Raw genomic sequence first — 56,400 nt, forward strand, 5'->3', positions numbered from 1 at the left:
CGTCACCACCGGTGGACTCGGCCCCACCGCCGACGATCTGACCGTCGACACCGTGGCCCGCTTCACCGGCCGGCCACTGCACCTCGACACCGACCTCGAGGCACACATCGGTGGCATCATCCGACGATGGCAACAGCAACGCGGTGTCACCGACGACTCTGCCGCAACCCACGCGGGCACCCGCAAACAGGCCATGATTCCCGCAGGGGCACAACCTATCTCACCGGTCGGGACCGCTCCCGGAATCGCCATCCCGGGCGACGACGGCCCGGCGATCCTCATCCTGCCCGGACCGCCGCGTGAGCTCCAGGGCATGTGGCCCGCCGCCATCGCCACGGGCCCGGTCGAGCAGGCGATCGCCGGCCGAGGCGACTTCCGCGAACAGACGATCCGCGCGATGGGCCTGTCCGAATCCGATCTCGCCGCAACGCTGCGTGAGATCGGCCCGGGCATAGCAGGATTCGACGATCTCGAGGTCACCACATGTCTTCGTCGCGGCGAGGTGGAGATCGTCACCCGCTATCCGTCGACCGCCACCGCCTCCTACGACGCCCTCGCCGACGCATTGCTCGCACACCATGGTTCGCAAATCTTCTCCGTCGACGGCGCCACCATCGACGACCTGATCGCGGCAGCCCTGCACGGACGCACCATCGCGACCGCCGAATCATGCACCGGAGGACTTATCGCCGCGCGCCTCACCGACCGGCCGGGATCATCGGATTACGTTGCCGGAGGCGTGGTCTCGTACTCCAACGAGGCCAAGGCGGTACTCCTCGGGGTGCCGGCGCAGCTGATCGCCGAGCACGGTGCGGTGAGCGAACCGGTGGCCGCCGCCATGGCCGAGGGCGCCCTCGACCGATTCGGCGCCGACACCGCACTGTCGACCAGCGGAATCGCCGGACCCGGTGGTGGAACCACCGAAAAACCGGTGGGCACAGTCTGTTTCGGCGTCGCACTGGCCGGACGCCCCACCATCACACGCACCCTGCACCTGCCCGGCGATCGCGCCGCGGTCCGAGATCGCTCGACGACGATCTCGTTGCATCTGTTGCGGCGCGCACTCGCCGGATAGTCGGCATCACCACTCCTGCATGGAAAGTCAGGGCAGATGACGCCGATAGCCGCGCAGCACCACCAGAATTGATGCCACGAGCAGGCCGATGAGAATCGACAGCAGGCCGACGGTGCTCAGCGGCGGCGTCAGCAACGCCAGGATCGTGGGCACCGCGAAACCCAGATAGGCTACGGCGTAGAAGATTCCGGTGAGTGTCGCCAGATCCTCGGCGGGGGCGATCCGCTGCACCTCGAGAAGTCCGGAAACCAGCCCGATCCCGAAACCCGCTCCGAAGACGAGACTTGCGACGATGCCGACCACCCAGCTCTGCGATACGACGGCGCCGATCATCGTGATCAGCCCGACAACGAGGGCGATGAGTGCGACCATGATCCCGCGGGCCCCCGACGGGGTGTCGATCCGTCGCGCAACAGGCTGGATGGCCGCACCGGAGACCAGCGCGATCACACTCAATGCCGTCGCATACGCGAGTCCGAGCCCACCCGTCGACCCGGAGAGCAACACCGGCTGGTAGCCGTAGGACAGTCCGCAGGCCGCGAAAAGCCAAGGGCCACAGACCAGGATCACACCCAGGAACCGTCGGTGTCGCACCGACGGCACCACCAGTCGATGACGCAAGGGCCGCGCGGCGGCGGGAAACACGGTCTCGGGTGCGCGACGCACGAGCAGGAGCATCGGCACCGTGACCGCGATGTGCAAAACGTAGGGCAGCACCTGGGGTATCGGCCCCCACTGGGCGATGCTGCCGGCCACCGCGGCACCGGCGGCCGAACCGAGCGTGAAGGCCAGTGACGCCCGGCGCGCGCCGGCACCGGCGTCGGCCCGGACGTCGTGCGGCGGCTGGGACAGTTCCTTGAGCCAACTGGTACCGACCGCCATCGCCGTACCCACCGACATGCCGGCGAAAAGCCGCCCGAGATAGATGGGAGCAGAACCGAATTCGCCGAGCGCGAGAAGTGCGCTGCCGATGAGACCGAAGGCCACCGCGTAGTACATCGGTGTGCGGCGGCCGATGTGGTCCGACACCGCGCCGGCGATCACCAACGCGGGGGCCAGGCCCGCGACGTAGATACCGAGGAACATCGTCACCGTGCCGGCCGAGTAGTGGCCCACACGCTCGTAGAGCAAGAGCATCGGACTGAACTGATTGCCCGACCATGCACAGGCGAAGACCGCGCCGAACACCGGAATCCAGCCACGGCGGGCGGCCGATCGCGGGTCGAGCGTCACCGCCGATCCGGCGATCGCGGTGCCCGAACTCATATCGCCCCGCGGTACCGGCCGAAATGGTCGGCGAGCATCTGATCGAAACCCGCCCGGTCGCCGGCGATCAGCCGCTCGGCGAGCACCCGATGATCGGCATAGGAGGCCGCGAGGTTGGCCACGTCGATGCGTAACAACAGGTTTCGCAGGCGCTGTTGCCGACTGCGCAGTCGGTCGTAGAAATCCGCAGCGATCGGGTTCCCCGACGCACTCACCATCGTGGCGTGGAACTCGTCGTCGGCCTCGACGAACCCGTCGACGTCGCCGTCGTCGACGAATCCCTGCTGACGACGCAGATTGTCGGCGAGGCGATCGGCGAGTTCCGGCGCGGGGCCGCCGGCGGTGAATACCTGACCGGCCGCCGCCGTCTCGACGCCGTGACGCATCGCGAGGACGTCGGCCGCCTCGGTCGGTGTCATCGGGCGCACGATGGCCCCCTTCCGGGACACCAGGGTGAGCAACTGTTCGGAGTCCAACCGCAAGAAGGCCTCGTGTACCGGGGTCCGGCTGATGCCCAGTTCGCCACCGATGACGCCCTCGCTGACGAGGTCACCGCCGGCGAGCGTGCCGGCGAGGATTCGTTCCTTGGTATAGGCGTAGGCGCGTTCGGCCGCCACCGGCCCGGTCGTGGACGTCATGAACGACGACCCTAGCTTGCATACAAGCTTGCGTGCAAGGACGGGTCCGGCCGTCAGCGCACCGATCGCCGGGACGCCGCCGCCGCGGTGTCGGCCCACAACCCCGCGATGATCTCGAGAGCCGATCCACCGCGCACGTCGCGATGGGCCGCCCCGGCCCACAGGTTCACCGCCGAGGAATCCCCGGCCGCGACGGCCGCCTTGCGGATCGGGCTGGTGAGGTGATGGACGGCCGGGTACTCCGCCGGCGCCTCCGCGTCGAGGTCGTCGATGAACCGGTTGCGTAGCGCCCGCGCCGGACGGCCGGAGAATGCCCTGGTCACCACGGTCGCGTCGAACGCCGGGTCCCGCAGCGCCGCGCGATGGACCGGATTGGTCCCGGCCTCATCGGCGTCGAGGAGTGCGGTGCCCACCTGCACCGCCACCGCACCGGCGGCGAGGCAGTCGTCGATCATCGGCCCATCACCGATCCCACCGGCGGCGATCAGCGGGACATCGGTCAATCCACCGATCTGTCCGAGCAGATCCAGGGTCGACGTGGTGTTCGGGACGGCGTCGATGTCGAGGGTGGCTCGATGCCCTCCCGCCTCGGCACCCTGGACGCACAGGGCGTCGACGCCGATGGACAGTGCCCGCGTCGCATCGGCCGGATCGGCCACCGACGCGATCACGAGAATGCCTGCCTCGTGCAATCGGTCGACCACCTCGCGCGAGGGAAAACCAAAGGTGAATGACACCAACGGAACCCGCCGCTCGATCATCAGATCGACCTTGGCGTCGAACCGGTCGTCATCGGCGTCGACGATGCCGGGAAGATCGACACCGAAGCGTGTGGCGAACGGGCCGAGGGCCTCGCGATAGCGTTCGACGGCGCGTCGGTCACCCAGGGGTCGTCCCGGGGCAAAGATGTTGACGCCGTATATGATTTGGGCGTCGACGACGGCATCGATCTCCGCACCGACGGCGTCGGTCGTCTTGTAGCCGGCCGCCAGGAAACCCAGCCCGCCCGCGCGCGCCGCGGCGACCACCAACTCCGGCGTACTCGGTCCACCCGCCATCGGCGCGGCGATGACAGGCACGGCCGGACTCGTCAGATCGAACATCTCGCACTCCTCTCAGTGGCGGTCAGGGCCAGCGTAATCACCACCGCGGTCGCCCGGAAATGCGTCGTGAGCATGCCCTATGCTCGAGAGTCATGGATCTGGAGCTGCGGCACCTACGGGCCGTGGTCGCCGTGGCCGATCGTGGGTCGTTCACCGAGGCCGCGCGTGACCTCGGCATCACCCAGCCGGCACTGTCGCGCACCATTGCCCAGGCCGAAAAAATCACCGCAGCAACACTTTTCGACCGAACCAGCCGATCGGTGCGACCCTCCGAGGCCGCGTATGCGTTCATCGAGTCGGCCCGCCGCATCCTCGACGACGTGACCGAGGCGGTGGCGGGGTTGTCCGCCGGGCAGACGGTGCGGTTGGGGTTCAGTTGGCTACTTCCCGATCCGTGGGCCGCCGCCGCGATCACCGCGTTCGAGGCCGCCACCGGCGCATCGGTGGAGGTCATCCGAGTCGACGATCCACTCGCCGGAATGCGTGAGGGCCGCATCGATGTCGCCGTCACACGTCGCCGCCCGTCGGGTCACGGCGTCCGCGCGCGCCTGATGTTTCGGGAACGACGTGTCGCCGCCGTCTCCACCCACTCACCGCTGGCCGTCCGTACCGATCTCACGTGGCCCGAACTGGGCGAACACCCCTTGGTCGTCAACACCCTGACCGGCACCACCACGGCGGCGTCCTGGCGCGATCCCGTCTCCCGCGCGGTCATCAAATGCGCGAACTTCGACGAATGGCTGGAGCTGATCGCCGCCGATCGTGGCGTGGGCGCCGTCCCAGAGCTCGCCGCGCGCCGGGTCACCCACTCGCGCGTCCGGTTTCTGCCACTCACCGACGCACCCTCGACCTCGGTGTACCTGGCGCGGGCCGCGTCGTCGCACCCGCTGTCGGATCAACTGATCGCGTGCGGGCTGACGGCCGCTCACTCCGATCCCGACGCACCGGCAAACCGTCGACGATAGACCAGCGGCGCCACCCCGACGGCCGAGGTGAAGTGGTGGCGCAGCAACGTCGCCGAGGCGAATCCCGAGCGCCGGGCCACCTCCTCGACGGCGAGATCGGTGGATTCGAGCAGGTTCTTCGAGTGCAGCACTCGTTGTTCGGTGAGCCAGCGTCGCGGCGACATTCCCACCTCGTCGACGAATCGGCGCGCAAATGTGCGCCCGGACATGTGCATTCGCATCGCGAGGTCGTCGACGGAGACGTCCTCGTCGAGATGGACGATCATCCAGTCGAGGAGTTCACCGAAGCCCCGGTCGGCGCAGGTGGGTACCGGTGCGTCGACGAACTGGCGTTGCCCGCCGTCGCGGTGCGGCGGGACCACCATGCGTCGCGCGATCGTGTTGGCCACCCGCGGACCCCATGACTCGCGGACCAGATGCAGCGACGCATCGATCCCGGCCGCGGTGCCGGCGCTGGTGGTGATCGGCCCGTCGTCGACGAAGAGGACATCGGTGTCGACGCGGGCCTCGGGGAACATTCGGGCCAGCTCGTCCCCGTACCGCCAGTGCGTGGTGCAGCGTCGTCCGTCGAGCAGACCCGCGGCACCCGCGGCAAAAGCGCCGGAGCAGACCGTGAGTACCCGACCGCCGTTGTCGACGACGGCGCGCAGCGTCTCGAGAACCTCCGCGGGATAGTCACCGGAGATGCTGCCACCGGGAACGGCGACGAGGTCGACGTCACGGCATTCGTCGAGCGAGTGCGGCGCGACCACCGACACCCCGTGGTCGACGCTCAGTGGGGCGCCGGGTGTCGGCGAGGCGACCCGGAAGTCGAAGGCGGGGACGCCGTCGTCGGTGCGGTCGAGGCCGAAGACCTCGTTGACGACGCCGAATTCGAAGAGCGCCACGCGCCCGTAGAGGAGTACACCGACGGATTTCAGCACCACCCCAGTGTGGCAGATTCTTTGTTTACGTTGTCAGTACTGCCACTGTTGGCAGGAAGCTTACGGGCGCATGCTTTCTGACATGACCGCCATCATCATCGCCTCCGCCCTCCTCGTGACCATCCCGATCGGCATCCTCACCTACCGCACGCACCGCAAAGTCGCTGGTTCGCAACGCTTTCCGCTGAGCCATCTCGTCGACGTCATCACCCGCGACCCGCTGCGTCCCTACGGCCCGGACTCCGACCGGATCGTCGACGAACTGAGCGTCCTGACTCGCTATCACCACGACGGGGCCTGAGCACTACGTGCGAATGTCAAACATGGGATGTTAGCCTGTTTGGGTGTCCCCGCTGATCACACCACCGCCCCGCACCAGCTCGTTGGTCGTCGACCGCATGCACGAACTGATCCGCAACGGACAGTGGCCCGTGGGTGCCCGCATCCCCGCCGAACCCGAACTCGTCGAGCAATTCGGCGTGGGCCGCAACACCATTCGCGAGGCGGTCCGGGCCCTCGAGCACTCCGGGCTGCTGATGCCCCGACGCGGCGACGGCACCTACGTGCGCAGCCGCAACGTCCTCGTCGGGGCCCTGGCCCGGTGCGTACCCGGTTCAGAGGCGGCCGACCTCCTCTCCACGCGGCGGGCCCTGGAAACCGAGGCGGCCGCACTCGCCGCCGATCACGCCACCGACGACCAGATCGCGCTCCTGCGTGACCAGCTGACCCGCGCCGTCGACGCCCTGGAATCCGGGCACCTCGACGACTACGCCCGCATCGACATCGACTTCCACGCGACTCTCGTCGCCGCGTCGGGCAACCGGCTGCTCATCGACCTCTACGACGGCATCGGCGAGGTGATGGCACGTAACCACGCCACCATCGCCGGGGCGTCCGGCCTCGACGCGCACCCCGCGGGCCACCACGACGTGGTCGACGCGATCGTCGCCCACGATCCGGTCGCGGCCCGGGCGGCCGTGCTCAACTACCTCGACGTCGCGTTCCGGGGTATCGCATGACGGCCGGCGGGGTGACCCGCGTCGAGACCTCGTCGACGACGTCGAGCGGTGGCCGGCCACTACTCACCATCGTGACCGCGGTCGGCATCATGCTGGTGGCCGCGAACCTGCGCCCGGTGGTGGTCGCCGTCGCACCGCTGATCGACGAGATCTCCGCCGACCAGGGATTCACCAGTGCCACAGCCGGTTTGCTCACCACCCTGCCGGTGCTGTTCTTCGGTCTCAGCGCACCCGTCGCCCCACGTCTCGCGGCTCGATTCGGCATCGAACGCACCATCTTCGTCGCACTGCTTGTGCTCATCGTCGGGACGTTGCTGCGCCTCATCCCGGGCGCGCCCGCCCTGTTCACGGGTTCGGCGGTGATCGGCGCCGCGATCGGCGTCTGCAACGTGGTGCTCCCCGCACTGATCAAACGCGACTTCGCTCATCGCTCGGGGTTGATGACCGGCCTCTACTCGATGACCCTCTCCGGTGGCGCCGCGGTGGCCGCCGCCATCACCGTGCCGGTGGACACCGCACTCGACGGGAACTGGCGGCTGACACTGGGGTCCTGGGCGGTGCTGACGCTGATCACCGTCGTGGTCTGGACACCTCAGGTCACCCGCCATCGTCCGGAGACCGCGGTGACGGTGGGATCGTTGCGCCGCAACCCAATTGCATGGGCGATCACCGCGTTCATGGGTGCGCAGTCGCTGGTGTTCTACACCTTCACCGCGTGGTTGCCCGCATTCCTGATGAGCGAGGGGTATTCCCGTGCCACCGCCGGAAACGTCCTGGCGGTTGGTCAGGTGGTCGCGTTGCTCGCCTCACTCATCATCCCGATCATCGCGGGCCGGTTCGCCGACCAGCGCGGCATCACCTTTCTGGTCATCACGGTCTGCGGAATCGGGCTCGTTGGTCTACTGACCGTCGATCACGCGGCCGCGCTGTGGGTTTCGCTGGTGATGTTCGGTCCCGGCGCATCGATCAGTCTCGCCCTGCTGTTCATGGTGCTGCGCAGTTCGTCGCCCGCACAGACCGGTCAGGTCTCCGGCATGGCGCAGTTCGTCGGCTACGTGCTGGCCGCCGTCGGCCCGATAGCGGTGGGTGCACTGCATGATTCGACGGGATCGTGGACGGTGGCGCTGTCCGTCCTCGCCGTTCCGCTCATCCTGCAGGCGACGTCGACGGCGCTCGCGGCACGAAACGTGAAGATGGACCGCGCGGATTCTCCGACACACGTCACGCGAGACTGATCGCGGAAAGGTGGGCCGGATTCTCTCTCCCACTTCACTGTATAGCGCAGATGGGGCCTTGCGGCAAGACCCCGTGGCGCCTTCACAATGGCGCACATGGATTTTCGCGTCTCCCCACCCCGTCGTGTCCCGAGCGCCTTTGCGCTGTCGAATCCGGACTCCGCCAAGGCCGAGTATCAGCTCCTCGCCGAGGACGAGACGCACCTGGCCGCCATCGCCACACACCTCGATCAGACGATCGGTATGCTCACCGACCGGATCGCGGCACTACGCCGCTCCGCCGGTGGCGGTGGCCGACGAGCGGTCGATCGCGATATGGAGATCCACGACGCCGAGTTCCGACTTCGCCGGCTGCGTCGATTCCGCGTCGACCTGTGCCTGGGACGAATGGTGCATTCCGACGGTTCGCTCACCTACATCGGGCGAATCGGCCTGACCGACAACGAGGGCACCCAACTCCTCGTCGACTGGCGCACCCCGGCCGCCCGACCCTTCTTCGCCGCCACACTCGCCGAGCCGATGGGCGTGGCGAGCAGACGCCGATACCGTTGGGGGCGAGGCCACATCGTCGACTACTGGGATGAGGCTCTCGGTACCGACCCGGACCGGCGACCACTCGCACTGGACGCCGATTCATCGTTCATCGCAAGCCTCGAGGCCGGTCGCACGTCACGCGTGCGCGACGTACTGGGCACCATCGCCACCGACCAGGACACCATCATCCGGGCCGGCAGCCGTGGCGCGCTTGTCGTCGACGGCGGCCCGGGAACCGGGAAAACCGTTGTCGCCCTGCACCGTGCCGCATACCTGCTCTACTCGGATCCGCGACTGGGTGGCCATCGCGGCGGTCTCCTGGTCATCGGTCCGCACGATCCTTACCTGGGTTACGTCGCCGATGTACTGCCCGATCTCGGTGAGGAGGGGGTGCACACCTGCACTCTGCGCGATCTGGTGCCCGCCGGGTCCGAAACCGTGCCGGAAGCCGACCCCGACGTCCGGACACTGAAATCCTCGATCGACCCCATCCTCACCATCGACCGCGCCGTCCGGTTCTACGAGACGCCTCCCACCGACCCGGCCGAGATCGACACCCCCTGGGGTACAGCCATTCTCGGGCCGCGCGACTGGGCGGAGGCGTTCGACGCCCCCGATGCCGCGACTCCCCACAACGAAGCGCGGGAGGACATCTGGGAGGCGCTGGTCGCGATCATCCGGGACCTGCTGCCCGACGGCGGTGACATTCCGGACAACCACCTGCGCAATGCGTTGGCACACAACTACGATCTGAAGGCGGCCGTGACAACCGTGTGGCCGGTGATCGACGCCGCGACACTCGTCGGTGACCTCTGGTCGGTGCCGGCCTATCTGCGACTGGCAGCGCCGTCACTGAGCTCCGAGGAGATCGGCACGCTGCGGCGGGGCACCGTCGACCGCTGGACCATTTCCGATCTCCCCTTCCTCGACGCCGCCCGTCGGCGTCTCGGTGATCCGGAGTTCTCACGACGGCGCCGACGACGCGAAAGGACCCTGGCCGCCGATCGTGTGCAGATGGATCGGGTGGTCGATGATCTGCTGGCGGCACACAGCCTTGACGACGGCGAGGGATTGACCACCCAACTCCGCAATGACGATCTTCGCGACGCTCTCGTCGACGACCGCACCGTCGAGGCGGCGCAGGTCGACCCGTTGGCCGGGCCGTTCGCGCACATCATCGTCGACGAGGCTCAGGAACTCACCGATGCCGAATGGTCGATGTTGTTGTCTCGCTGCCCCTCTCGAAGCTTCACGATCGTCGGCGATCGGGCCCAGGCTCGGCGCGGGTTTATCGAGACGTGGACCGAAAGGCTGCAGCGGGTGGGGCTGATCGACGTCACCGTCGCCGGACTGACGGTCAACTACCGCACCCCGGAAGAGATCATGGAGGCGGCCGAACCGGTGATCCGTTCCGCGATCCCCGACGCCAACGTCCCGATCTCCATTCGGCGCAGCGGGATTCCGGTGCGGCTCGGCGCCCGCCGGGACCTCGACGAGATCCTGAGTTCCTGGTCGATGACACACCCGGAGGGCACCGCCTGCGTCATCGGCTATGACACCGCCACGGTCACCGGAGATCGCATTTGTGCCCTGCCTCCGGTCGACGTCAAGGGTCTCGAATTCGACCTGGTGATCCTCGTCGATTCGGAGAACCCCGGATCCGGTGTCACCGGTGCGGTGGACCGCTACGTGGCGATGACCCGCGCCACCTCGGAGCTGGTGATCCTGCGATGAGCTCGGCCCGGCGGATACACCGCTCGCAGCCTCCACCACGGGGGTTGCGCCCACTCGGGGCTCTCTATAGACTATTTTCTACAGACTGAAGGGGAGGCAGATGGCCATCACGTTGTCCGTCGAGGAAGAAGCCATCGTCAAGACCGTTCGCGACTTCGTGGACAAGCAGGTCCGCCCGGTCGCCCGAGATCTCGAGCATTCGAACACCTACCCCGAAGAGCTCATCGAGACGATGAAAGAGATGGGCATCTACGGGTTGGCCATCCCCGAGCCGTACGGAGTCGCCCAGGTCTCGATGCCCTGCTATGCCCAGGTCACCGAAGAACTCGCACGTGGCTGGATGAGTCTGGCCGGCGCGATGGGCGGGCACACCGTCGTCGCCAAGCTGCTGCTGGCCTTCGGCACCGAGGAGCAGAAGCAGAAGTACCTGCCCCGCATGGCTACCGGTGAACTCCGCGCAACGATGGCACTCACCGAGCCGGGCGGCGGCTCCGACCTGCAGAACATGCGCACCGTTGCCAAGAAGGACGGCGCCAACTACGTCATCAACGGTTCCAAGACCTGGATCTCCAACGCCCGCAAGTCCGGAATCGTCGCACTCCTGTGCAAGACCGATCCCGCCGCGGAACCCGCACACAAGGGTGTCTCCATCCTGCTGGTCGAGAAGGTCGACGGATTCACCGTCTCCAAGGACCTGCCGAAGCTCGGCTACAAGGGCGTGGAGAGCTGTGAGCTCAACTTCGACAACGCGACCGTCCCCACCGACGCGCTGCTCGGCGGCGTCGAGGGCAAGGGTTTCGCGCAGATGATGAAGGGACTGGAGACCGGCCGCATCCAGGTGGCGGCCCGCGCCACCGGTGTCGCGCGCGCCGCGTTCGACGACGCGCTGCAGTACGCCCAGGACCGCGAGAGCTTCGGGCAACCGATCTGGAAGCATCAGGCCGTCGGCAACATGCTCGCCATGATGGGCACCAAACTCGCTGCCGCACGTGGCCTTCTGCTCGACGCCGCCGAACGGGTCGACACCGGCAAACGCTGCGACATGGAAGCCGGCATGGCCAAACTCTTCTGCTCGGAGACCGCGATGGAGATCGCGCTGGACGCCGTTCGCATCCACGGCGGGTACGGCTACTCCACCGAATACGACGTCGAACGCTACTTCCGCGACGCACCCCTGATGATCGTCGGCGAAGGCACCAACGAGATCCAGCAGAACGTCATCGCCAAACAACTGGTCAAACGGGGCGGCCTCGACATCTGATCTCGCCTCTGCCCCAAACACATTGCCGGCCGGCGGAGGTCACATCCATGTTCCCGCCTCGCGCAGTGACCGCTCTCACTCGGACACGCCGTCGCAGCATCATTCGCCACCCGACAACTCGCCGACCTCGGCACCCGGGTGATCAAGGTCGTACGGCCGGTTCGGGCGACTTCGCCCGGGCCTGCGACCAGTCAGTGAACGGGTTGCCGAGCTACTTCGTCCGGCTCGACCGGTCCAAGGAGTCGTCGAGATCGACGTGAGAACACCAGCTTTCGTCCTCAGACAAGTCGGCAGAGAAACAGCGCGGGTCCGCATCCGACGATGAGCAGCACACCACTGCGGCAATGGGATCCGTACCCACCCGGCCCCGGTGACAACGCACCCTAGACTGGGCCCCATGCGCGTGGGTATCTGCATTCTTGCCGACCTGACCTGGGCCGAGTCGCGACCGCTGTGGCTCCGCGCCGAAGAGATGGGTTTCGACCACGTCTGGACCTACGATCACCTGGTTTGGGGCGGACTCCCCGATTCCCGGTGGTTCTCCTGCGTGCCGATCCTCAGTGCGGCCGCCGCGATCACCACCCGGATCGACCTCGGTGCCTTCGTCGTCTCCCCCAACTTCCGGCACCCCGTGTCCTTCAGCCGTGAGGTTCAGACGCTCATCGACATCTCCGACGGCCGATTCCTCCTCGGCCTCGGTGCGGGCGGAACACCGGACGACACGATCCTCGGTGCCGACCGCCTGCCGCCCCGTCAACGTGTCGACCGACTGCAGGAGTTCACCCGGCTCCTCGACCGCACTCTGGACGAGGACCATGTCTCCGCCGACGGCGAGTGTTACCAGGCCCGCGACATGCGCCTCGTCGGCGGTTCGGTCCGAAGTCGGGTGCCGCTACTGCTCGCCGGCAACGGCCCGCGCTCGGTACGGTTCGCCGCCCGCCACGGCGACGGCTGGGTGACCACCGGCGTCCCGTCGGACTCGCTCGATCACTGGTTCGCTGGAATCGCGAAATCCTGTGCCGTTCTCGAGGACACGCTGAGGGAGGCCGGACGCACCGGTTTCCCCCGCTACCTCAGCCTCGACACCTCGCCCCGCGCCAGCCTGGAGAGCGTCGCGCTGTTCGACGACATGGTGGGACGCGCCCGAGAACTCGGCTTTACCGATGTCATCGCCCACTGGCCGCGCCCCGAGGCGCCCTACCGAGCGTCGCCGCACGTCCTCGAGGAACTCGCTGCCCGCGGATTCACCGACCGCTGACTGACCAACGTTCCTGTGTGCCTGTGTGCCTGTGTGCCAGACTGGCACCCATGGCATCCCCACGCTCGACGTCACTGTCCGGACAGGTCATCGCGGTGACCGGTGGTGCCGCGGGCATCGGGCGCGAGATCGCCCGGCAACTCGCCGAGGGCGGCGCACGTGTCGCCATCGGCGATCGCGATCTCGACGCGGCTCGCGCGGCCGAACGTGAGCTGGCCGGGAATGTCACGGCTTTCGAGCTCGACGTCACCGACACGCACTCCTTCGGGACGTTCCTGACCTCCGTCGAATCGGGGCTCGGGCCCATCGATGTTCTGGTGAACAATGCAGGCGTGATGTGGGTCGGTCCCTTCGACACCGAGACCGATACCGCCACCGACCGCATGCTCGCGGTCAACCTGCACGGCGTCATCCGGGGGATTCGACTCACCGCTCCGATGATGCGGGACCGCGGGCACGGACACATCGTCACCATCGCATCGGCGGCGTCCAAGCTGGCACCCCCCGGTGAGGCCACCTATGCCGCAACGAAACACGGCGTGCTTGGCTATCTCACCGCGGTCCGCGAAGAACTGCGGGGTACCGGCGTCACGCTGACGGCGATCATGCCGACCGTCGTCGACACCCCCTTGGCCGCCGGCACCGCGACGGGCTCGGCCGCGATGCTGCAACCGTCGGATGTGGCCGCGGCCGTCTGCTCGGCAATCGAGAAGCCCCGCTTCGAGGTGACCATCCCGTCCTACGTCGGTCCGGCCGTTCGAGCGGCCAGCCTACTGCCCCAACGGATTCGCGATGTGCTGATGCGCCGTATGGTTCCCGATCAGGTGGCCGCGGTCCGCGGATCGACGAGCCGCGCCGACTATGAGGACAGGGCCATCAGCCAGCCCGAACGCGCCGAGAAACCCGCGAACACCCACCACCCCGACGACCGCAAGTGACTTCCACTTTCATCCCCACGTCACCCCCCACTACGCCGCCCCGGCACGTGATCGGTTTGGCGTTACCGTGGCGACCGAGCCAGGGCAGCGACCCCGATCTGCTTGTCACGCTTGGTCGACGGCTGTCGGCTGGCCGGTAACGCAGCGCACTCACATCTCGTCTGCCAGCACCATTTCGGCGATCCGCACCAGGGTTCCGGTCAGTAGCACGCGGATCTGTTTGTCGTTCAATGACTTTCGATACAGCCACTCCCGCGCCGCGGCCTTCACCATGCCGCCGAATGCGCGGATCGCCGCCATCGCGGCCTCGTGGCGCGCACCCTTCGCGTCGAAGCCGATCGCATCCAGTGCCCGCTGTGCCGCCCGGTCGTCGGCCTCGTCGAGGATCGCGCGGATCTCTTCGTCGTCGCCCACACCGTCGGCGCCGACCGCCAGCCACGTGGCGCCGTGCCTGCCGAGCACCAGCATCAGCCAGTCCACCGACGCCGCAATACGGGCATCGAGGTCGCCGGTGGGCAGCCGCACATTCTCGAGTTCGGGAACGATCATCATCTCCCGGACCACCGCGAGATACAGGTCACGTTTGGTACCGAAGTAGTGATTCAGCAGACCACGCGCCACACCGGCGTACGCGCCACTTCCGCCATCTGTACCGCAGCATAGGACTGCTTGCCGAAGGCGGCGATGGCGGACTCCAGGATGGCCTGACGTCGGTCATCGGGATCGAGTCGGCGCCAGCGGGGTTCGGATGCGGTCACAACCCCCGATGATCTCACACCACGTCGAGGCCCTCCGCGGCTCGGGCGCGCAGTGCATCGGGAACGACGAACCGATCGCCGTACCGTTCCCGCAGCTCGTCGGCGCGCGCCACGAATCCCGCAACGCCCCCGGCATACTGGTTGATGTACTGCACCGCGCCGCCCGTCCAGGCCGGGTATCCGATACCCATGATCGACCCGATGTTGGCCTCGGCCACCGTGCCGATCACACCTTCGTCGAGGCAGCGGAAGGCCTCGAGCGCTGCGGCGACCAGCATCCGTTCCTTGGCGTCGTCGAAGGGAATCTCGACATCCGGGCGGTGGTACTCCTGCGCCAGCCGGGGCCACAGACCCAAACGTGCCCCCGACGGGCCGTCATAGTCGTAGAAGCCACGCCCCTCCAGGCGGCCCGGCCGATCGAACTCCCCGAGCATCCGGTCGACCAGCGGATACGACGCACTCGGGACGAACTCGACGCCGCGCTCGGCGGCATCGGCGATGAAGCCCGCACGGATCTTGGCGATCGTCTTCATGTTGATCTCATCGAAGAGCGTGAGCGCACCGGCCGGGAACCCGGCCTGCAGCGCGGCCTGTTCAGCGGCGGCCGGCGCCATACCCTCGGCCACCAGCGACAGCACCTCGTCGACGAACTTGGCGATCACCCGGTTGGCGTAGAACCCGTAGACATCCCGCACGACGATCGGGGTCTTGCGGATCTGGCGCGCGAAATCCAGTGCCCGCGCCCATGTCTCATCGGAGGTGTTCTCGCCGACCACGATCTCCACGAGCGGCATCTTGTCCACCGGGGAGAAGAAGTGCAGGCCGATCACGTCGGCCGGACGCGCCACCGCGGTGGCCATCTCGGCGATCGGGAGTGCGGAGGTGTTCGACGCCAACAGGGCATCGTCGGCGACGTGGCCGGCCACCTCGGCGAGCACCTTCTTCTTGAGTTCCACATCCTCGAAGACGGCCTCGACGACGAGGTCGGCGCCGGCCACATCGGCGATGTCCGCGGTCGCCAGGATTCGGCCGAGCACGGCGTCGCGGCGCGCCTCGTCGATGCGTCCCTTGGCCAGCGCCGTGTCGAGGAGACGTCGGGAGTAGTCCTTGCCGCGTTCGGCGGCCTCGATCGTGACGTCGCGGAGAACGACGTCGACACCGGCTTGTGCTGTGACGTAGGCGATTGCGGCACCCATCATCCCGGCGCCGAGCACCGCGACCCGCTGCGCATTCCGTCGCGGATACCCGGCCGGACGTGACGCACCCTTGTTGACCGCGTTGAGATCGAAGAACATCGCCTTGATCATGTTGGTCGACACCTGACCGCAGATGAGGTCGGCGCAGTATCGGGTTTCGATGACGAACGCGGTGTCGATGTCCACCGATGCACCCTCCACCGCAGTGGCGAGCACGGCGATCGGCGCGGGCATCGGTGCACCCTTGGTCTGCTTACGCAGGGTGGCGGCGAAGGCGGGAAGCTGTGCGGCCAGGGCGGGCGAGGACGGGGTGCCGCCAGGAATGTGGTAGCCCTTGCGATCCCAGGGTTGCACGGCATCCGGATTGGACAGAATCCAGTCACGCGCACCGGCGAGCATGTCCTCGCGGGTGTCGACGACGGAGTCGATCACGCCCGCCGCCAACGCCTTTGCCGGGGACATGCGCTGCCCCTGACCGACCACGTTCATCAGGGCGTTGACCACGCCCAGCATGCGTACGACACGGGTGACACCACCGGCACCGGGCAGCACACCGAGGGTGACCTCGGGAAGTCCGAGCAGTGATGCTCTGCTGTTCAACGCGATCCGATGGTGGGCCGCCAGTGCGACCTCGAAACCTCCGCCGAGGGCGGTGCCGTTGATGGCCGCGACGACCGGCCGCCCGAGGGTTTCCAACCGCCGGAACGACTCCTTGAAATGGTCGAGGCCGGACGAGATCTCGACGACGTCGTCGGGTCCCGCCGACATCAGTTTGTTCAGGTCGCCACCGGCGAAGAAGGTGTCCTTGCCCGAGGTGACGATCACGCCGGTGATCGAATCCTTCTCCCGTTCCAGGCGTTCCACGGTGCTGCGCAACTGTGTGGCCATGTCGTCGGTCATGGTGTTGGTGGGCTGCGACGGGTCGTCGATGGTCAGCGTGACGATGCCGTCGGCGTCGGCGGACCAGCCGAAGATATCTGTGCTCATGGCGGTGTCCCCCTTGTCAGAGACTGCGTGCGATGAGGTCTTTCATGACCTCGTTGGCTCCGGCGTAGATCTTGGCGATACGCCCGTCGACGAACAACTGCGCGATCGGGTACTCCTCCATGTAGCCGTATCCGCCGTGCAGTTGCAGGCAGCGGTCGACCACCTGCGTCTGCTGCTCCGAGCACCACAGCTTGATCATCGCCGCCCGCTTCACATCGAGTTCGCCGCGCACGTGCCGAGCGATCGCGTCGTCGACGAAGGCACGCATCACCTCGAGTGTCGTTGCCACATCGGCGAGTTCGAACTTGGTGTTCTGCAGGGCGAACAACGGCTTGCCGAATGCCTCACGTTCCCGGACGTAGGCCAGGGTGTGCTCGTAGGCGGCCTCGACCACCCCGAGGGCGGCGACTCCGACGATGAGGCGTTCCTGCGGCAACTGCTGCATCAGCTGGACGAAGCCGGCTCCTTCGACGCCACCGAGCAGGTTCGCCGCGGGCACCCGCAGGCCGTCGAAGAACAGTTCGGTGGTGTCCTGCCCCTTCTGCCCGATCTTCTTGAGTTTGCGTCCGCGTTCGAAACCGGCAGGGCCGTCGGCAACCTCGGCGACGAGCAGCGACACCCCCGCGGCCCCCTTGGTGGGGTCGGTCTTGGCGGCGATGATGATGAGGTCACAGGTGGCGCCGTTGGAGATGAAGGTCTTGGCGCCGGTGATGACGTACTCGTCGCCGTCGCGGATCGCGCGGGTGGCGATGGATTGCAGATCCGATCCGGTGCCCGGCTCGGTCATCGCGATGGCACCGATCCACTCACCCGATGCCAACTTCGGCAGCCACCGCTGCTTCTGCTCCTCTGTGGCATACGAATTCAGGTAATGCGGCACGATGCCCGAGTGCACCCCGAGTTGCATCGACAGGTCGCCACATCGGCCCTGCTCCCGGAAGACCACCGACTCGTGTGCGAAAGTTCCACCGCCACCGCCGTATTGCTCCGGGATCGAGATGCTCAGCAACCCCAGTTCGCCGGCGCGGCGGTAGAGTGCACGGTCGGGTTCGCCCGCGGCGGCGAACTCCTCACGTCGCGGCGCCACCTCCTTGGTGAAGAACTCGCGTGCGAGCGCGGTGAGATCTCCGAGTTCGGTGGTCAGATCGTCGGTCATGGAGGCTCTTTCGGGTGGTTGGGGGTGGACTGGTCGGTGGAACGACGCGGGCGCTGGGCACTGAGTGTTGAGTGCTGAGTGCTGAATTACCGCATTCGCCGGTCCCTACCGCTGGTAGAGATCTTCGATCTGCTCGGCGTACTTCTTGGCGATCGGCGACCGCTTGAGTTTCATCGTCGGGGTCAGTTCGTCGCCGCCGGGAATCCAGTAGGTGGGCAGCACCCGCCACGAACGGATGCTCTCCACGCGTGACAGACGGGTGTTGGCCTGATCGACGGCGTCGGAGATCGCCTCGACGAGATCGGGGTGAACCGAGAGGGATTCGGGATCGACGTCGACCCCGCGTTGCGCCGCGAACACCGCGGCGGCATCCGGGTCGAGGGTGATCAGCGCCGAGACGAACGGACGGTTGTCACCGATTGCCGCGACCGAACCGACGAGCGGGCTCACCGCCTTCAGTGCACCCTCGATGTTGCTGGGCGACATATTCTTTCCGCCGGAGTTGATGATCAGCTCCTTCTTGCGGTCGATGATCTTCAGGTAGCCCCGATCATCAAGGGTCCCGATGTCTCCGGTGTGGATCCAGCCGTCGGCATCGAGGGTGTCGGCGGTCCGCGTCGGGTCGTTGCGGTAGCCGCGCATCACACCACCGCCCCGAACCAGGACTTCGCCGTCGGCGGCGAGGATGACCTCGGTGCCGGGGATCGCGCGACCCACCGAGCCGTAGATGGGAGCGGTGATCGGATTCACCGTGGTGACGGCCGAGGTCTCCGACATCCCCCACGCCTCCATCACCGGAACACCGAGTGCCAGCATGAATTCCAGTGCACCCACATCGATCGGTGCTGCCCCCGACACTGCGGCGGTCAGGTCATTCATGCCCAACTTCGCCCGCAGCTTCGACAGCACCAATCGATCGGCGACCTCAGCGGCCACCGTGTCCACCGGATTCAGTTTCGTGCCGGCTACGATGGCGGCGGCCTTCTTCCTGCCCGCCGCCAGCGCCCAGCGCGCCAACGATCCCTTGACACCGGATTCACCGGCAATGGTGACCTCGACGTTGCCCTTGATCTTGTACCAGAGCATCGGCACCGCCACGAAGAAGGTGGGGCGCACCTGACCGAGGGTCTCCACCAACGCCTTCGGGTTGTCCAGATCGGTCACCGTGATGCCGAAATACATCGGCGCGTACTGACAGATCCAGCGATTGATCAGGTGGGCATCCGGCAGGTAGGAGATCACCCGGCCGTTGGTGAGGTCCCCGATCACGTCGGTGATCACCTCGAGCTGATAAAGCAGATTCGCGTGGGTGAGCTCGACTCCCTTGGGGTTTCCCGTTGTGCCGCTGGTGTAGATGAGTGTCAGTACGTCGTCGCGGGTGCCGACGCGCCACTTCGAGTCGAAGTCGAAGTCGGCGTCCCCGCGCGCGATCAGGTCGGCGAGGGCGATCAGTCCGGGACCACCGTCGGTGGCGTCCGCACCGTCGGTCCCGTCGACGACGACGACCGTCTGCACCGATGTGCCGCGCGCGGCCTCGAGGACCCGTGGCAGGAACTGGGTTTCGGTGATGACGACATGCGGCTCGGCGTTGTTGAACAGGTAGGCGATCTGGGGTGCGGCGTTGGTGTTGTACACCGAGAAGGTCACCGCGCCGAGGTGCATCGCGGCCGCGTCGACGATATGGAACTCGATCCGGTTGGTGAGCATGATGCCCACCACGTCACCGCGGGTCACCCCCTGCGCCGCGAGTCCCGCCGCAACCTCACGGACACGACGTCCGTACTGCGCCCACGTCACGGACTGCGTGCCGTCCGCATTGCGGATGGCCACCTGGTTCGGCACCTCGGTCACCCGACGCTGGAAATGCGAGCAGAGGGTCTCGGTCGTCATCACTGTCCTCCTCGTGGCGCACTGTTGGCGTGCTGCCAATTATTCAGACGTTGTGTTGTCTGGCTGTCAATAAGCGGGTGCCGGCGGGCTACCCAACCACTTTGTGGTGCAATCCTTTTGCCAGTTGTCGCACCGCGGCGCCGAGTCCCGCACTCACGGGACGTCCCGCGGCACGTAGCGGCGCCGGCACGTCGATCGCCACCGTCCAGTCGAGGCGGGTGGAGCCGACCTGCTCGGTCAGCACATAGTCCTCGGCGAACGCCTTGATGCCGGGGCCGGTGGTGCGGGTCGCGGCAAAGGTCATGCGGGAGTTCTCATCCCAGCGGTAGAACCGCTCCTGCACCGACAGCGCCTTGGCGATGGTGACGGTTCGGACCGCCCCCACGCCACGCTCCCCGGCCCAGCTCGCGGCGGTCACCAACGGACTCCACGACACCACGGCGTCGTCGGCGGCGAGCACCTCCCACACCTGCTCCGGTGTGGCGTCGATGTCGAGCGTCACCGTGGTGCACACGGGTGCACTGGCGAAGAACGGGTCACCGACGATGTTGAGTTCCCGCCACTTCATGGCCGGTCCGCCGATTCGAGCGTGGTGATGATCGAGTGAATGGACTTGTCCCGCACCAACTGTGCGTCGAGAACCGGATTGATCAGGCCGCGCAGCAGCGAGTAGGCGGTCCACTGACGCGGCGCGATCGTGCGCGCCTTACGCTCTGCGGAGGCGGTGACGATGACCTCTGCGGCCTGCTCGACGCTGATCCGCTTGTTCAGCGGCCACGGCAGCTGCGCGCCGATCTCCTTGCCGAGCGGATCGTCGTCGAGTGTTGCCCGGGTCATTCCGGTCTCGACGATGCCGAAGTACGCCAGCCCGGCCGACGCACCGTGCGGTGCCAGCTCGATGCGCAGTGCGCGGCCGAGTTGTTCGACCGCGGATTTGCTGATCATGTAGGCCGATCCGCCCATCCCCGGCGCGAAGGCCGCGCAGGAGGCGACGAGTTCGATGTGGCCGCGGCGCTGCGTGATCGGTTCGATGGTGGCCTTGATGGTGTTGAAGGCGCCGATCAGATTGATGTCGATGACGCGCCGGAAGTCCTCGGGTGCGATGTCGCGCAGCGTTGCCGGCGGCGGGGTGACGCCGGCGTTGGCCACCGCGATGTCCAGGTGCCCGAAGCGGCCGATGCCCTTCTCGACGGCGATCTGCAGTGAATCGAGTTCTCGCACATCGGCATGCACCGCGAGGGCGTGCTCATTGCCGAGCTTGTCGACGGCCGCGGACAGCCCGGCCGCGTCGACGTCGGTGAGCACCACGTCGGCACCGGCGGCGACGAAGCGCCTCGCTGTCGCGAGTCCGATACCCGCGGCGGCCCCGGTGATCAGGGCGACCGACCCCGGAAGGGCCAGAGGTGAGGCGCTCATCCGATCAACTCCTGTTCGTGCGCGACGGGTTCCACCAGTCGCAACCCGTCGATCCTGCGAACGGTGAAGTCCGCCAACCGGATGTGCTTCATCCGGCGCCGGAAGCCGACGACGAATCCGGGCCAGAAGGTGTAGTTGCGACCGGACGGGCTGAGGTAGTAGCTCGAGCATCCGCCGGTGTTCCAGACCGAGTGCGCCAGCCCTTCGTCGACCTCGCGAACGAACCGTTCCTGCGCCTCCGGCAGCACGTCGATGCTGCGGATGCCTTGGTCTCTCATCTGCTTCAGTGCGTCGACGAGGTAGTCGACCTGTGCCTCGATGGTGACCACCTGAGACGTGTAGACCACCGAGTTCGGTCCCAGGATCTGAAAGAAGTTCGGGAAGCCCGCGACGCTGGTCCCCATGTAGGCGACCATCTCACCGCCCTCCCAGGTCGCAGAAAGGCTACGGTCGTCGGCGCCGTGGATGCGCCGGAACCCCTCGTTGCCGGCGAGTTTGAAGCCGGTGCCCAGCACGATCGTGTCCACCTCGTGCAGGACGCCGTCGGCGGTCTCGATGCCCGTCGGGGTGACCCGGACGATGCCGTCGGTGATGACCTCGGCGTTGGCGGCGGCCAGGGCCGGATAGAACGTGTTGGAGAAGGTGGGACGTTTGCATCCGAAGGCGTATCGCGGCGTCAGCTTGGCGCGCAGTTCCGGGTCGGCGACCTGACGCCGCAGGTGCAGGCGGGCGACCGCGGCCATCGGCGCCAGCAAGCCGGGACGCTTGACGAGTCCGGGCACCATCATCTCCTGCGCCAGGCCGCAACTCTCGCGCAGTGCGCGCATGGTGACCGGGTGGCGCCGGAACATGGTGCGCACCCCCTGACTCAGCGGCCGGTCGGGGTGCGGCATGATCCAGGTGGGCGTCCGTTGAAAGAGGCTCAGCTGCTTGACCTTCGGCTGCAACTGCGGCACGAACTGGACCGCCGAGGCACCCGTTCCGATGACGGCGACCCGCTTGCCCTCCGGCGACCAGGAGTGGTCCCACTGCGCCGAATGGAACACCTCACCGGCGAAATCGTCGAGTCCGTCGATGGCGGGTACCGACGGTTCGCTGAACGGACCGGTGGCGCCGACCAGCACGTCGGCCGTGAATTCCTGCCCGGCCGCGGTCAGGCGCCACACCTGCGCGAGGTCATCCCAGCCGGCGTGGGTGACGTCATGGCCGAAACGAATGCGTGAGGTGATCCCGAAGTCGTCGGCGCAGCGCGCGATGTAGGCCTGGATCTCCTCCTGCAGCGGATACAGGCGCGTCCAGTCCGGGTTCGGGGCGAAGGAGAACGAGTACAACACCGACGGGATGTCGCACTGGGCACCGGGATAGGTGTTGGCCTGCCAGGTGCCGCCGACCTCGTCGGCACGTTCGAACAGCAGGAAGTCGTCAAAACCCTCCTGGGTCAGGCGAATTGCGGCACCGATACCACCGAAGCCGGTACCGATGATCGCGACATGGACGTGGTGTGGGGCTGTGTCTGCCACGGTTCCTCCTAGAGATCGACGACCACGTGGTCGTCGGCTGCGCGTGACACGCAGATCATCATCGAGTCGTCTCGTTCGTCGCCGATCAGCACGCGATCGTGGTGGGCGACGGCGCCGTCGAGCACCTTGACGCGGCATGCACCGCAGAATCCCTGCTGGCACGAGTACCGCACGTCAGGTTTGACCCGCCGGATCGCCGCGAGTGCGGTCTCGTCGGCGGCCACCTCGACCGATCCGCCGGAGGCGAAGTCGATCCGGAAGGCGGTGCCGTCGACGACCGGGGGCGGGGCGAATCGTTCACTGTGCAGTTCGCGGCCGGGGGCCTCGGTCACGATGAGCCGGCGGGCGCTCTCGAGCATCGCCGACGGACCGCACAGGTAGATGGGGGCGGCGGGGCCGTCGATGTCGAGGATCTCGCGCATGTCCGGCACACCGTGCTCGTCGTCGGTGCGGATCTGCACGCGGGCGGCGTCGAGGGCCAGCAGTTCGTCGATGAACGGCATGCTGTCCCGGTTGCGCCCGGTGTAGATGAGCGTCCAGTCGAGTCCCTTGGCGTGGGCCTCGCGGAGCATCGGCAGGATCGGGGTGATGCCGATGCCGCCGGCGACGAACCGGCACCCACGCTGTGCGGCGAAGTTGAAGGCGTTGCGCGGGCCGCGGATGTGCAGGGTGTCCCCGGTTCGCAGCAGATGCATCTCGGCGGAGCCGAGTCCATCGGGGATGCGGCGCACCGCAATTCGGTAGGTGGCGGTGTCGGCAGGATCACCGGTCAACGAGTAGTGCCGTTGGCGGCCGGACGCGGTGAAGACGTCGATGTGGGCGCCCGGCGTCCACCGGGGCAGTGCGGTGCGATCGGGCCGGGCGAGGGTGATCAGCCGCACCCCGTCGGCTGCTCTCCGACTGTCGATGACGTCGAGCCGCAGGTCGAATCCGACGTGACGGGTGGGATTGGGTGGTGAAAGACGCTCGGCGTACGCACTTTCGGCGAACAGACGTGAGTAGCCGCGGGCGAGCCCACCGATGGCGGCGAGGATCCGGGTCGGATTCTCGACATCGGTCATGGGGGGCGGGAGGTAGTTCACTGTTCTGCCGCCCGCGCCGCCGGGGAGATCGCGAGATACCGCACGGCCTTGTCGATGTCGCCCATCGAGGAGGGATGGAAACCCGGCTGCAGGTAGTAGTAGATCTGCTCGAACAGGAAGCTGATGCCCGGAATGAGTTGGGCCGGCCCGTGCGGCCTTCGCGAAGGCGATCGGCCACGGACGGCGGCGCTTGACGGTGGTGTCGTTGCGGTACAGGTAGGCCGCCGTCGAGAACCACAGTGCGGCAAGGCCGGTGCAGGCGATCAGTGCGGTGCGGGCTCGGCGCAGGTAGCCGCCGTCGACGTACTGGAATGCGTCGAAGGCGACATTGCGGTGTTCGAGTTCCTCCGCACCATGCCAGCGGAGGAGGTCGAGCATGGTGGGATCGACTCCGACACGGTCGAATTCGGCGTTGTCGAGCAACCATTCGCCGACGACCGCGGTGAAGTGTTCGGCGGCGGCGTAGACGCCGAGGCGTTCGGACAGCCACGCCCGTTTGGCGCGCTTGTTGGTGATGCCGTGATCGCCGAAGATCTTGGCCACCGCGTACTCGATCCGGCGCATCACCGGGGTGATCTCGACGTCGTTGGCGCGCAGGTAGTTTCGGAATCCCTCGTGCGATGCGGCGTGGGTGGCCTCCTGCCCGACGAAGCCGACGACCTCCTCACGGAGACGTTCGTCGTCGATCAGCGGCAGTGCCTGCGCGAACACGTCGGCCATGGCCCGCTCCCCCTCGGGCAGCACGAGATGCATGACGTTCCAGAAGTGCGTGGCATAGGGCTCGCCGGGGATGTACTCCAGCGGCACTCCGGTCCAGTCGAACGAGACCGGTCGGGCGTTGATCGCCAGTGCCTCCTCGCCGTACTCCCGGGTCTGTGCGCCCTGCGCGTGTGCCATGAGCGTTCTCCTGTTCGTCACGTCCGTACCGGTGTCGGGGTGGTCCACGTCACCTCGTTGAAATGAAGATACGTTTTGCCGCTCATTGTTTCAACCCCCGAGGTCGACTAGACTTCCGACATGTCTGTTTCCGGCCTCTTCACCGCGTCGCCGGGCGCCACCGAGGCCGATCCGATCCTCGACGCGGCGCTGGCGGTCTTCGCCGACATCGGCATCCGACGCGCCACCATCGACGACATCGCCAAGCGCGCAAAGGTCGGACGGGTGACCGTGTACCGCAAGGTCGGCGGCAAGAACGAGATCCTCGTCGCAGTGATGATCCGCGAATCCGGCCGGCTGTTCGACCAGGTCAGAGCCGCAGCCGAGCGGGCCGACAGCTACGCCGACCGCGTCGTCAACGCGTTCGCGACAACGGTGACGGCCATCCGCGAGAACCCGGTCTGGAATCGGATCCTCGAACTCGAACCCGGCAACGTGCTCGACCAACTGACTCTCAACGGCTCGTTCCTCCTCGCCGGTGCGGTCGAGGCCACCGCCGACGTGCTGCGCTCACCGGACGCCGAACTCGACGACGAGGAGGTCCTGGCCCGCGCCGAGATCCTGGTGCGGATCACCCACTCGATCCTGCTGACGCCGAACGTCCGGCTGCCGTTGTCGACCTATGCCGAGGTCGAGGAGTTCGCGCGGAAGCACCTGCTGACCATCGCGCAACCGCGGTAGCCGAGCGCTTCTCAGCGTCCGTTCAGCTCGGTCCGGCGACACTTCCGGGGTGGACACCATCTCCGGCCTGCCGCTGCATCCTCTTCTGGTACATCTCGCCGTCGTCGCGATCCCACTTGCGGCCCTCCTGGGCATCATCGGCGCAGCGTGGCCGTCCGCTCGCCGCGTGCTCGGCGTCGTGCCCCCGCTCGTCGCACTCGTCGCCGTCATCATCACGCCCCTCACCACATCGGCCGGCGAAGCGTTGGAGAAGCGGGTACCGGAATCGGCCGAACTGCACCGACACACCGACCTCGGCGGGGAGATGATCGCGTGGGTCGCACCCTTGTTCGTCGCGGTCGTCCTGCTGTGGGCCCTGCACTCCGATGCCATCATGCGGCTACTACCGATAACTCTGTCGCCCAATGTATTCCGCGTGATCGACATCGTCCTGCGCGTGGCGGTGATCGTCACCGCGATCGGCTCGATCGTGATGGTCTACCTGGTCGGGGACTCCGGCGCACGGGCGGTGTGGCTCAACTGAGAATCACCCGGCACGGGTCACCGCGACCGCACGTCGGCGAGGAAGCCGACGTTCTCCGTCAGCGCCACGTCATCGCGCTCGTAGGCATCCGACGAGACAGTCCAGTCATAGGCCTCGAGCAGGTGATGCACCACAATCGCCGACTCGAGGTAGGCGAAGTGCATGCCCATACAGTTATGCCGACCGCCCCCGAACGGCATCCAGGCCATGGGGTGGTCTCGTCGATCCTGCTCTCCGATGAACCGCCCTGGGTCGAAATGTGCCGGATCAGGCCAGATATCGGGCCGGCGATGATTGGCCCCGATGGGAACGATCACGAAAGCCCCTGCGGGGATGAGGTGTCCGCACAGCTCTGTGTCCTTGATCGCGGCACGGGGCACAACCGGGACCGGTGGCCGCAGGCGCACCGACTCGCGAAACACCGCGTCCGTGGCCACCGCAGACCGCAGCTCACCGAGACCCGGACGAGTGCCCAGGCCGATCGCCTCGTCGCGAAGCTCGTCGCGCCACCGCCGATGACGGCCGAGCCGATAGACCATTGATGTCATCGCGATCGTCGCCGTGTCATGGGCGGCGAAGAGCATGAATCGCATATGGTCGACGATCTCGGCATCCGAGAGACGTCCGGCACCGTCGATGTCGGCGCTGCACAACGCCGACATCAGGTCCGCCCCGGGCCGGCGGCGCCGATCGGACACCACATCCGCCATGTAGTCGTCGAGGACGGTCTTCGCCTTCTGGGCGCGGTGCCAGCGCGTGCCCGGTATCGGGAGCCGCACCAATGCGCCGGCCGCCTCGATCAACTCGACGAACGCCCGGTTCATCCGATCGGCGTCGGCGCGTGGCAAACGTGCACCCAGGAATATCTCCAGCGCGAGATCCAGCGCGATCGCTTTGAGGGGGATGCGCATGTCCACGCCATCTCCCGTGGGAAAGTTCGCCATCGCCGACGACACGAGGGGGTGCAGTCGCTGCGCGTAACCGTCGAGCCGAGTCCGGGTGAAGGCGGTCTGTAGGATTCGGCGATGCCGGCGATGCTCGTCGGCGTCCATCAGCAGGATTCCCCGCTCGAACAGCGAACCCAGCGCGAAGCCGTAGACCGGCTCGTTCGCGAAGGCTTCATCGCGGTCTCCGACGAGTTCGGCGGCGGCGGCCGGACCCTGAGCTACGACGACATCACGACCGAGCACGGTGACAAACGCGATGTCGCCGTGTGCGCGGCGGAGGTCCTGGGCCAGGCCCGTCGGATCCGAGCGCAGGCGCAACGCACCGAACAGGGGCACAGCGCGTGGGCCGGTGACCGCGCGTAGGGTCGACTGAGGGTCTGGGGATGCGAGAATACGGTGGTGCATGGAGTCCTTCCGGCCGCATGCGACGTCTCACGCGAGGATGCGGTCACGATGGGAGGTGAGCGGGTACGTGCGGGTCTTGGTGGTCGACGACGACACACACGCGGCAGAGACGATCAAGCGCGTGCTCATCAGTGACGGCTGGAGCGTCGTGATCGCCCACGACGGACTCGAGGGATACCGTCGTGCTTCGGACGAGGATTTCGATGCCGTTGTTCTCGACATCATGCTGCCCGGACGGAACGGGTATGAGGTGGTGCGTGACCTGCGTGCGGCCGGAAATTGGGTTCCGGTGGTGATGTTATCGGCCAAGGACGGTGAATACGATCAGGCCGAGGCCCTTGATTTCGGAGCTGATGACTACCTGGTCAAACCATTCTCCGTGGTCGTGCTCAAGGCCCATCTGCGGGCGGTGATGCGTCGTGGCCGCAAGGAACGTCCGGCCATCCTGCGGGCCGGGGGGCTCGCACTCGATCCGGCCGAACGCCGCGTCACGCGGGACGGCACCGACATCGCGCTGACCCCCCGCGAGTACGCGGTTCTGGAGCTACTGATCCGCAACGCGGACACGGTGATATCCAAACAGACCATCCTCCAATCGATCTGGGATGAGAACTACGACGGCGACCACAACATCGTCGAGGTCTACATCGGTTACCTACGAAAACGAATCGATACTCCTTTCGGTGTCGGTTCCATCGAGACCGTTCGAGGGGCCGGGTACTGTCTGCGCAGCGTCTGACGACCCGGCCGCCGCCCGATCCGTGGTCGGGTGTTCACGAGCGCCGTCGTCGTCGTCGCCCGCCGGCGCACGGCGGAACCGCAGTTCGATCGCGGCACCGGTGATGACACCCACCGAGCCGGCATCACCGAGCGCCGACACGTCGGCGTCGTCGAGCACCGACACGCTGCCGCCGTGGGCGACCATGATCTCCTGCACGATCGCCAGGCCCAGACCTGTCCCGGACCCCGAACGACGATCCGTGCCGAGCCGGGCGAAGCGTTCGAACACCCGCCGACGGTCGTCGCCGTCGATTCCCGGGCCGTCGTCGCCCACGACGATGCGTGCCACCTCGTCGTCGGCGAACATCAGGATCCACAGTGTCGACCGCGCATACCGGATCGCGTTGTCGACGAGGTTGCGCAACGCCCTGGCGACCATGACCGGATCACCGAGGACGCGAGCGGCAATGACGCGGGTGCGGACGTCGACAGACCCCATCGCGCGGACGCGCTGCGCTTCGGACAGGACAGCGTCGTCGAGATCGACATCGACCCGCGTGACGGTGAGACCGTTCTCGTCGGCTCGGGCGAGCAACAGCAGGTCGGAGACAATGCGCTGCATCTGGCGGGCTTCGGGCAACAGGATCGTGCGGACCGTCTCCGGATCCAGGGCTGTCCCGGTCTCGTCGGCCAGGTCGAGCAGTCCGAGCACCGTGGTCAACGGACTGCGCAGCTCATGGGAGGCATCCCCGACGAACCGCAGTTGTGCGCCACGATTGACCTGCAACCGCGCGAGCATGCTGTTCATGGTCGTTGCCAGGGTGCGGATCTCGTCGTCGGCGTCCGGTACCGGCACTCGGCGGTCGAGGCGGCTGGCGTTGATCGCGTTGACCTGCCTGGTGATTCGGGACACCGGTCGCAGAGTGCGGCCGACCAGCAGATAGACCGCCAGCGCCGCCAGCGCCACGATGATCGGCAGCTCTACGCCGATGATCGCGGCGGTGATCCACTCGCTGCGCCGCACGTTGTTGGTGCGGTCGACCGCGATCACCGCGTAGTATCGGCCCCCGAACTCGGCACCGAGAGCCGTCGAGCAATACTCTCCGTCGAATCCCCTGATCGACAGGTCGTCGCGGTAGGAATAGATGCCGTCGTCGAGGAGGAAGTCGGCGACCGGAATATCCGGCGCTCCTGGCGACGCCCGCAACACCCGGCCCTCGCGGTCGACCACCTGCACGAAGTCGACCCCGGCACCGGGGGCCAGATCGTCCGGATCGACCCCGTCCACGCCGGTCCTGGCCACCGCGGTGGCCACCTGATAGGCCTGTCGGCTCGTCGCTCGGTACATCGCCTCGGTGTTGGCGCGATGCAGCATCAGAAGCGACACCACTCCCGCGATGCCCAGCGCCACCGTCACCACGACGGCTGCGGCGACCGTCGAACGCGCTCGAACCCCTCGCCGCGAGCCGAGTCCGTAACGCCGACGACTCTTCTCGCCCACGGACCTCACCTGCCTAGGACGGTGTCATCCCCGCCGAGACGTGACAAGCGCGGACCGCCATGGCACCCATCGTATGGCGCGAGGCCCCGAGCCGACCACCGTCGGGTTTCAGAGGCCCTTCAGGTGCAGGGGAGGACAGTGGTGTACATGGACACCTCCACCATGTCCGTCGCTCATCGGATTCTGCAGGATGCTCGTCAGCGAGGTACTCGGCTGGCCTTCGGAGTGCACGGCGCCAACATCGAGGACATCTACGCCGCCGCCGCGGACATCGACCTGCCGACCGTGGTGGCCAAGCACGAATTCGCCGCAGGTGCGATGGCCGACGGGCTCACACGCGTCACCGGAGTTCCCGGCCTGGTGCTGACCACGTCCGGAGGTGGCGCCATGAACGTGATCGGGGCGCTGGCCGAATGCTATGACAGCCGGGTTCCGATTCTTGCCGTGATTGGCAGTGCACCAACGGCATTGGTGTCCCGAGGTGCGTTTCAGGACATGCTCTCACCACCGGACACGATCGATCTGGAGCGGCTCGTGGGCGCCGTCACCGGCCACTGCAGCGTCATCGATTCCGCCGCAGCGCTGCAACCGGCGCTGAACGCGGCCGCGGCATGTCTGGCCGCAGACCTCCCGGCCGCTCTAGTGATCCCCAAAGACGTTCAGCAACAACCGCTGCCATCGCCCTCGCCTCGTCACACCGACAGTATCGTCACCATCGCCCCGACAACGACTGCCGGATCCGAACACGCCATGCTCGCCGAGTTCGCTGCCGAACTCGCGGACACGGTGCGCCGTGGTGATCGCGTCGTCATCTGGGTTGGCGAGGAGGCCTCCCGTCGCCAGGTCGGCCATCTCGTCCGCACCCTCGCCGACCGACTCGGAGCGAACGTCCTCGCCGCGCCGGGCGGTATGGACGCGACCGGCACCGACGGTACACACGGCCCCGGCATCACCGGGGTCATGGGACACCCGTCCGCGGTGACCGCGCTGGCCGGCGCGGCGAGGTGCGTGGCCATCGGGTGCCGGATGAGCATCACCGATCGCGCCGGCCTGGACGACGTACTTGCTCGTATTCCGTTGACACACCTGGGCTCTCACCCTCCTCGTCTGCCGGGATGCACCCATCTCGATGTCGCGTCGCTACCGGCGGCCCTTCGGACACTGGAGGTCGAGCTGGCCGATCTCGGTGTTGCGGCAACCGCCCGCCGCAACCGGCCGTGAGTTCCTCGAGGTCCCGAATCCACCCGCGCCCGACCATGACCGAGCGTCGATGTCGCTGCGTGATGTGGTGGCCTCGGCGTCGGGCGAACTGCCCGACGATGCGCTGATCTTCGCCGACGCCGGCAACATCGGCGCCACCGTCGTCCACCACCTCACACTGCGGGCGCAGCAGCGTTTCGGTGTCGCACTCGGCATGGGTGGCATGGGTCATGCGATCGCCGCCGCCATCGGCGTCGCCGTCGCCGAGGCGGCGGGTTCGCGACGACGCTGCGTCGCGTTCGCCGGTGATGGGGCGTTCTTCATGCACGGCATGGAGTTTCATACCGCCGTCGAACACGGTGCACCGGTGACATTGATCGTCGCCAACAACGACGCACACGGTATGTGCGTCACCCGAGAGGGATTGTTTTTCCCGAACACCATCAGCAGCAATAGATTTCGTCACACCGACATCGGCTCCGGCCTCGCCGCGATGTTCAACGGAATCGATGTCCGATGCCCCACCGACCCCGGCGAGCTGCGAGTGGACTGTAAGCAACTGTTCGCCGCCGATGGGCCCAACTGCCTTGTTGTCGAGACCGATTGCGATGAGGTACCTCCGTTTCTCCCCTTCCTCCCGAAAGGTCCGTGATGACCGCAACCCTTCCCGCCCTGTCCGATCTGGGCGCACGAGCCACCGACCTGGACGGCCTCACCCGAATCGAATCCCACCCACGCGAGGTGGCCACCCCTGTCATCCTCGAGCGACTGCGGTCGGTGTACCCGCACGACACGGTCTACGGGCAGTTCTGTCCCGTTCAGGGTTACGTCGACGCTCCACCACGCGAACTCTACGAATGGCTCGCCGACACCCGATCCCTGGAGGAATGGACATACAGCCTGCGTGGCTTCGCCGAGACCGACGAGCCCGGGCTATGGGTCGCCCAGGATCGCCTCGGAGACGCCACCGACATCTACACGCGCACCGTTGCCAATCCCGACGCGATGACCGTCGACTATCACTGCGCCTGGGATCAAGGGACGCACCTGTGGATGATCTACCTCATGCGGGTCGTCGACGCTCAGGTCGTGCTCAACCGTCCCGGATCGGTTGTGCTGTGGAACAACTGCCACCACCCGTTCTATGACGAGAACCCTTATCCGGAAACAGCTCCCGCGTCACGACCGGTCTGGGTGGGCGACTTCTGGGACATGTTCTCTGCCGGCCATCAGCTCGAACTCGACAACCTCACCGCCCTCGCCGAATACCGGCACAACCACGGACTGCCCCTCACCCCCGATTGGATGCGATCATGATGCCGACCTCCATCTCGTCCGTTGTCATGCTGCACGATGTGGCCGGGTACTTGCCCGAGAACCGGGTGCCGGCAGAGTATTTCGCCGAGTTCGCCGAAGGCGACTCCCTCGCCCACAACGTGATGTTCGCCGCGCCCGCGTTCCGCCATCACGCCGCCCGGGATGAGACATCTGCGGATATGATGCTCTCCGCAGCACGCGTTCTCACCGATCGCCACGGGGTCGATCACCTCGACGACGTCACCATCGTCCTGACCCACAGTCAGCTCCCCGAGGTCCCCGTCCGTGGCTGCGGTGGCGAAGTGGCCCACCGTCTGGGCATTCGCCCGCATACCGTCCTCGATGTGCACAATGGCGGTTGTGCGGCCTTCGTGCACATGCTCGACCTCGCCGGCGCACTGTTGACGGCGGCCGGGGGCGGAAAAGCGTTGCTGGCGTTGGCACAGAACAGCGCATCGCAGATATTCACCCAGGAGCAGGTGCGCGGTACCGCGCAGGCCGCCATCCCGGGTGACGGCGCGGCAGCCGCAGTGGTCTCACTCGACGGCGGTGGTTCACCGGTACTCGCCACCATGTGCCATTCGTATGGCGCCTACGCGGGTGACATGACCTCGGTCGCCCACCCCGAGCGCAAGTACTGGGAGGCCGGTGAAGGCCAGATACACATCGGATTCACCGAGGCCAAGATCGCCAAGGTGCTCGCCCGCGGAAACCGGATGGTGCCGGAGGTGGCGATCGAGGTGGCCGACCTGATCGGTATCGATCCGCCGCAGCTGGATTGGCTGATCACCAATCAGCCGAACCGGATCTTCCTGCGCAATTGGCGTGAGGCGATGGAGCTTCCGGCGCAGCGACACCCCGATACCTTTGACGAGTGCGGAAATCTCTTCGCGGTGGGGATCCCGATCACCCTGGACACCGCGATCACCGACGGCCGGATCCGCGACGGTGATGTGGTGATGATGTCGGCCTTCGCCCACGCCGGCGACTTCGCCGGTGCGGCGGCCATCCGATTCGGGGGCCGGCCATGACCGCGGCCGAACTCCCGGCGCCGGTATCCCGTCGAGCGCGCCCGCCCGCGGGCCTGGACCTGAACGAGTCGTGCTATCCCCCGCTTCCGGCCGTTGCCGCGGTGCTGCGGGACGAGTGCGCCATCGCACATCGCTACCCGGAGTTCTTTCCGGATTCGACGAGGCGGCAGGTCGCCGGTCACCTGGCGGTGCGTCCCGAGCAGGTGGTCATAGGCGCCGGCGCTACCGGCGTCGCCGGCATGTGTTTCGCCTTGGCGCGCGCAGCGATCGATCAACCTGGGCCGCAACCCGTGTCGGTGGTGTCGGCATCACCCACGTTCGACGGCTATCCCATCGTCGCCGAGATGTCCGGGCTGCGGTTCGTCGGGGTCGCGCTTCGGCGCGGCGCCGTCGACCTGGAATCGATGGCTCGCGCGGTGGGGCCGGACACCGGTGTCGTGGTGGTGTGTTCGCCGCATAATCCCACCGGTTCGGTGCTCGACGTATCCGCGATCACCGAATTCGTGGCGGCCCTCCCGCCACATGTGATCGCGATCCTGGACGAGGCCTACATCGAATTCAGTGAGCATCCGACCGATCCGGCATACCTGGTCGACCGGCATCCGAACCTGGTGGTGATACGTACCTTCTCCAAGGCCTACGGACTGGCCGGGCTCCGTGTGGGTTACGGGGTGGCGCAGGCCGATCTGGCCCGCCGGCTGCGCGCATTCGAGGTACCGTTCGGCATCTGCGCTCCCGCGATCGCTGCAGTGCCGGTGGCCCTCGCCGCGCAACGGGAACTGATGCAACGGGTTTGGGCCATGCGCACCGAACGCCAGATCCTCGCACGGCGTCTGCGTCGATACGGCGCCCGACCACTGCACAGCGACGCGAACTTCCTTTTCGTCCCCGGCCGAGAGGGTGTGGCGTTGGGTTCACTTCTGATCACCAGCGGCATACCGGTCAAGGTGTGCGGCGCTCACGGCGTACGCATCACTGTCGGCAGTCGCGCCGACACCGACAGGATCGTCGCAGCACTTCGAGGACTCACCGCTGCGGTCTGATGCAGCGCATCGCACAAGCCGACCAGCCCGCATCACGACCATCGATCCCACCGACATCTCCTGCGGTTGAGAACAGTGCCGAACCACCTGTGACGTGGTCACGGGCGGATCCCCTAGCCCTCGGTTTCGTAAAGTCGTTGTCCTGCTACGGTTTTGGTTCGCGCCGTCGCAACAGGTAGGCGACCCCTCCGACCACAGCGACGGCCGCGCCACCGATCACGGAATCAATCGGCAGCACCGCCGCCAACATGATGCATCCGATGAACCCCACAACCGGGACGATCCTCGGTGGCCGATTCTCCGACCGCGAGAGCGTCCACGCCGACGCATTGGCGAGGGCGTAATAAAGCAACACGCCGAATGACGAAAAACCAATGGCGGTACGAACATCGGCGGCCGCCGCGACCACCGCGACCACCGCACCCACCACGATCTCGGCACGATGCGGAATGTGTCGCCGCGGATGCACCGCGGCCAGGGTCCGGGGTAGGTGGCCGTTGCGCGCCATGGCCAGAACGGTTCGCGAAATCCCCAGGATCATCGCCACCAACGCGCCGATCGCGGCCACCGCGGCGGCGACTCGCACCACCGGTTCCATCCAGGCGATTCCCGCCGTGCGGACGAGGGCCACCAACGGTGCTGACTCGTGCGCCAATGTCTGCGGACCGAGCACCGCGACAGCGGTCACCGCCACGGCGGCGTAGACGGCGAGGGTGATGCCGAGAGCACCGAGGATCGCACGCGGAATGGCCCGGGTAGGGTCACGCACCTCCTCCCCGAGAGTGGCGATCCGCGCATATCCCGCGAACGCGAAGAACAGAATCGCGGCCGCCTGCAACACCCCGAGCACTCCGACGTCCGAGCCGATCGCCAGGCTGCCGGGGTCCGCCGATCCCGAACCCACAGACGTGACGATGACGAGGGTGAGCACGGCCAGGGTGAACGCGACGATCAGCCGGCTCGCCCACGCCGACTTCTGCACTCCCAGATAGTTGAGGGCGGTGATGGCAACGACGGTGGCGGCCGCGACCGCATGGGCCTGCCCGGGCCAGAGGTAGACCCCGACCGTCAGGGCCATCGCCGCACCCGAGGCGGTCTTGCCCACCACGAACATCCATCCGGCCTGGTATCCCCAGAAGTCGCCGAGCCGCTCCCGGCCGTACACATAGGTCCCGCCCGATGTCGGGTGGCGGGCCGCGAGCCGCGCCGACGAGGTGGCGTTGCAGTAGGCGACGAGCGCGGCGACCACCAGTCCGATGAGCAGACCCGACCCTGCCGCGGCGGCCGCCGGCGCGAGGGCGACGAAGATCCCGGCGCCGATCATCGAACCGAGGCCGATGACGATTGCGTCCCCGACGCCGAGTTCTCGGCGAAGGCGGGCGGGAGGAGTCGGCGGGGGTGACGACACAGCCGTCATCCTAGATCGACGGCACGGGGACGACCGTTCAGTCCTCCGCCGCGAGAATCGCGTCGAGAAGTCCGGGTATCCGCTCGTCGATCACGTCGCGTCGCAGGCTACTCATGATCGAGGTGCCCTGGTACTCCTGGCTGATGATCCCGGCTTCCCTCAGCACCCGGAAGTGATGGGTCTGGGTGGACTTGCCCACCGGTAACGCAAAGCAACTGCAACTCTGTGCATCGCGGTTGGTCATCAACTGCCGCACGATCTTTCGGCGGACCGGATCGGCCAGCGCACGGAGCACGTCGTCGATGGTGACGTCGGCGGCGTCCGGGTGGTCGAGAACCCTCACCCACTTCCCCTTTCCGGCACTGTTCGTGGCGCTTCGCCGTACTCTACTACGCCACCCCTGGTAATACGACGAATACCGTAGTACGTTGTTTATCGTAGTACGACACCCATCAAATCTCGGAGGTATGCGATGAAGGTTCTCCTCACCGGCGCCAGTGGCTACATCGGCTCCGCGGTCCTCAACGAACTGATCGCCGACGGGCACGACGTGCTCGCCCCGGTCCGCAGCGAACGGTCGTCCGACGTGGTGGCGACCGCCGGCGGCGAACCGGTCATCGGCGACGTCACCGACACCACCTGGCTCGCCGAACAACTGTCGGCGTCCGACGCCGCCATCCACACCGCCGCGCCCGGCGATGCCACCAGCGCCGCATTCGACGGGGCGATCACCGACGCGGTGATCGCCGCCTTCTCCGGCACCGCCAAGCCGTACCTGCACACCTCCGGCGTGTGGATCCACGGAAATGGTGACGCGCTCACCGAAACCAGTCCCCTCGACCCGCCGACACTGGTCTCGTGGCGTCCCGCAGTGGAGTCACGCCTACTGAGTTCGGCTGTGGCGGTGTCCCTCCCGGCACCGGCAGTCGTCGTCGGCCAGGGCAAGGGCATCACCGGCCTGCTTCGTCCGCAACCCCCCGGCGAGCATGAGGTGAGGCTGATCGGCGACGGGACCCAGCACTGGACCCTGGTGCACGTCGATGATCTGGCCCGGCTCTACATCACCCTGCTGGCGCTTGATTCTCCGGCGGGCCACGTCCTCGGGGTATCCGGAACCAACCCGACCGTTCGTGACATCGCAACCGTGCAGAGCGCCGGGGCCGAACTGGTACCCGAAGGTGCCGACGACACCGCCGGGCGCCTCGGCGGGCTGTTCGCCGAGGCACTGTTGCTCGATCAACAGGCCGGCGGCGAGAAGGCGCGGTCGCTCGGATGGACACCCAAGAACACCTCGCTGGAGGATCTCGTTCTCGGCTGATCAGCGGACGCCGTTCCCAGGAACCCGACATCGTGATGCCAGTGTGCGCCCAGCGGTCGCTCGCATCCTGAGTACATGCGACTGGTCATGGGAATTGCACTGCACGACGATCACCTCGTCGTCGCCGCCGGCACTGCCGCGGACATCGCAGGGGCGAACCCCCGGCCGCCGCACCTGACCACCCGCCCCGCGCAACTGTGGTGGCCCGCGGGCGCGACACCGCGACTGCCGCGGACGACGGACCATCCAGGCGATCTCTTCGGCCACTATCTCGATCGCCTCACCGAGGTCACACCGATCCGTACCGCCGCCCGGCAGAACCGTCCGGCCCATCAACTGGTGGTCGCCACCGTGGCCCTGGCGATCGAGCAGGCCGAACGCGCCGGTGGCGGGCATGTGGGTGCGGTGACGATCGCCCATCCCGCATCCTGGTCGCCCGAACAGATCGGTACGTTGCGTCGGGCGGTCGGGATCAGCCGGTTGTCTCGAACCCGCAGCATCACCGTCGTCTCCGAACGCCTGGCCATCTCGCGGTGCATCCGCTGGTCGGGGCATATGGGCATCACGGGTTCGGTGGCCGACCACCCCGTCTTCGTGAGCGCGTGGGGTGCGGCGATGCTGGCCGCCACCACCGTCTGCCGATTGCCGGCACCACGCCCGTCGGCGGCGAGAACCTTGCCACGCGCCCCGCATCGCACCGGACGCCCCACCACTCACCCGATTCCCCGCACCCTCGCGAGCGCGACGTCCTCGCGCACGGCGGTGTCGGCGACAGCACCACGACCGCATGTGGGCACCCGGGATCGCTGGAAGTCCCAGTGCCAACACTGATCTGCGGCTCGGCCTGACGTGCCGCTCGGCGCCGATCTGCAACTCGGCGACGTCACACCGACATCGGTGTTGGCGGGATCGCTGTAGAGTCCGGTCCCGGTATGACAGAGTGGATCGCGATGGCCACCCCACGACTCGTTCCGCCGATCACCGCCGGCTCCGCGGACCTGACGTCATTGCGCTCGGAGGTGCGGGAGTTCCTCTCGCACAACCGAACCGGTGATGCTCCCACGAATGTGGACAGTTGGCTCACCGGCTGGGATGAGGATTTCACCCGGCGCCTGGCCGAACGCGGATGGCTCGGGATGACGGTGCCCGTCTCCTACGGCGGTCACGGGCGTGGACATCTCGAACGCTTTGTCGTGACCGAGGAGTTACTGGCCGCGGGTGCACCGGTCGCCGCGCACTGGATCGCTGATCGACAGATCGTGCCGTCGTTGCTCAAGTACGGTACCGAGGACCAGAAGCGACACTTCCTGCCACGCATCGCGGCCGGACAGTGCTTCTTCGGGATCGGGATGAGTGAACCGGATTCCGGATCGGACCTGGCGAGTGTCCGGACATCGGCGACCCGCGTCGACGGCGGATGGTCGGTGACCGGGACCAAGGTCTGGACGTCGGGAGCGCACCGTGCCGATGCGTTCATCTGCCTGGCCCGCACCGCACCTGTCGACCCGGCCGACCGGCATGCGGGCCTGTCGCAGTTCATCGTCGATCTGCGCGCCGACGGCGTCGAGATCCGCCCCATCCGGTCGATGACCGGCGCGCACCACTTCAACGAGGTCCACCTCGACTCCGTGATCATTCCCGACGCGATGGTGTTCGGGACGATCGGCGCGGGCTGGACACAGGTGACCTCCGAGTTGGCCTTCGAACGCAGTGGTCCCGAACGATTCCTGTCGACGTTCCCACTCCTGGCCGAATGCACCGACGCCATGGGCACCGGCGAGTTACCCGCCGACGCCGAGGTGGGTCGGTACGTCGCGCGAGTGACCGCGCTGCATCTGATGTCGAGTGCCGTGGCCGATGCACTCACTCGCGGTGAACCCGCCGACACCGCGGCTGCCGTGGTGAAGGTTCTCGGCACCACCACCGAGGGCGACATCGCCGACTTCGCCGATGTGTCGACCGGCGACGATGACCCGCCCGACCACCTCCATGCACTCACCGACGCGGCCGTTGCCCAGCGCCCCGGGTTCACGTTGCGCGGTGGCACCAACGAAATCCTGCGGGGCGTCATCGCACGCGGCCTGGGCCTGCGATGACCGCCCCGGGAACCGTCGACGCCGCCCTGGCCGAGATGATGTCGGCGGTGTTCGCCGACCACGCGCAGCGGCGCGGTGCCACCGCCGACGTGGGCTGGGACAGTGCGTTGTGGCGTCGACTCGATGAACTCGGTCTGGCACGGCTGACCGGGAGCGACGACTCCGGTGGCAGCGGCGCAGGCTGGGCCGAGGCCGCAGAACTGTTGAGAAGCGCAGCACGGCATGCTGTTTCGGTACCGCTGGTTGAGCACGACCTGCTCGCCGGGTGGGTGTTGGAAACGGCCGGACTCGACGTCGGGGCGCACCGTCGGACAGCGTGCGTCGTCGACGCATGCGGCGTGGCCCACGGTGTCGGATGGGCAGGCGAGGCGCAACGCATCGCGGTCATCTGGCAGTCCGGCGACGGGCTGCGGGCGGCCGACATTCCCACCGAATCGGCACGGATCACCCCCGGCCGCAACGTCGCCGGCGAGCCCCGCGACACCGTGCAGGTCGACCTCGGCACCCTCTCCGGTGCCGTCGTCGACGACGGCCTGCTCCAGACGTTCCGGCTCCGCGGCGCGCTCGCCCGGTCGGTGCAGATCTGCGCCGCCACCGAACGCATCCTCGAGTTGTCCATCGACCACGTATCGACGCGAAGCCAGTTCGGTCGTCCGCTGGCACGGTTTCAGGCCGTTGCGCACCTCGTCGCGGACATCGCGATCCAGGTATCGGCCGCGCGGGCGGCCACCGAGGCAGCGCTGAGGGTCGCGGCGGACGACGCCTGGACCGATCCCCGATCGGAATTCCTTGTCGCCGTGTCCCGTTCGTGTGTGAGTCAGGCCGTCTCGGTGGTCGTCCGCAATGCGCATCAGGTGCACGGCGCCATCGGCACCACCGCAGAGCATCCGCTGCACAGGTACTCGTTACCCGCGATGGCCTGGCGGTCGGAGTTCGGTTCACCCCGCTTCTGGGATCAGGTGGTCACCGATCACGCCCTGCGAGCCGGCCGTACGGGCCTGTGGCCCTTGATCACCGGCTGAGCCGGGAGCCCTTGCCGTGTGCATGTGATCGTCGTGTGCATGTGGTATTCCCACCGAGAGAAAGGCACCCAGTCATGGGACCCCAACTGAACATCGAGATCTCTGACGCGATCGCGACCTGGACGATCGACAAGCCCGAGGTGGGCAACGCGATCACCGACATCGAGTTCGTCGAGGCCTTCGAGTCGGCCGTGGACGCCGCCAACGCCGACCTGGACGTCCGCGCCATCATCCTGACCGGGGCGGGCAAGATATTCTCCGCCGGCGGCAACGTGAAGGAGATGGCCGATCGGACCGGGATGTTCGGGTTGGACGAGCGTGAGCAGCGTCGCGCCTACGTCGCCGGTATCCAACGCCTGCCGCGAGCGTTGGCACGCCTGGAAGTGCCGATCATCGCCGCCGTCAACGGGGCTGCGGTCGGCGCCGGATGCGACCTGGCGATGATGTGCGACATCCGGATAGCGTCCGAACGCGCCTCCTTCGCCGAGAGTTTCGTGCAGGTCGGCCTCATCCCCGGCGACGGTGGCACCTGGTTCCTGCCGCGGGCGATCGGCTACGAGCGTGCCGCCGAGATGACCTTCACCGGCGATCGGGTCGACGCCGCGACGGCCGCCGACTGGGGCATGGTCAGTCGGGTCGTGGGCCACGACGCGCTGCTCGAGGAGGCGCGCGCCCTCGCCGCCCGCATCACCAAGAATCCGCCCGAGGCCTTGCGGATGGCCAAGCGGCTGCTCCTGGAATCACGCACCAGCCCACTGGAATCCGTACTCGGCATGGCCGCGGCGATGCAGCCGCTGGCACATCTGTCGCCGGAGCACGCCGAGCGCGTCGCACGATGGAAGACCACCTGATCACGCTCGGAACGCCCTGATCGACACGCCCCGATGGGTCAGACAGTACCCTTCCGCCGAGTAACCATTGACATTATCAATCATTGTCTTTTATGGTGATGTACGCAACACTCGGTCTTCGAGAGGGAAACGATGCACAACCAGGGCGTGGGCACATGGCCACAGCGGACGGCACGGCAGTCACCGGACAGCGTCGCCATCGTCTTCCGTGATCGGGAGACCAGCTACGCCGACCTCGACGAGCGGATCACCCGCCTCGCCCATGCGTTGGAAGACCTCGGGGTCCGACGAGGTGACCGTGTCGCACTGCTGTCGGCCAACCATCCGTCCTACCTCGAGGCGTTGTTCGCAACCGGACTGCTCGGCGCGATCCTCGTACCCCTCAACGCGCGCCTGACGACTCCCGAGGTGTCCTACGCGCTCACCGACTCCGGCGTCCGCGTGCTCATCCACTCCGCCGCACTCGCCGACTTCGCGATCCCCGCGTCGAGGGAGCCTGGAACCGACACCCGGATGGTGGTCGACGGCGAACCCGATGGCGGCGCAATCGGTTACGAGTCGGCGATCTCCGCTGCGAGTGACGCGCGCATCGACCGTGCCGTCGCCCTCGAGGATCCGTGCTTCATCATGTACACCTCGGGAACGACCGGGAAGCCCAAGGGTGTGGTCCTCACGCATGGTTCGGTGACCTTCGCGGCGATGAACCCGATCATCGATCTCGATCTGCGCAACGACGAGGTCTCCCTGGTGGTCGCACCCCTCTTCCACACTGCCGCACTGAATTTCATCTCACTGCCGACAGTCCTCAAGGGTGGCACCGTGGTGATCGAGGAGGGATTCGAACCCGGTCGGGTGCTGCGGGTGATCGCCGAGCGCAAGGTCACCTACTGCTTCGGCGTGCCGACCATGCTCGATGCGATGAGCGCACATCCGGGCTTCGCCGCCGCCGAGTTGGGTTCCATCCGTCGCTGGATCGTGGCCGCCGCACCCGTGCCGCCGCGCACCCTGAACACCTACACCGCACGGGGCGTCGCCCTGTGCCAGGCGTACGGACTCACCGAGACAGGTCCGGGGGCACTCGTCCTGACGCCGTCGAACACCGCTCGCAAGCTCGGAAGTGCCGGACTTCCACACTTTTTCGCCGATGTGCGGGTCGTCGACGCCAACGACGACGAGACCGCCCCGGCGAGCGCGGCGAGATCCAGATCCACGGGCCCAATGTGATGGCCGGCTACTGGAACCGACCGGACGCGTCCGCCGCTTCCTTCACCGACGACGGCTGGTTCCGATCCGGTGACGTCGGCATCCGCGACGACGAGGGATTCATCACGATCGTCGACCGACTCAAGGACATGATCATCTCCGGCGGAGAGAACATCTATCCGGCCGAGATCGAGGCCGTCATTCTCTCGATGCCCGGCGTCGCGGCCTGCGGGGTGTTCGGGGTCCCACACGAGAAGTGGGGCGAGGTCGGCTGCGCCGCAATCACTCTGGAGGACGGATACGCGCTCACCTATGAGCGGCTTGAGGCCTACCTGATCGAGCGACTGGCTCGCTACAAGATCCCCAAGTCGATGGTGCTGCTCGACGAGATCCCCCGCAACGCCACCGGGAAGATCCGCAAGGATCGCCTACGTGCCCGGTACGCCAGCCCAGATGTCGTGCATCCGTGAGACCCTCATCGCCGGATGGCACTCTCGTCGAAGGTGACGCGGCGCAATACCATTCGGACCGTCTCGAGCGTGTCCGGGTCGACGTCGCCGAGGTGCTCGGCCACCACATCCGCACCGCGCTCACGCGCCTGTGCACACAGCGCCACCCCGGCGTCGGTGGCGACGATGAGCTTGTTGCGCCGGTCGGTCGGGTCGGTCGTGCGCTGTACCAGCTCACGGCCCTCGAGTTCGTCGACGAGGGCCACGATCTGGCTCGGATCGAGCCCGACGTCGTTGGCCAGCCGTCGCTGGGCAATGCCCCCGGGCTGGTCGCAGACCGCGGCCAGGACGCTGTAGGCCCGCACCTTCAGGCCGAGCGGGGCGAGAACACGATTGGTCGCCTTGGTCAGTACCGCGTTCGCGCGGGCGACCAGAAACCCGAGGTCGTCGTCGAGTCGTCGTGGTGATGTCATCGGCCCTCCTCCTGGAGGCACCCTATCACCCGCGCAATCATTTACTTTTTAAACGATTGACGCTTCAATTCAATTACTGGTTCCGACGCCTGAGGAGGCATCACATGGATCTCACCGGAAAAGTCGCCGTCGTCACCGGCAGCGGACAGGGACTCGGCCTCGCCTACGCCCGCGAACTCGCCCGACGCGGCGCCGCGGTCGTCGTCAACGACGTCTCCGCCGACACCGCCGCATCGGCTGTCTCCGCCATCACCGCCGACGGCGGACGCGCAGTCGCCGTGGTCGCGCCCGTCGGCGGCACCGAGACCGCCCGGCAACTCGTGACGACCGCCGTCGAGCAGTTCGGCCGCCTCGACATCATGGTCACCAACGCCGGCATCCTGCGCGACAAGGTGCTGTGGAAGATGACCGACGACGACTTCGACGCGGTGATCAACGTGCACCTCAAGGGCACCTTCACGTGTGTCCGGGAGGCGGTGAACCGTTTCCGAGAGCAGGGCGAGGGCGGTCGGGTCATCTGCATCGGCTCACCCGCCGGGCAGCGCGGCAACTTCGGGCAGACCAACTATGCGGCCGCGAAGGCCGGAATCGTCGGCATGGTCCGCACCTGGGCGATGGAGCTGAAGAAGGCCGGGATCACCGCCAATGCCGTCTGTCCCGTCGCGGTGACCGCGATGACCAAGACCATCCCCGTGTTCAAGCCGTTCATCGACGAGGCCGAGGAGACCGGTTCGCTTCCCGACGTCATCCGTCGCGAGGTCGGCATGGGTACCCCCGAGGACATCGCGGGTGTCATCGCCTTCCTCGCCTCCGATGCGGCGGCCGACATCACCGGTCAGGCCATCTCCATCGGCGGCGACCGGTTGGCGCTCTGGTCACATCCAGAGCTCACCGAAACCTCCTACCATGATGGCGGATTCAGCGCCGACGACGTTGCCGCGGTGTGGCCCGGCACCTTCGCCAATCATCTCGAGACCGTGGGCGAAGAGTTCCCCGCCGAGGTTCTGGCGGCCGCGAAATGACCCGTACGCGTTACGAGTACGGGATCGACTTCGATGCGATCGATGCGATCGACATCCACACCCACGTCGAGATCGACGGCTGCGGTCACCGTTCCGTCGACGACGAGTTGATGGCGGCGTCGGCGAAGTACTTCAAGTCCGGCGAGGAACGCACCCCCACCATCGAGACGATGGCTGCGCTCTACCGGGAACGCAACATCGCGGCGGTCGTCTTCACCGTCGACGCCACCTCCGCCAGTGGGCATGTGCCCAACAGTGTGGAGGAGATCGCGGAGAAGGCAGCACAATTCAATGACGTGCTCATCCCGTTCGGCTCCGTCGACCCATTGCAGGGCAAGGCCGCGATCAAACGAGTCCATCGGTTGGTCGACGAGTTCGGCGTACGCGGCTTCAAGTTCCATCCGAGCATGCAGGGTTTCGAACCCAACGACCGGCAGTTCTATCCGCTGTACGAGGCGATCGTCGAAGCCGGTGTGCCGGCGTTGTTCCACACCGGTCAGACCGGCATCGGCGCGGGACTGCCCGGCGGACACGGCATCAAGCTGCGTTACTCCGATCCGATGTTGCTCGACGACGTCGCGGCCGACTTCCCCGACCTGACCATCGTGATGGCTCACCCGGCGGTGCCGTGGGTCGATCAGCAGATCTCGATCGCCACCCACAAGGCGAATGTGTACATCGATCTGTCCGGATGGTCACCGAAGTACTTCCCGACACAGTTGGTGCGCGCAGCCAACTCGATGCTGCGCCACAAGGTCCTGTTCGGTTCCGACTTCCCGGTGATCGGGGTCGACCGGTGGCGCAGGGACTTCGAGAACCTCGACATGAAGCCGGAGGTTCTACCGCTGATCTTCAAGGAGAACGCGATGACCGTTCTCGGCATCAAACACTGACACCTTCCCCGGTTCCACAGGAGTATCCGATGACCACCGCAACACCCACCACCACCCACCTGGGCACCCTCGCCGAACTCGACGACCTCGTCGGCACCGTGATCGGCGTCAGCTCATGGCTGCCCGTCGAGCAGGAACGCATCGACACCTTCGCCGACGCCACCGACGATCACCAGTGGATTCACGTCGACCCCGAACGTGCCGCAGCCGAGAGCCCCTTCGGCGGCCCGATCGCCCACGGCTACCTCACCCTGTCGCTGTTCATCCCGATGTGGGCCGAGGTGCTCGTCGTCGACAGCGTCACCATGGCAGTCAACTACGGGCTTAACAACGTTCGCTTCACCAATCCCGTTCCCGCCGGCGCCCGGGTGCGCCTGCAGGCCACCCTCAAGCAGGTCGATCACCTCCCCAAAGGCGGCGTACAGATCACCGTCGACGGCATCATCGAACTCGAGAACAGCGACCGGCCCGCCGTCGTCCTCGAGGGTGTGTACCGGTACTTCGAGGGCTGAGGGTCTGGTTCGACCAGCGCGAGTGAATCTGCTAAGGATGCCCACCGGCGGCCGATCGCGCCGCCGTCACCACCGCGAAGATTCCGCCGCCACCGTCGGTGGCAAAACGCACCATTCCCGCCTCGTCGCACGCCCGAAGCACCTCTGCCACTTCGTGTTCGGCCGTCGGCAACGACATGATCCGACTCTTCCTGCGCGGCATGGACCCTCAGTACGATCCCCGGTTCGGCGCGGCGTTCTATCACGGCGCCTGGAACGCGGGATTCAATCATGCGCAAGCACTTCCGGCGATCACGGTGCTGACGATGCTTCTGCATGCCGACCACTCGTGGACCGACGACGGCACCCTCTTCGGTGCGATGGACCGGAACGACGCCGATCGGGCAATGGGTTTCCTACGCAACGGGATCTACCGGCGCATCGACGCCGAACACGTCATCCACCTGGATACACCCGGGAGGTTCTCTCGGCTGTGCACGAGATCTCCTGCCGACAGCACCAGCAGTAGGGAAAGGGCGGGCGCAGAAAAGATTCCGCGGTCAGGTGATCGTGGTCGACAGACCTCTCGCACGTCCCGCCGAGAGTGTCACCGGCCCGCGCGGAACCTGCTCGGACTGACACCGAAATGCTTGCTGAACGCCCGGGAGAAGTGGGAGACATCCCGGAACCCCAGTTCGGAGGCGATCGCCCCGACGTTGCGGTCGGTGTCGGTGAGCAGTGCCGATGAACGCTCGAATCTCTTGCTGTAGAGCCAGGTTCGGGGTGTCACCCCGATATCGCCGAACAGCTTGTGGACGTAACGCACCGACATCCCCAGCCGGTCGGCGACGTCTGCGAGAGTGATGTCCGGATCGGCGATGTGACGCAGCATCTCCTGCTGCACTGCGCGTAAGTCCTCGGCGTGTGCCCGTTCGGTGGCCGAGACCCCCGGCACCTGGTACGTCAACGCGGCCGACACCACGTCGAGCATCGCCGACGCCACCGCACCAACCGGCCCGGCACCGAGATCGTCGTCGTGGCTCGCCAGGTCGACGAGGATCGACGACGCGATGCGTCCGACGCCGCCGGATGCGTCGACGCGCACCCCGAGGGCGTCGTCGACGAGGCTGCCGATCCGGCCCGCCACCAGTTCACGTGGCACGCGCAGCACCACCTGCTCGAACTCGGTGACCCCGCTGACCACGAACGGCCGCAGCGCGTCGACGACGCCGAACGCGCCGTGGTCGAGGGTGGCGCGTCGGGATCCCTGCGCGATGGTCGCCGTGCCCTTGGTGATCAGGCACAACAGCAGACAGTCGACCGGATCCGACTCGATCATCGCGGGCGTCCGGACCACGGTGTGCGGTTCGGCACGCACCACGCTCAACGCCAGATCACCCACCGGCCGGGCGACGATGTCACCCCCGAACGGCGACGTGAGGCCCGGCCAGTCGACATCCATCTCGCAGAACGTCGAGTCCAGGGTCTCGGCCCAGAGCTCACGGCCCTCCGACGACGCGAGCTCACGGGTCGTCACCGCGACGGCAGTGGACGCTGCGCGGTCGGTGCACTCAGAAGCAACGATCGGTGCACTCTCGGTCATTCTGTGGTCCCACCTCCGCCCATAGTGTTCCAGATCACAGCCATTCCGCCGAGCCCGGCATCGCATCCCGGATACCCGACCGATGTCGATCGTGGCTGTTCGGAATACCCAGACGGAGGAACCCATGACCCTTGCATCTCCGGTGACACCCAGCTGGATCACCGACATCACCATGGCCGAACTCGAGGCCGATCCACGTCCGTTCTACGAGCGTCTGCGCCGTGAGGCGCCGGTGGCGTTCGTCCCGCAGCTCGGCCTGCACATCGTCTCGACCAGGGAATTGTGTATGGAGATCGCCAAGGATTCGGATCATTGGCCTGCGGTGATCTCCCCGGCCGGCGGGCGTACCTTCGGTCCCGGCGCGATCCTGAACTCCAACGGTCCCGAGCATCGGGAACTGCGCGGCATGGTCGAGCCGCACCTGCAGCCGTCGGCGGTCGACACCTACATCGACGATCTGGTCCGGCCGTTCGCTCGGGCGCGACTCGAGGACTTCGAGGGCAACGGCAGCGCCGACATCGTCGCCGAGTATTGCGAGCCGGTCAGCGTCCGCGCCCTCGGCGACCTGCTCGGTCTGAACGACGTCAGCACCGACAAACTCCGCGAATGGTTCCACAAGCTCAGCGTCTCGTTCACCAACGCCGATATGACCGCCGACGGCGAGTTCGCCAATCCGGACGGATTCCTCCCCGGTGACGAGGCCAAGGCCGAGATCATCGCCCACGTCGACCCGAAGATCGACCACTGGATCGAGTGTCCCGATCACACCGCGATCTCCCACTGGCTGCACGACGGAATGCCCGAGGGTCAGACCCGCAACCGCGACGTCATCTACCCCAATCTCTACGTGTTCCTCCTCGGCGCGATGCAGGAGCCGGGTCACGCGATGGGGACCACGCTGGCCGGATTGTTCAGTCGTCCAGAGCAATTGGAGCGGGTCATCGACGATCCGGCACTGATCCCGCGGGCTGTCGCAGAGGGGATGCGGTGGGTGGCGCCGATCTGGTCGGCCGCGGTCAAGGTGGCCACCAGCGAGGTCACCGTCGGCGGCGTCACCTTACCCGAAGGCTCGCTGGTGATGCTGTCCTATGGCTCGGCGAACAATGACGAAACCGCCTATGACGCACCTACGGCATACGATCTCGACCGCCCGGTGATCCCGAACCTCACCTTCGGTGGCGGTGTCCATGCCTGCGCCGGAACCTATTTCGCGAGTGCAGTGGTCCGCATCGCGCTCGAGGAGCTCTTCGAGACCATTCCCAACATCGAACGCGATCCCGGCCACGAGATCGACTTCTGGGGTTGGGGATTCCGCGGACCCAAGGAACTCCATGTGCAGTGGGAGGTCTGAGGTGACCGTCACGACGACAACGGCAGCGTCACCGACACCCACGGCGACGCACCGGGTTCGAGTCGGATCGACCGACCTCGACGTCGGCGCCTATCAGACGATCCTCGACGCCGCCCTGCGCGCCAATGCCTGGATTCCGCACTCGTGCACCCAGGGCACCTGCGGCTCCTGCAAACTCGTGGTGCGCGAGGGGATCGTCGACCATCGGGACTCACCGGAGTACACCCTGACCACCGATGAGCGGGAAGGCGGAATGGCGTTGGCGTGCATGGCCACACCGTGCTCCGACGTCGTCGTCGAACCGACCGGGGCGGTCGATGATTCCATCCCGCGTCATCCGTTGCGGGATCTCACCGGCACCGTCGTCGAACTCGACGACATCGCTTCCTGCACAAGGCGTCTGGTGGTGGAGCTCGACGACGACCTGGCCTTCAACGCGGGTCAGTACTGCGAATTACTCGTGCCCGGAACCACAGTGGGACGTCAGTACTCGATGGCCAATCCGCCGGGAGAGACGCGACGCCTGGAGTTCCACATCAAACTCACGCGGGGTGGGTTGGCCACGGAGAACTGGATCTTCGCCACTCTCGCCGTGGATGACCGGATCTCACTGCGCGGCCCACTGGGTCAGTTCCATCTGGTGGCCGAACAGGAGCAATCGGCCATCTTGATCGGTGGCGGTACCGGACTGGCACCGCTGAAATCCATTGTGCAACATTCTCTCGCGCACACGTTGATCCCCGAGATCCACCTCTACCACGGCGGACGGACCCGCAACGATCTCTACGACGTGGACTTCCTCACGACCCTCGCCGAGGAGTACGACACCTTCCACTACCACCCGGTTCTCAGCGAAGAGCAGTGGGGCGGGGCCACCGGTCTGGTGACCGACGCGGTCCTGGCCGACTTCTCGTCCTGCAAGGGCATGAGCGGATTCCTCTGTGGGCCACCGCCGATGATCGACGCCGGCGTCAAAGCCCTCAAACGCCGAAGGATGGCGCCACGACTGATCTTTCGCGAAGAGTTCACCTCCGCATTGCCGACCTCGGTATCCACACCCCTATCGACACCAGAGGAGTAACACCCATGTACGTCATCACCATCATCTACAACCAGCCCACCGACCCGGCCGCATTCGACGAGTACTACACGGCGAACCACGTGCCGCTGGTGCACACGATCGGTGGCGTCGCGACCTTCAGCATGAGCCACTGTGAATCGATGGACGACACCCCACCGGCCGCCTTCGCCATCGCGCGGCTGGGATTCGCATCCAAAGATGATGCGGTGAAGGCACTCTCGTCGCCGGAGGGGCAGGCGGCGGCCGCCGACGTCGCGAACTTCGCCTCCGGCGGGGCGACGATGCTGTTCGGCGAGGTGCCGGACGAGGGCTAGCCGGCCCGGAACCGCCCCGAACTCACACCCACGTGCTTACGGAAGAGCCGTCCGAAATGCGACACATCACGGAAGCCCACCCGCTCACAGATCGCCGCGACCGGATCACCGGTGGTCAGCAGCAGATGCTTGGCACGCTCGATACGCGCCCCGTACAGCCAGCCATTGGCGGTCTGGCCCTGCCCCTGCGCGAGTTTCTGCAGGTTGCGCAGCGACATTCCGCTGCGGTGGGCGACGTCGGCGAGCGTCAGGTCGGCGTCGTGCAGATGGTCGGCGATCACCTGCTCGATGCGGGCGAGGTCCTGCGCACGGTAGCTGTCGGCCGGACTGAGCACCGGAGCCGATTCGAGGATGGTCGCCGACAGCATGCCCAACGCCGAGGTGGCGAACGGCGCCGCGGTGGTGGACGGCAACTCGGTCTGCGCCAGATCGACGAGGATTCGGCCGACGAGAGTTCCGGGCACGCGCACCACCACCTGCCGGAACGTTCCCGGCGCGTGGAAGACGAATGGAGCACCGAGGTCGAGGAGGGCGAAGGCCCCACCGGACAGCGTGGCCGTGCGGCCGCGTTGCTGCACCTCGACCTGACCATCGGTCACCACGCACACCAGAAAGTCGGCGCAGGAGTCGGAGGCGATCATCGCCGGACTCCGGATGACCGTCTGCGCATCGCAGCGGATCGAACTCACGTGCAGGTCGCCGACCGGACGTCCGCCCCATTCGGCATCGAGGCCGCGGCGGGTTGCCGGCCAGTCGACGTCCATCTCGGCGTAGAGCGAGCCCAGCGTGCTGCGCCATTCGTTGCGGCCCTCGGCCACATCGAGTTCGCGGGTGTCCAGCGTCAGGACCCTGTCGGAGCCATCGGCCCGTGTGCGCTCAGAGTCCATCGAGTGTGCGCGCTCAGCCATGTTGTGCCACACCTCCGGGTTCTAGTGTTCTACGTCACAGGGACGTGGCTCCGCCACCATATACCGCTAACACCGAATTGCGCGAGCATCGTCGACCGGCCAAGCGCCGCAGGGTATTCGACCACATCCCTGGTTTCCCACCACTCCAAGGAGGAATCTGTGACCACCGCACCGCTTGCCGAACGAACCACCGCCGCCGGCCCCAACGACGTCCGCCCGATGACGGGTGAGGAGTACCTGGAGTCGCTCCGCGACGGACGCGAGATCTATTTTCGGGGTGAACGCGTCGACGATGTGACCACCCATCCGGCATTCCGGAATTCCGCGCGGTCGGTGGCCAGGATGTACGACGCACTGCACACCCCGGACGCCCAGGGAGTCCTCGCCGTCCCCACCGACACCGGCAACGGCGGCTTCACGCACCCGTTTTTCAAGACCGCGCACAGCGCCGACGATCTGGTGGTCGCGCGCGACGCGATCGTCGCCTGGCAGCGGGAGGTCTACGGCTGGATGGGCCGCTCCCCCGACTACAAGGCATCGTTCCTCGGCACCCTCGGCGCCAACGCCGAGTTCTACGGCGACTACGCGCAGAATGCCCGCGACTGGTACAAGAAGTCGCAGGAACGGGTCCTCTACCTCAACCATGCGATCGTCAATCCGCCGATCGACCGGGACCGCCCCGCCGACGAGACGGCCGATGTCTGCGTCCACGTCGTCGACGAGACCGACGCCGGGCTCATCGTGTCGGGCGCCAAGGTGGTCGCCACCGGATCGGCCATCACCAACGCCAACTTCATCGCCCACTACGGACTGCCGCTGCGCAAGAAGGAATTCGGGCTCATCTTCACCGTGCCGATGGATTCCCCCGGCCTGAAACTGCTGTGCCGCACCTCCTATGAGATGAACGCCGCGGTGATGGGCTCACCGTTCGACTATCCGCTGTCCAGCCGGTTCGACGAGAACGACTCGATCATGGTCTTCGACCGCGTGCTGGTGCCGTGGGAGAACGTCTTCGCCTACGACGTGGAGACCACCAACAACTTCGTGATGCGCTCGGGCTTCCTGAACCGCTTCATGTTCCACGGATGTGCCCGCCTCGCCGTCAAACTCGACTTCATCGCCGGCTGCGTGATGAAGGGCGTCGAGATGACCGGTTCGGCGGGATTCCGTGGTGTGCAGATGCAGATCGGCGAGATCCTCAACTGGCGAGATATGTTCTGGGGTCTGTCCGACGCGATGGCAAAGTCACCCGACGAGTGGGTCGGAGGTGCGGTCCAGCCGAACCTGAACTACGGCCTGGCGTATCGCACCTTCATGGGTGTGGGATATCCGCGCGTCAAGGAGATCATCCAGCAGGTGCTCGGTTCCGGCCTGATCTACCTGAACTCGCATGCCTCCGACTGGGGTAACCCCGACATCGAGCCCTACCTGAACCAGTACGTCCGCGGCTCCAACGGCATCGCCGCGATCGACCGCGTGCAATTGCTGAAGCTGCTGTGGGACGCGGTCGGCTCCGAGTTCGGCGGCCGTCACGAACTGTACGAACGCAACTACGGTGGCGACCATGAGGCCGTCCGCTTCCAGACCCTCTTCGCCTACCAGGCCAGCGGTCAGGACCTCGCACTCAAAGGCTTTGCCGAACAGTGTATGTCGGAGTACGACGTCAACGGCTGGACCCGACCGGATCTGATCAACAATGACGACCTGCACATCGTCCGGGGCCGATGATGGACACCGCGTCTCACCCTGCTACCGGCGCCGATCTGGATCCGTCCCCGCTGCGCATGCGAAAGGTACTGGGCCGCTTCGCCAGTGGCGTCACCATCGTGACCACCGCCGAAGGCGAGAGCGAGGAGTCGGTACACGGCATGACCGCGAACGCGTTCACGTCGGTGTCGCTGGACCCACCGCTGGTCCTCGTGTCCATCGCCAACCGGGCCAGGATGAACGCCAAGATCGCCGAGACCGGTCGGTACGGCGTCTCGATCCTGGCGTGCGATCAGGAACCGCTGTCCCTGCATTTCGCGGGTGCGGCATCGGAACCCGACCTCGTCCGGTTCACCTGGCGGCGTGGGGTTCCGCTGCTCGACGGCGCGCTGGTACATCTGTCGTGCACGGTGACCGACAGTCACCCGGCCGGTGACCACACGCTGCATGTCGGACGCGTCGAAGAACTCTGGTTTGACGACGGGCATCCGTTGCTGTTCTACACCGGCAGTTTTCGCGCCCTCGAACTCCAGGGAGATGACAGCTGGGGGTTCTGATTCCGATGAATCCACCGGCATGTGCCGCTGAGCGGCACATGCCGGTGGACATCCCTCCTCGACCCACACATAGTGGCCTCCCAACCGGGCCAGGCAGGTTCAAGAAAGGTCTATATCCATGGCAGCGTTGCAGACGGTTCAGAAGATCGGACCGGTGTTGGACCTGTTCACCGTGGCCCGCCCCGAATGGGGCGTGTCGGAAGTCTCGGCGGCCATCGGCGTCCCCCGGTCAAGCGCCCACGCGCTGCTCGCGTCGCTGGTCGACATCGGTCTGCTGCAATGTCGCTCCCGCGGCCGCTACCGCATCGGCTGGCGCATCGTCGAACTCAACGAGACCCTGCAGGGTACCGTCGATGTGAAGACCTGTGCCGCACCGATCTTGGCGTCGCTGTCGGAGAGATTCGGTGAAACCACCCATCTGGCCATCATGGAGCGCTACCGCGTCATGTACGTCGACAAGGTCGTCGGCAACCAGGTCATCAACGTGTCCGGGGCACGCATCGGTGCCCACCTCGATGCCCACTGCAGCGCGGTCGGTAAAGCACTTCTCGCGCATCGCCATCCGGGCGAGATCGAACGCAACGTGCTGAATGCGCCGCTGAAGCGATACACGGCGGCGACCATCACGAATCCCGCCGAACTCACCCGTGAACTGAAAGCCGTTCTGCGTCATGGTTGTGCGTTCGACACCGGCGAGGCCGTCGCCGATGTCAATTGTGTTGCCGCACCGATCCGAGACGAGATGGGCGTGGTGGTCGCGGCCATCTCGATCACCGCGCCGGCGAACCGGTTCGTGGCCGCGCAGCAGGAGTTCCGGCGGGCGGTCATCACGGCGGCGGGTGCGGTGACCAAGTCGCTGTCCGAATCCGTGACCGGCGAGTCGGTCGGTGATACCCAGGTCTCCACGCTGCACGCGATAGCCGGATGAGGAGCCCGGATGAGACGCTCAGTGGTGCGTGAGCTGACGCGACAGGCCCAGCGCCGCGGTCCGCACGGCCGCGGCGGCCTCGTCGAGGTTGATTCGGTTGTGCCAGCCCGACACCGAGATCCCGGCCACCACCTCACCGTCGCTGCCGACCACGGGACTGGCCACGCAGACGACGCCGGGACGCGATTCCTCGAGGTCGAAACTCACTCCGCGTGCACGGATGCGGGCCAGCTCCGCGGTGAAGAGACCGGGGTTGGTGATGGTGCGTTCGCTCAGTCGCGGCAATCCGCCTGCGACGATCCGGTCCAGCACATCCGCCGACGAGAAGGCGAGAATCGCCTTGCCGATGGCGGTTCCGTGCGCCGGCCAACGACCGCCGGCCCGGGTGGGCAGCGGCGGCGCCGTCGGGCTGCGCAGCACCTCGAGGTAGACCACAAAGGTGTCGTCGAGAACGGCCAGATGCACCGAATGACCGGTCGCCTCACGCAGATCGGCCATAAACGGCGCCGCCGCGTCGCGCAGATCATTGCGCCGCGGAACCCGCTGACCGAGCACGAACAGATGCATGCCCAGGCGGTAGCGAGTGCCGTCCCGTTCGAGCAGGCCACCCGCCACGAGTTCGCCGGCGGTCCGCTGCGCACTGGACTTCGAGATGTCGCTGCGGCGAGCTATCTCCGAAATCCCCAGTCCGAGTTGCGAAGCGGCCACGACATCGAGGATGCGAATCGCCCGCGCCACGGTACCCGGGGTCGCGTTGCCACGTCCGTCGTCCCGTTCTCCGGCACGATTGCTCTGCATGTCGGAACAGGGTGCCGCACACCGCTCGCTTCACGCAAGCACACCCACACCCTTCCCCCACACAGAAAGCACACCCATGCCCGATGATGTCCAGGTGACCGCCGAGGCGTTCCTCGACGCATATCGCCACATGCGGCCGATCGATCCGATCACCGACCGATTCACCGACGCCCCACTCTCCACGGCCTACGAGATCGCCCTCGCCCAGGTCGAGGACTGGGTGAAGAACGGCGACACCATCAAGGGCCACAAGGTCGGGCTCGCCTCTCGCGCGATCCAGCGCCAGATGGGGGTGGATCAACCGGATTTCGGGCACCTCACCGCGAGCATGTTCCACCTCGAGAACGCACCCATCCCGGCAGGCACCTTCATCCAGCCGCGCATCGAACCCGAGGTCGCGTTCGTCCTCGGTAGACCTCTGCGCGGACCGGGAGTGACCGTTGCCGAGGCCGCCGCCGCCGTCGACTTCGTGCTGCCGTCGCTGGAGATCGTCGACTCCCGCATCACCGGCTGGAAGATCGGCATTTTCGACACCATCGCCGACAACGCCTCCTCCGGTGGTGTGGTCCTCGGCAGCCGCCCCTCCCGGCTGTCCGATGTAGACCTGCGGCTGTTGGGCTGCAACCTGCACGTCAACGGCGAACTCGTCGCAACCGGCGCCGGAGGTGCGGTGCTCGGCTCGCCGCTCAACTCCCTCGTGTGGCTGGCCAATACCGTGGGACCGCTGGGGGTGACGCTGGAGCCGGGACACGTGGTGCTTCCCGGATCGATGACGAAGGCGGTCCCCATCTCCCCCGGCGACACCATCGTCGCGGACTTCGCCGGAATCGGCAGTGTCACCGCACTTCTGGAGGGAACGAAATGACCACAGCATCGGAGACCCCCACCACCGCCTGGAGCGCCGGGCGGGTGGCCGATACCCTGCTGAGCGCCGAACGCTCACGGACGGCACGGACGTCGATCCGCGCCGAATGGCCGGACCTGACACTCGACGTCGCCTACGCCGCACAGGATATCGCCCTCGCCGATCGCCGGGCACGCGGCGAGACCGTGGTCGGCATCAAGCTCGGACTCACCTCACGCGCCAAGCAGCAGCAGATGGGTGTCGACGAACCGTCGGTGGCCTGGCTGACCGATGCGATGGCGTTACCGGCCGGGCTACCGGTTCCGCGTGATCGGCTGATCCACCCGCGCGCCGAACCGGAGATCGCCTTCGTCCTCGGACGCGAACTGAAGGGACCGGGCGTCACCGCCGCCCAGGCGATGGCCGCCGTCGACTACGCGGTGGGCGCCATCGAGATCATCGACAGCCGCTACTCCGGGTTCAGGTTCAGCCTCGAAGACGCTGTCGCCGACAATAATTCGTCCGGCGTGTACATCACCGGGCCGGTGATGCGCCGACCCGAGGAACTCGATCTGGGATTGGAGGCCTGCCTGCTGGAGGTCGACGGCGACGTCGTCGACAGTGCGACCGGTGCTGCCGTCCTCGGCCATCCGGGGGAGGCGTTGGCGTTCGCCGCCAACACCTTCGGCGCGCGTGGGGTAACCCTGCAGCCGGGTTGGGTGGTGCTCACCGGCGGGATGACCGACGCGGTCCCCGTGGCGCCGGGTGCTCGCGTGGCCGCGCACTTCACCTCGCTCGGCTCCGTCACCGTCGCAGGGGGCTGAG

57 protein-coding genes and 2 pseudogenes (1 of these 59 running past the window's edge) are annotated in these 56,400 nt (G+C 66.7%); 36 read left to right on the forward strand and 23 right to left on the reverse strand.

The genetic code is table 11. From position 1 onward, the window contains the following. Positions 1-1,075: the 3' portion of a competence/damage-inducible protein A gene (locus ACWETB_RS00565; RefSeq protein WP_449744454.1), read on the forward strand. The gene continues 197 nt to the left of window position 1, outside the view; 1,075 of the gene's 1,272 nt are visible here — the last part of the coding sequence; its start codon lies off the left edge, out of view; its stop codon occupies positions 1,073-1,075. 27 nt (positions 1,076-1,102) lie between these two features. Here the strand turns inward: ACWETB_RS00565 and ACWETB_RS00570 are convergent, their stop codons facing one another. Genes ACWETB_RS00570 through ACWETB_RS00580 form a run of 3 tightly spaced genes read right to left on the reverse strand, consistent with a single transcriptional unit; the run spans position 1,103 to position 4,082 of the window. Then, entirely contained in the window at positions 1,103-2,341 is a 1,239-nt protein-coding gene (locus ACWETB_RS00570; RefSeq protein WP_452208597.1) for an MFS transporter, read from the reverse strand. Continuing rightward, on the reverse strand, positions 2,338-2,979 hold the full coding sequence (locus tag ACWETB_RS00575) for a GntR family transcriptional regulator (RefSeq protein WP_449744456.1): 642 nt from the start codon (positions 2,977-2,979) through the stop codon (positions 2,338-2,340). Before ACWETB_RS00575 ends, ACWETB_RS00570 begins: the two co-directional genes overlap by 4 nt. Before the next feature lie 53 nt (positions 2,980-3,032). After that, positions 3,033-4,082: an NAD(P)H-dependent flavin oxidoreductase gene (locus ACWETB_RS00580; protein ID WP_449744457.1), complete on the reverse strand. Its 1,050-nt coding sequence runs from the start codon at positions 4,080-4,082 to the stop codon at positions 3,033-3,035. A 92-nt stretch (positions 4,083-4,174) separates the two neighbouring features. Here ACWETB_RS00580 and ACWETB_RS00585 point away from each other — a divergent pair, with 92 nt between their 5' ends. Then, a complete protein-coding gene (locus ACWETB_RS00585) occupies positions 4,175-5,047 on the forward strand; it encodes a LysR family transcriptional regulator (protein WP_452208599.1) in 873 nt (290 codons plus the stop codon). Here ACWETB_RS00585 and ACWETB_RS00590 read toward each other — a convergent pair. Continuing rightward, complete coding sequence (locus ACWETB_RS00590) at positions 5,008-5,970, reverse strand: GlxA family transcriptional regulator (RefSeq protein ID WP_449744459.1); 963 nt, start codon at positions 5,968-5,970, stop codon at positions 5,008-5,010. The genes ACWETB_RS00585 and ACWETB_RS00590 overlap by 40 nt on opposite strands. A gap of 82 nt (positions 5,971-6,052) precedes the next feature. On the opposite strand from ACWETB_RS00590, the gene ACWETB_RS00595 reads away from it, so the two are divergent. From ACWETB_RS00595 to ACWETB_RS00630, 8 genes and pseudogenes are all read left to right on the forward strand, one after another. Beyond that, a complete protein-coding gene (locus ACWETB_RS00595) occupies positions 6,053-6,271 on the forward strand; it encodes a hypothetical protein (protein WP_449744460.1) in 219 nt (72 codons plus the stop codon). 43 nt (positions 6,272-6,314) lie between these two features. After that, positions 6,315-6,989, forward strand: a complete 675-nt coding sequence (locus ACWETB_RS00600) for a FadR/GntR family transcriptional regulator (RefSeq protein ID WP_449744461.1) — start codon at positions 6,315-6,317, stop codon at positions 6,987-6,989. Further along, complete coding sequence (locus tag ACWETB_RS00605; protein WP_452208602.1) at positions 6,986-8,224, forward strand: CynX/NimT family MFS transporter; 1,239 nt, start codon at positions 6,986-6,988, stop codon at positions 8,222-8,224. The genes ACWETB_RS00600 and ACWETB_RS00605 overlap by 4 nt, the downstream gene beginning before the upstream one ends. A gap of 96 nt (positions 8,225-8,320) precedes the next feature. Further along, entirely contained in the window at positions 8,321-10,492 is a 2,172-nt protein-coding gene (helR, locus tag ACWETB_RS00610; protein ID WP_452208604.1) for an RNA polymerase recycling motor ATPase HelR, read from the forward strand. Positions 10,493-10,592: 100 nt separating this feature from the next. Continuing rightward, the gene (locus ACWETB_RS00615) at positions 10,593-11,753 is read left to right on the forward strand and encodes an acyl-CoA dehydrogenase family protein (RefSeq protein WP_452208606.1); all 1,161 of its coding nucleotides are present in this window, start codon (positions 10,593-10,595) and stop codon (positions 11,751-11,753) included. Positions 11,754-11,825: 72 nt separating this feature from the next. After that, a pseudogene (locus ACWETB_RS00620) lies at positions 11,826-11,998 on the forward strand (CoA transferase); the annotation flags it as partial. Positions 11,999-12,150: 152 nt separating this feature from the next. Further along, positions 12,151-13,011, forward strand: a complete 861-nt coding sequence (locus ACWETB_RS00625) for an LLM class flavin-dependent oxidoreductase (RefSeq protein WP_452208608.1) — start codon at positions 12,151-12,153, stop codon at positions 13,009-13,011. A gap of 50 nt (positions 13,012-13,061) precedes the next feature. Further along, positions 13,062-13,949 carry an SDR family oxidoreductase gene (locus tag ACWETB_RS00630; protein WP_449744466.1) on the forward strand — a complete coding sequence of 296 codons (888 nt, stop codon included), beginning with the start codon at positions 13,062-13,064 and terminating at the stop codon, positions 13,947-13,949. Positions 13,950-14,099: 150 nt separating this feature from the next. Here the strand turns inward: ACWETB_RS00630 and ACWETB_RS00635 are convergent, their stop codons facing one another. The 10 genes and pseudogenes from ACWETB_RS00635 to ACWETB_RS00680 all read right to left on the reverse strand — a co-directional run bounded on the left by ACWETB_RS00635 (position 14,100) and on the right by ACWETB_RS00680 (position 24,851). Next, positions 14,100-14,570 carry a TetR/AcrR family transcriptional regulator gene (locus ACWETB_RS00635; RefSeq protein WP_452208610.1) on the reverse strand — a complete coding sequence of 157 codons (471 nt, stop codon included), beginning with the start codon at positions 14,568-14,570 and terminating at the stop codon, positions 14,100-14,102. Beyond that, positions 14,552-14,707, reverse strand: coding sequence for a hypothetical protein (locus tag ACWETB_RS00640; RefSeq protein ID WP_452208612.1), 156 nt, complete (start codon positions 14,705-14,707; stop codon positions 14,552-14,554). The genes ACWETB_RS00635 and ACWETB_RS00640 overlap by 19 nt, the downstream gene beginning before the upstream one ends. Before the next feature lie 14 nt (positions 14,708-14,721). Continuing rightward, a complete protein-coding gene (locus tag ACWETB_RS00645) occupies positions 14,722-16,890 on the reverse strand; it encodes a 3-hydroxyacyl-CoA dehydrogenase NAD-binding domain-containing protein (RefSeq protein WP_452208614.1) in 2,169 nt (722 codons plus the stop codon). A gap of 16 nt (positions 16,891-16,906) precedes the next feature. Continuing rightward, complete coding sequence (locus ACWETB_RS00650) at positions 16,907-18,046, reverse strand: acyl-CoA dehydrogenase family protein (protein ID WP_452208616.1); 1,140 nt, start codon at positions 18,044-18,046, stop codon at positions 16,907-16,909. Between the two features lie 105 nt (positions 18,047-18,151). Continuing rightward, positions 18,152-19,936: an AMP-dependent synthetase/ligase gene (locus tag ACWETB_RS00655; protein WP_449744469.1), complete on the reverse strand. Its 1,785-nt coding sequence runs from the start codon at positions 19,934-19,936 to the stop codon at positions 18,152-18,154. A gap of 88 nt (positions 19,937-20,024) precedes the next feature. Continuing rightward, positions 20,025-20,504, reverse strand: coding sequence for an SRPBCC family protein (locus tag ACWETB_RS00660; RefSeq protein WP_449744470.1), 480 nt, complete (start codon positions 20,502-20,504; stop codon positions 20,025-20,027). Further along, positions 20,501-21,352 carry a short-chain dehydrogenase/reductase gene (locus ACWETB_RS00665; RefSeq protein WP_348805984.1) on the reverse strand — a complete coding sequence of 284 codons (852 nt, stop codon included), beginning with the start codon at positions 21,350-21,352 and terminating at the stop codon, positions 20,501-20,503. The genes ACWETB_RS00660 and ACWETB_RS00665 overlap by 4 nt, the downstream gene beginning before the upstream one ends. Further along, positions 21,349-22,872 carry a flavin-containing monooxygenase gene (locus ACWETB_RS00670; RefSeq protein WP_452208618.1) on the reverse strand — a complete coding sequence of 508 codons (1,524 nt, stop codon included), beginning with the start codon at positions 22,870-22,872 and terminating at the stop codon, positions 21,349-21,351. The genes ACWETB_RS00665 and ACWETB_RS00670 overlap by 4 nt, the downstream gene beginning before the upstream one ends. Positions 22,873-22,880: 8 nt before the next feature. After that, on the reverse strand, positions 22,881-23,933 hold the full coding sequence (locus ACWETB_RS00675; protein WP_348805986.1) for a PDR/VanB family oxidoreductase: 1,053 nt from the start codon (positions 23,931-23,933) through the stop codon (positions 22,881-22,883). A gap of 17 nt (positions 23,934-23,950) precedes the next feature. Next, positions 23,951-24,851, reverse strand: a pseudogene (locus ACWETB_RS00680) (metal-dependent hydrolase). 120 nt (positions 24,852-24,971) lie between these two features. Between ACWETB_RS00680 and ACWETB_RS00685 the strand changes: the two are divergent. Both ACWETB_RS00685 and ACWETB_RS00690 read left to right on the forward strand, forming a co-directional pair. Further along, on the forward strand, positions 24,972-25,571 hold the full coding sequence (locus tag ACWETB_RS00685; protein WP_348805988.1) for a TetR/AcrR family transcriptional regulator: 600 nt from the start codon (positions 24,972-24,974) through the stop codon (positions 25,569-25,571). A gap of 49 nt (positions 25,572-25,620) precedes the next feature. Continuing rightward, the gene (locus tag ACWETB_RS00690; protein ID WP_449744475.1) at positions 25,621-26,094 is read left to right on the forward strand and encodes a DUF2231 domain-containing protein; all 474 of its coding nucleotides are present in this window, start codon (positions 25,621-25,623) and stop codon (positions 26,092-26,094) included. 17 nt (positions 26,095-26,111) lie between these two features. On the opposite strand, the gene ACWETB_RS00695 is transcribed toward ACWETB_RS00690, so the two are convergent. After that, entirely contained in the window at positions 26,112-27,377 is a 1,266-nt protein-coding gene (locus tag ACWETB_RS00695) for a cytochrome P450 (RefSeq protein ID WP_452208621.1), read from the reverse strand. Positions 27,378-27,513: 136 nt separating this feature from the next. Between ACWETB_RS00695 and ACWETB_RS00700 the strand changes: the two genes are divergently transcribed. Continuing rightward, positions 27,514-28,185 carry a response regulator transcription factor gene (locus tag ACWETB_RS00700; RefSeq protein ID WP_348806087.1) on the forward strand — a complete coding sequence of 224 codons (672 nt, stop codon included), beginning with the start codon at positions 27,514-27,516 and terminating at the stop codon, positions 28,183-28,185. On the opposite strand, the gene ACWETB_RS00705 is transcribed toward ACWETB_RS00700, so the two are convergent. Further along, positions 28,102-29,667, reverse strand: coding sequence for an ATP-binding protein (locus ACWETB_RS00705; protein ID WP_452208623.1), 1,566 nt, complete (start codon positions 29,665-29,667; stop codon positions 28,102-28,104). The two genes, ACWETB_RS00700 and ACWETB_RS00705, sit on opposite strands and share 84 nt — an antisense overlap. Positions 29,668-29,814: 147 nt before the next feature. Here ACWETB_RS00705 and ACWETB_RS00710 point away from each other — a divergent pair, with 147 nt between their 5' ends. The 5 genes from ACWETB_RS00710 to ACWETB_RS00730 are packed head-to-tail and all read left to right on the forward strand — an operon-like array spanning position 29,815 to position 34,258. Further along, the gene (locus ACWETB_RS00710; protein ID WP_452208625.1) at positions 29,815-30,888 is read left to right on the forward strand and encodes a thiamine pyrophosphate-binding protein; all 1,074 of its coding nucleotides are present in this window, start codon (positions 29,815-29,817) and stop codon (positions 30,886-30,888) included. Positions 30,889-30,937: 49 nt separating this feature from the next. Next, positions 30,938-31,519, forward strand: coding sequence for a thiamine pyrophosphate-dependent enzyme (locus tag ACWETB_RS00715; RefSeq protein ID WP_452208627.1), 582 nt, complete (start codon positions 30,938-30,940; stop codon positions 31,517-31,519). After that, complete coding sequence (locus ACWETB_RS00720; RefSeq protein WP_452208629.1) at positions 31,519-32,184, forward strand: SRPBCC family protein; 666 nt, start codon at positions 31,519-31,521, stop codon at positions 32,182-32,184. The genes ACWETB_RS00715 and ACWETB_RS00720 overlap by 1 nt, the downstream gene beginning before the upstream one ends. After that, entirely contained in the window at positions 32,181-33,215 is a 1,035-nt protein-coding gene (locus ACWETB_RS00725) for a 3-oxoacyl-ACP synthase III family protein (RefSeq protein WP_452208631.1), read from the forward strand. The genes ACWETB_RS00720 and ACWETB_RS00725 overlap by 4 nt, the downstream gene beginning before the upstream one ends. Beyond that, positions 33,212-34,258, forward strand: a complete 1,047-nt coding sequence (locus ACWETB_RS00730) for a pyridoxal phosphate-dependent aminotransferase (protein ID WP_452208633.1) — start codon at positions 33,212-33,214, stop codon at positions 34,256-34,258. The genes ACWETB_RS00725 and ACWETB_RS00730 overlap by 4 nt, the downstream gene beginning before the upstream one ends. A gap of 145 nt (positions 34,259-34,403) precedes the next feature. On the opposite strand, the gene ACWETB_RS00735 is transcribed toward ACWETB_RS00730, so the two are convergent. Next, on the reverse strand, positions 34,404-35,675 hold the full coding sequence (locus ACWETB_RS00735; RefSeq protein ID WP_452208635.1) for an APC family permease: 1,272 nt from the start codon (positions 35,673-35,675) through the stop codon (positions 34,404-34,406). A 28-nt stretch (positions 35,676-35,703) separates the two neighbouring features. Further along, positions 35,704-36,009, reverse strand: coding sequence for an ArsR/SmtB family transcription factor (locus ACWETB_RS00740; RefSeq protein ID WP_348805997.1), 306 nt, complete (start codon positions 36,007-36,009; stop codon positions 35,704-35,706). Positions 36,010-36,138: 129 nt separating this feature from the next. Between ACWETB_RS00740 and ACWETB_RS00745 the strand changes: the two genes are divergently transcribed. From ACWETB_RS00745 to ACWETB_RS00775, 7 genes are all read left to right on the forward strand, one after another. Beyond that, complete coding sequence (locus tag ACWETB_RS00745) at positions 36,139-36,984, forward strand: NAD-dependent epimerase/dehydratase family protein (protein WP_452208637.1); 846 nt, start codon at positions 36,139-36,141, stop codon at positions 36,982-36,984. Positions 36,985-37,059: 75 nt separating this feature from the next. Beyond that, positions 37,060-37,815, forward strand: a complete 756-nt coding sequence (locus tag ACWETB_RS00750; RefSeq protein WP_452208639.1) for a hypothetical protein — start codon at positions 37,060-37,062, stop codon at positions 37,813-37,815. Between the two features lie 119 nt (positions 37,816-37,934). Further along, positions 37,935-39,080, forward strand: a complete 1,146-nt coding sequence (locus ACWETB_RS00755) for an acyl-CoA dehydrogenase family protein (RefSeq protein WP_452208839.1) — start codon at positions 37,935-37,937, stop codon at positions 39,078-39,080. Beyond that, on the forward strand, positions 39,077-40,102 hold the full coding sequence (locus ACWETB_RS00760; RefSeq protein ID WP_452208641.1) for an acyl-CoA dehydrogenase family protein: 1,026 nt from the start codon (positions 39,077-39,079) through the stop codon (positions 40,100-40,102). Before ACWETB_RS00755 ends, ACWETB_RS00760 begins: the two co-directional genes overlap by 4 nt. Before the next feature lie 74 nt (positions 40,103-40,176). Then, positions 40,177-40,953 (forward strand): crotonase/enoyl-CoA hydratase family protein, encoded by a 777-nt coding sequence (locus tag ACWETB_RS00765; RefSeq protein ID WP_452208643.1) that lies wholly within the window; start codon positions 40,177-40,179, stop codon positions 40,951-40,953. A gap of 147 nt (positions 40,954-41,100) precedes the next feature. Beyond that, complete coding sequence (locus tag ACWETB_RS00770; protein ID WP_452208645.1) at positions 41,101-42,177, forward strand: AMP-binding protein; 1,077 nt, start codon at positions 41,101-41,103, stop codon at positions 42,175-42,177. Then, positions 42,177-42,626, forward strand: a complete 450-nt coding sequence (locus ACWETB_RS00775; RefSeq protein WP_452208647.1) for an AMP-binding enzyme — start codon at positions 42,177-42,179, stop codon at positions 42,624-42,626. Before ACWETB_RS00770 ends, ACWETB_RS00775 begins: the two co-directional genes overlap by 1 nt. Before the next feature lie 5 nt (positions 42,627-42,631). Here the strand turns inward: ACWETB_RS00775 and ACWETB_RS00780 are convergent, their stop codons facing one another. Beyond that, entirely contained in the window at positions 42,632-43,078 is a 447-nt protein-coding gene (locus ACWETB_RS00780) for a MarR family winged helix-turn-helix transcriptional regulator (RefSeq protein WP_449744486.1), read from the reverse strand. Positions 43,079-43,182: 104 nt separating this feature from the next. Between ACWETB_RS00780 and ACWETB_RS00785 the strand changes: the two genes are divergently transcribed. Genes ACWETB_RS00785 through ACWETB_RS00795 form a run of 3 tightly spaced genes read left to right on the forward strand, consistent with a single transcriptional unit; the run spans position 43,183 to position 45,505 of the window. After that, positions 43,183-44,100, forward strand: coding sequence for an SDR family oxidoreductase (locus tag ACWETB_RS00785; RefSeq protein ID WP_452208650.1), 918 nt, complete (start codon positions 43,183-43,185; stop codon positions 44,098-44,100). Further along, entirely contained in the window at positions 44,097-44,993 is an 897-nt protein-coding gene (gene couO, locus ACWETB_RS00790; RefSeq protein WP_449744488.1) for a 4-hydroxyphenyl-beta-ketoacyl-CoA hydrolase, read from the forward strand. The genes ACWETB_RS00785 and couO overlap by 4 nt, the downstream gene beginning before the upstream one ends. Positions 44,994-45,022: 29 nt before the next feature. Continuing rightward, complete coding sequence (locus tag ACWETB_RS00795) at positions 45,023-45,505, forward strand: MaoC family dehydratase (protein WP_452208652.1); 483 nt, start codon at positions 45,023-45,025, stop codon at positions 45,503-45,505. 31 nt (positions 45,506-45,536) lie between these two features. On the opposite strand, the gene ACWETB_RS00800 is transcribed toward ACWETB_RS00795, so the two are convergent. Together ACWETB_RS00800 and ACWETB_RS00805 are read right to left on the reverse strand one after the other, a co-directional pair. Then, on the reverse strand, positions 45,537-45,683 hold the full coding sequence (locus ACWETB_RS00800; protein WP_449744490.1) for a hypothetical protein: 147 nt from the start codon (positions 45,681-45,683) through the stop codon (positions 45,537-45,539). Positions 45,684-46,091: 408 nt separating this feature from the next. Beyond that, positions 46,092-47,087 (reverse strand): helix-turn-helix domain-containing protein, encoded by a 996-nt coding sequence (locus ACWETB_RS00805; protein ID WP_449744491.1) that lies wholly within the window; start codon positions 47,085-47,087, stop codon positions 46,092-46,094. A gap of 124 nt (positions 47,088-47,211) precedes the next feature. Here ACWETB_RS00805 and ACWETB_RS00810 point away from each other — a divergent pair, with 124 nt between their 5' ends. Genes ACWETB_RS00810 through ACWETB_RS00820 form a run of 3 tightly spaced genes read left to right on the forward strand, consistent with a single transcriptional unit; the run spans position 47,212 to position 49,833 of the window. Continuing rightward, a complete protein-coding gene (locus tag ACWETB_RS00810; RefSeq protein ID WP_452208654.1) occupies positions 47,212-48,438 on the forward strand; it encodes a cytochrome P450 in 1,227 nt (408 codons plus the stop codon). Position 48,439: 1 nt separating this feature from the next. After that, positions 48,440-49,519 (forward strand): 2Fe-2S iron-sulfur cluster-binding protein, encoded by a 1,080-nt coding sequence (locus ACWETB_RS00815; protein WP_452208656.1) that lies wholly within the window; start codon positions 48,440-48,442, stop codon positions 49,517-49,519. 5 nt (positions 49,520-49,524) lie between these two features. Then, on the forward strand, positions 49,525-49,833 hold the full coding sequence (locus tag ACWETB_RS00820; protein ID WP_449744494.1) for an EthD family reductase: 309 nt from the start codon (positions 49,525-49,527) through the stop codon (positions 49,831-49,833). Here the strand turns inward: ACWETB_RS00820 and ACWETB_RS00825 are convergent. Next, positions 49,830-50,741, reverse strand: a complete 912-nt coding sequence (locus ACWETB_RS00825; protein ID WP_452208659.1) for an AraC family transcriptional regulator — start codon at positions 50,739-50,741, stop codon at positions 49,830-49,832. The genes ACWETB_RS00820 and ACWETB_RS00825 overlap by 4 nt on opposite strands. Positions 50,742-50,960: 219 nt before the next feature. Here ACWETB_RS00825 and ACWETB_RS00830 point away from each other — a divergent pair, with 219 nt between their 5' ends. The 3 genes from ACWETB_RS00830 to ACWETB_RS00840 all read left to right on the forward strand — a co-directional run bounded on the left by ACWETB_RS00830 (position 50,961) and on the right by ACWETB_RS00840 (position 53,933). Next, complete coding sequence (locus ACWETB_RS00830; RefSeq protein ID WP_449744539.1) at positions 50,961-52,469, forward strand: 4-hydroxyphenylacetate 3-hydroxylase family protein; 1,509 nt, start codon at positions 50,961-50,963, stop codon at positions 52,467-52,469. Continuing rightward, positions 52,469-53,005, forward strand: coding sequence for a flavin reductase family protein (locus tag ACWETB_RS00835; RefSeq protein ID WP_452208841.1), 537 nt, complete (start codon positions 52,469-52,471; stop codon positions 53,003-53,005). The genes ACWETB_RS00830 and ACWETB_RS00835 overlap by 1 nt, the downstream gene beginning before the upstream one ends. A gap of 118 nt (positions 53,006-53,123) precedes the next feature. Further along, complete coding sequence (locus ACWETB_RS00840) at positions 53,124-53,933, forward strand: IclR family transcriptional regulator (protein ID WP_452208661.1); 810 nt, start codon at positions 53,124-53,126, stop codon at positions 53,931-53,933. An 18-nt stretch (positions 53,934-53,951) separates the two neighbouring features. On the opposite strand, the gene ACWETB_RS00845 is transcribed toward ACWETB_RS00840, so the two are convergent. Next, positions 53,952-54,731: an IclR family transcriptional regulator gene (locus ACWETB_RS00845; protein WP_449744497.1), complete on the reverse strand. Its 780-nt coding sequence runs from the start codon at positions 54,729-54,731 to the stop codon at positions 53,952-53,954. 76 nt (positions 54,732-54,807) lie between these two features. Here ACWETB_RS00845 and ACWETB_RS00850 point away from each other — a divergent pair, with 76 nt between their 5' ends. Together ACWETB_RS00850 and ACWETB_RS00855 are read left to right on the forward strand one after the other, a co-directional pair. After that, positions 54,808-55,596, forward strand: a complete 789-nt coding sequence (locus ACWETB_RS00850; RefSeq protein ID WP_452208664.1) for a 2-keto-4-pentenoate hydratase — start codon at positions 54,808-54,810, stop codon at positions 55,594-55,596. Beyond that, complete coding sequence (locus tag ACWETB_RS00855; RefSeq protein ID WP_449744499.1) at positions 55,593-56,399, forward strand: 2-keto-4-pentenoate hydratase; 807 nt, start codon at positions 55,593-55,595, stop codon at positions 56,397-56,399. The genes ACWETB_RS00850 and ACWETB_RS00855 overlap by 4 nt, the downstream gene beginning before the upstream one ends. The last annotated feature ends 1 nt before the right edge of the window (position 56,400 follow it).

It is taken from the genome of Gordonia sp. NPDC003950, from assembly GCF_053605205.1.

Bases quoted from the DNA above. Each gene is read 5' to 3' on its own strand.
- ACWETB_RS00605 (WP_452208602.1), top strand. From the start codon at position 6,986: ATGACGGCCGGCGGGGTGACCCGCGTCGAGACCTCGTCGACGACGTCG.
- ACWETB_RS00830 (WP_449744539.1), top strand. From the start codon at position 50,961: ATGACGGGTGAGGAGTACCTGGAGTCGCTCCGCGACGGACGCGAGATC.
- ACWETB_RS00850 (WP_452208664.1), top strand. From the start codon at position 54,808: ATGCCCGATGATGTCCAGGTGACCGCCGAGGCGTTCCTCGACGCATAT.
- ACWETB_RS00660 (WP_449744470.1), bottom strand. From the start codon at position 20,504: ATGAAGTGGCGGGAACTCAACATCGTCGGTGACCCGTTCTTCGCCAGT.
- ACWETB_RS00630 (WP_449744466.1), top strand. From the start codon at position 13,062: ATGGCATCCCCACGCTCGACGTCACTGTCCGGACAGGTCATCGCGGTG.
- ACWETB_RS00675 (WP_348805986.1), bottom strand. From the start codon at position 23,933: ATGACCGATGTCGAGAATCCGACCCGGATCCTCGCCGCCATCGGTGGG.
- ACWETB_RS00625 (WP_452208608.1), top strand. From the start codon at position 12,151: ATGCGCGTGGGTATCTGCATTCTTGCCGACCTGACCTGGGCCGAGTCG.
- ACWETB_RS00665 (WP_348805984.1), bottom strand. From the start codon at position 21,352: ATGAGCGCCTCACCTCTGGCCCTTCCGGGGTCGGTCGCCCTGATCACC.
- ACWETB_RS00615 (WP_452208606.1), top strand. From the start codon at position 10,593: ATGGCCATCACGTTGTCCGTCGAGGAAGAAGCCATCGTCAAGACCGTT.
- ACWETB_RS00855 (WP_449744499.1), top strand. From the start codon at position 55,593: ATGACCACAGCATCGGAGACCCCCACCACCGCCTGGAGCGCCGGGCGG.
- ACWETB_RS00735 (WP_452208635.1), bottom strand. From the start codon at position 35,675: ATGACGGCTGTGTCGTCACCCCCGCCGACTCCTCCCGCCCGCCTTCGC.
- ACWETB_RS00820 (WP_449744494.1), top strand. From the start codon at position 49,525: ATGTACGTCATCACCATCATCTACAACCAGCCCACCGACCCGGCCGCA.
- ACWETB_RS00845 (WP_449744497.1), bottom strand. From the start codon at position 54,731: ATGCAGAGCAATCGTGCCGGAGAACGGGACGACGGACGTGGCAACGCG.
- ACWETB_RS00760 (WP_452208641.1), top strand. From the start codon at position 39,077: ATGACCGCCCCGGGAACCGTCGACGCCGCCCTGGCCGAGATGATGTCG.
- ACWETB_RS00780 (WP_449744486.1), bottom strand. From the start codon at position 43,078: ATGACATCACCACGACGACTCGACGACGACCTCGGGTTTCTGGTCGCC.
- ACWETB_RS00840 (WP_452208661.1), top strand. From the start codon at position 53,124: ATGGCAGCGTTGCAGACGGTTCAGAAGATCGGACCGGTGTTGGACCTG.
- ACWETB_RS00650 (WP_452208616.1), bottom strand. From the start codon at position 18,046: ATGACCGACGATCTGACCACCGAACTCGGAGATCTCACCGCGCTCGCA.
- ACWETB_RS00775 (WP_452208647.1), top strand. From the start codon at position 42,177: ATGGCCGGCTACTGGAACCGACCGGACGCGTCCGCCGCTTCCTTCACC.
- ACWETB_RS00575 (WP_449744456.1), bottom strand. From the start codon at position 2,979: ATGACGTCCACGACCGGGCCGGTGGCGGCCGAACGCGCCTACGCCTAT.
- ACWETB_RS00595 (WP_449744460.1), top strand. From the start codon at position 6,053: ATGACCGCCATCATCATCGCCTCCGCCCTCCTCGTGACCATCCCGATC.
- ACWETB_RS00755 (WP_452208839.1), top strand. From the start codon at position 37,935: ATGGCCACCCCACGACTCGTTCCGCCGATCACCGCCGGCTCCGCGGAC.
- ACWETB_RS00725 (WP_452208631.1), top strand. From the start codon at position 32,181: ATGATGCCGACCTCCATCTCGTCCGTTGTCATGCTGCACGATGTGGCC.
- ACWETB_RS00570 (WP_452208597.1), bottom strand. From the start codon at position 2,341: ATGAGTTCGGGCACCGCGATCGCCGGATCGGCGGTGACGCTCGACCCG.
- ACWETB_RS00585 (WP_452208599.1), top strand. From the start codon at position 4,175: ATGGATCTGGAGCTGCGGCACCTACGGGCCGTGGTCGCCGTGGCCGAT.
- ACWETB_RS00835 (WP_452208841.1), top strand. From the start codon at position 52,469: ATGGACACCGCGTCTCACCCTGCTACCGGCGCCGATCTGGATCCGTCC.
- ACWETB_RS00730 (WP_452208633.1), top strand. From the start codon at position 33,212: ATGACCGCGGCCGAACTCCCGGCGCCGGTATCCCGTCGAGCGCGCCCG.
- ACWETB_RS00805 (WP_449744491.1), bottom strand. From the start codon at position 47,087: ATGACCGAGAGTGCACCGATCGTTGCTTCTGAGTGCACCGACCGCGCA.
- ACWETB_RS00825 (WP_452208659.1), bottom strand. From the start codon at position 50,741: ATGGCTGAGCGCGCACACTCGATGGACTCTGAGCGCACACGGGCCGAT.
- ACWETB_RS00580 (WP_449744457.1), bottom strand. From the start codon at position 4,082: ATGTTCGATCTGACGAGTCCGGCCGTGCCTGTCATCGCCGCGCCGATG.
- ACWETB_RS00795 (WP_452208652.1), top strand. From the start codon at position 45,023: ATGACCACCGCAACACCCACCACCACCCACCTGGGCACCCTCGCCGAA.
- ACWETB_RS00745 (WP_452208637.1), top strand. From the start codon at position 36,139: ATGAAGGTTCTCCTCACCGGCGCCAGTGGCTACATCGGCTCCGCGGTC.
- couO (WP_449744488.1), top strand. From the start codon at position 44,097: ATGACCCGTACGCGTTACGAGTACGGGATCGACTTCGATGCGATCGAT.
- ACWETB_RS00785 (WP_452208650.1), top strand. From the start codon at position 43,183: ATGGATCTCACCGGAAAAGTCGCCGTCGTCACCGGCAGCGGACAGGGA.
- ACWETB_RS00655 (WP_449744469.1), bottom strand. From the start codon at position 19,936: ATGACGACCGAGACCCTCTGCTCGCATTTCCAGCGTCGGGTGACCGAG.
- ACWETB_RS00800 (WP_449744490.1), bottom strand. From the start codon at position 45,683: ATGTCGTTGCCGACGGCCGAACACGAAGTGGCAGAGGTGCTTCGGGCG.
- ACWETB_RS00750 (WP_452208639.1), top strand. From the start codon at position 37,060: ATGCGACTGGTCATGGGAATTGCACTGCACGACGATCACCTCGTCGTC.
- ACWETB_RS00710 (WP_452208625.1), top strand. From the start codon at position 29,815: ATGGACACCTCCACCATGTCCGTCGCTCATCGGATTCTGCAGGATGCT.
- ACWETB_RS00810 (WP_452208654.1), top strand. From the start codon at position 47,212: ATGACCCTTGCATCTCCGGTGACACCCAGCTGGATCACCGACATCACC.
- ACWETB_RS00715 (WP_452208627.1), top strand. From the start codon at position 30,938: ATGTCGCTGCGTGATGTGGTGGCCTCGGCGTCGGGCGAACTGCCCGAC.
- ACWETB_RS00645 (WP_452208614.1), bottom strand. From the start codon at position 16,890: ATGAGCACAGATATCTTCGGCTGGTCCGCCGACGCCGACGGCATCGTC.
- ACWETB_RS00720 (WP_452208629.1), top strand. From the start codon at position 31,519: ATGACCGCAACCCTTCCCGCCCTGTCCGATCTGGGCGCACGAGCCACC.
- ACWETB_RS00685 (WP_348805988.1), top strand. From the start codon at position 24,972: ATGTCTGTTTCCGGCCTCTTCACCGCGTCGCCGGGCGCCACCGAGGCC.
- helR (WP_452208604.1), top strand. From the start codon at position 8,321: ATGGATTTTCGCGTCTCCCCACCCCGTCGTGTCCCGAGCGCCTTTGCG.
- ACWETB_RS00765 (WP_452208643.1), top strand. From the start codon at position 40,177: ATGGGACCCCAACTGAACATCGAGATCTCTGACGCGATCGCGACCTGG.